This window comes from Paraburkholderia dipogonis (assembly GCF_042680985.1).
Classification (GTDB): domain Bacteria; phylum Pseudomonadota; class Gammaproteobacteria; order Burkholderiales; family Burkholderiaceae; genus Paraburkholderia; species Paraburkholderia phytofirmans.
The window spans coordinates 115,217-172,887 of sequence record NZ_JBHUFR010000045.1 but is presented as its reverse complement, the minus strand read 5'-3'; the positions used below and the strand labels follow the sequence as shown (position 1 = coordinate 172,887).

Annotated in this window: 48 protein-coding genes (2 of these 48 running past the window's edge); 12 read left to right on the top strand and 36 right to left on the bottom strand. The window is 55.9% G+C overall.

The genetic code is table 11. The annotated features are described in order from the left end of the window. Together ileS and ACFSNN_RS39380 are read left to right on the top strand one after the other, a co-directional pair. Positions 1-452: the end of an isoleucine--tRNA ligase gene (ileS, locus tag ACFSNN_RS39385; RefSeq protein WP_134465213.1), read on the top strand. 2,389 nt of this gene lie to the left of the window's left edge; only the last 452 of its 2,841 coding nucleotides appear in the window; the start codon falls outside the window, past its left edge; it ends in the stop codon at positions 450-452. Positions 453-596: 144 nt separating this feature from the next. Further along, on the top strand, positions 597-1,181 hold the full coding sequence (locus ACFSNN_RS39380; RefSeq protein WP_134465214.1) for a TetR/AcrR family transcriptional regulator: 585 nt from the start codon (positions 597-599) through the stop codon (positions 1,179-1,181). Between the two features lie 163 nt (positions 1,182-1,344). On the opposite strand, the gene ACFSNN_RS39375 is transcribed toward ACFSNN_RS39380, so the two are convergent. The 6 genes from ACFSNN_RS39375 to ACFSNN_RS39350 form a co-directional block, all read right to left on the bottom strand. After that, complete coding sequence (locus ACFSNN_RS39375; RefSeq protein ID WP_134465215.1) at positions 1,345-2,280, bottom strand: electron transfer flavoprotein subunit alpha/FixB family protein; 936 nt, start codon at positions 2,278-2,280, stop codon at positions 1,345-1,347. A 25-nt stretch (positions 2,281-2,305) separates the two neighbouring features. Beyond that, a complete protein-coding gene (locus tag ACFSNN_RS39370; RefSeq protein WP_134465216.1) occupies positions 2,306-3,055 on the bottom strand; it encodes an electron transfer flavoprotein subunit beta/FixA family protein in 750 nt (249 codons plus the stop codon). Between the two features lie 124 nt (positions 3,056-3,179). Continuing rightward, positions 3,180-4,985, bottom strand: coding sequence for a methyl-accepting chemotaxis protein (locus ACFSNN_RS39365; protein ID WP_134465217.1), 1,806 nt, complete (start codon positions 4,983-4,985; stop codon positions 3,180-3,182). Positions 4,986-5,065: 80 nt separating this feature from the next. Beyond that, positions 5,066-6,217, bottom strand: a complete 1,152-nt coding sequence (locus ACFSNN_RS39360) for an acyl-CoA dehydrogenase family protein (RefSeq protein WP_134465218.1) — start codon at positions 6,215-6,217, stop codon at positions 5,066-5,068. Positions 6,218-6,372: 155 nt separating this feature from the next. Beyond that, entirely contained in the window at positions 6,373-7,407 is a 1,035-nt protein-coding gene (locus ACFSNN_RS39355; RefSeq protein ID WP_134465219.1) for a zinc-binding dehydrogenase, read from the bottom strand. 136 nt (positions 7,408-7,543) lie between these two features. After that, the gene (locus ACFSNN_RS39350) at positions 7,544-9,565 is read right to left on the bottom strand and encodes an oxidoreductase (protein ID WP_134465220.1); all 2,022 of its coding nucleotides are present in this window, start codon (positions 9,563-9,565) and stop codon (positions 7,544-7,546) included. Between the two features lie 291 nt (positions 9,566-9,856). Here ACFSNN_RS39350 and ACFSNN_RS39345 point away from each other — a divergent pair, with 291 nt between their 5' ends. Continuing rightward, a complete protein-coding gene (locus tag ACFSNN_RS39345) occupies positions 9,857-10,381 on the top strand; it encodes a MarR family winged helix-turn-helix transcriptional regulator (protein ID WP_134465221.1) in 525 nt (174 codons plus the stop codon). 174 nt (positions 10,382-10,555) lie between these two features. Here the strand turns inward: ACFSNN_RS39345 and ACFSNN_RS39340 are convergent, their stop codons facing one another. Both ACFSNN_RS39340 and panB read right to left on the bottom strand, forming a co-directional pair. Then, positions 10,556-11,350: an enoyl-CoA hydratase-related protein gene (locus ACFSNN_RS39340; RefSeq protein WP_134465222.1), complete on the bottom strand. Its 795-nt coding sequence runs from the start codon at positions 11,348-11,350 to the stop codon at positions 10,556-10,558. 351 nt (positions 11,351-11,701) lie between these two features. Beyond that, positions 11,702-12,520: a 3-methyl-2-oxobutanoate hydroxymethyltransferase gene (panB, locus tag ACFSNN_RS39335; protein WP_134465223.1), complete on the bottom strand. Its 819-nt coding sequence runs from the start codon at positions 12,518-12,520 to the stop codon at positions 11,702-11,704. A gap of 211 nt (positions 12,521-12,731) precedes the next feature. Here panB and ACFSNN_RS39330 point away from each other — a divergent pair, with 211 nt between their 5' ends. The 4 genes from ACFSNN_RS39330 to ACFSNN_RS39315 all read left to right on the top strand — a co-directional run bounded on the left by ACFSNN_RS39330 (position 12,732) and on the right by ACFSNN_RS39315 (position 19,951). Next, positions 12,732-13,202 (top strand): Lrp/AsnC family transcriptional regulator, encoded by a 471-nt coding sequence (locus ACFSNN_RS39330; RefSeq protein WP_134465224.1) that lies wholly within the window; start codon positions 12,732-12,734, stop codon positions 13,200-13,202. 578 nt (positions 13,203-13,780) lie between these two features. Further along, the gene (locus tag ACFSNN_RS39325; protein WP_134465225.1) at positions 13,781-17,293 is read left to right on the top strand and encodes an indolepyruvate ferredoxin oxidoreductase family protein; all 3,513 of its coding nucleotides are present in this window, start codon (positions 13,781-13,783) and stop codon (positions 17,291-17,293) included. Between the two features lie 510 nt (positions 17,294-17,803). Then, on the top strand, positions 17,804-18,877 hold the full coding sequence (locus ACFSNN_RS39320; protein ID WP_208949598.1) for an SDR family oxidoreductase: 1,074 nt from the start codon (positions 17,804-17,806) through the stop codon (positions 18,875-18,877). Positions 18,878-19,576: 699 nt separating this feature from the next. Then, positions 19,577-19,951 (top strand): hypothetical protein, encoded by a 375-nt coding sequence (locus ACFSNN_RS39315; RefSeq protein ID WP_134465227.1) that lies wholly within the window; start codon positions 19,577-19,579, stop codon positions 19,949-19,951. 182 nt (positions 19,952-20,133) lie between these two features. Here ACFSNN_RS39315 and ACFSNN_RS39310 read toward each other — a convergent pair whose 3' ends face one another. Then, entirely contained in the window at positions 20,134-21,231 is a 1,098-nt protein-coding gene (locus ACFSNN_RS39310; RefSeq protein WP_134465228.1) for a branched-chain amino acid aminotransferase, read from the bottom strand. A gap of 186 nt (positions 21,232-21,417) precedes the next feature. On the opposite strand from ACFSNN_RS39310, the gene ACFSNN_RS39305 reads away from it, so the two are divergent. After that, positions 21,418-21,879, top strand: a complete 462-nt coding sequence (locus ACFSNN_RS39305; protein ID WP_134465229.1) for an Lrp/AsnC family transcriptional regulator — start codon at positions 21,418-21,420, stop codon at positions 21,877-21,879. Between the two features lie 90 nt (positions 21,880-21,969). On the opposite strand, the gene ACFSNN_RS39300 is transcribed toward ACFSNN_RS39305, so the two are convergent. The 6 genes from ACFSNN_RS39300 to ACFSNN_RS39275 form a co-directional block, all read right to left on the bottom strand. Then, a complete protein-coding gene (locus ACFSNN_RS39300; RefSeq protein WP_134465230.1) occupies positions 21,970-23,766 on the bottom strand; it encodes an acyl-CoA dehydrogenase in 1,797 nt (598 codons plus the stop codon). A gap of 209 nt (positions 23,767-23,975) precedes the next feature. Beyond that, entirely contained in the window at positions 23,976-24,746 is a 771-nt protein-coding gene (locus tag ACFSNN_RS39295; protein WP_134465231.1) for an enoyl-CoA hydratase/isomerase family protein, read from the bottom strand. Then, positions 24,743-25,543, bottom strand: a complete 801-nt coding sequence (locus ACFSNN_RS39290) for an enoyl-CoA hydratase-related protein (protein WP_134465232.1) — start codon at positions 25,541-25,543, stop codon at positions 24,743-24,745. Before ACFSNN_RS39290 ends, ACFSNN_RS39295 begins: the two co-directional genes overlap by 4 nt. 6 nt (positions 25,544-25,549) lie before the next feature. Next, positions 25,550-26,317: a glucose 1-dehydrogenase gene (locus tag ACFSNN_RS39285; protein ID WP_134465233.1), complete on the bottom strand. Its 768-nt coding sequence runs from the start codon at positions 26,315-26,317 to the stop codon at positions 25,550-25,552. 118 nt (positions 26,318-26,435) lie between these two features. Then, positions 26,436-28,085, bottom strand: a complete 1,650-nt coding sequence (locus ACFSNN_RS39280) for an AMP-binding protein (protein ID WP_134465234.1) — start codon at positions 28,083-28,085, stop codon at positions 26,436-26,438. A gap of 95 nt (positions 28,086-28,180) precedes the next feature. Further along, complete coding sequence (locus tag ACFSNN_RS39275) at positions 28,181-28,456, bottom strand: hypothetical protein (RefSeq protein ID WP_134465235.1); 276 nt, start codon at positions 28,454-28,456, stop codon at positions 28,181-28,183. A 217-nt stretch (positions 28,457-28,673) separates the two neighbouring features. On the opposite strand from ACFSNN_RS39275, the gene ACFSNN_RS39270 reads away from it, so the two are divergent. Then, entirely contained in the window at positions 28,674-29,630 is a 957-nt protein-coding gene (locus ACFSNN_RS39270; RefSeq protein WP_166799384.1) for a LysR family transcriptional regulator, read from the top strand. Between the two features lie 767 nt (positions 29,631-30,397). On the opposite strand, the gene adk is transcribed toward ACFSNN_RS39270, so the two are convergent. The 4 genes from adk to ACFSNN_RS39250 form a co-directional block, all read right to left on the bottom strand. Then, positions 30,398-31,063 carry an adenylate kinase gene (gene adk / locus ACFSNN_RS39265; protein WP_134465237.1) on the bottom strand — a complete coding sequence of 222 codons (666 nt, stop codon included), beginning with the start codon at positions 31,061-31,063 and terminating at the stop codon, positions 30,398-30,400. 174 nt (positions 31,064-31,237) lie between these two features. Continuing rightward, positions 31,238-32,470 carry a CaiB/BaiF CoA transferase family protein gene (locus tag ACFSNN_RS39260; protein ID WP_134465238.1) on the bottom strand — a complete coding sequence of 411 codons (1,233 nt, stop codon included), beginning with the start codon at positions 32,468-32,470 and terminating at the stop codon, positions 31,238-31,240. 840 nt (positions 32,471-33,310) lie between these two features. After that, entirely contained in the window at positions 33,311-34,444 is a 1,134-nt protein-coding gene (locus tag ACFSNN_RS39255) for a porin (RefSeq protein ID WP_134465239.1), read from the bottom strand. A gap of 761 nt (positions 34,445-35,205) precedes the next feature. After that, complete coding sequence (locus ACFSNN_RS39250; protein WP_166799385.1) at positions 35,206-36,111, bottom strand: helix-turn-helix domain-containing protein; 906 nt, start codon at positions 36,109-36,111, stop codon at positions 35,206-35,208. 286 nt (positions 36,112-36,397) lie between these two features. On the opposite strand from ACFSNN_RS39250, the gene ACFSNN_RS39245 reads away from it, so the two are divergent. Then, positions 36,398-37,585 carry an aminotransferase-like domain-containing protein gene (locus ACFSNN_RS39245; RefSeq protein WP_208949599.1) on the top strand — a complete coding sequence of 396 codons (1,188 nt, stop codon included), beginning with the start codon at positions 36,398-36,400 and terminating at the stop codon, positions 37,583-37,585. A 413-nt stretch (positions 37,586-37,998) separates the two neighbouring features. After that, positions 37,999-39,396, top strand: a complete 1,398-nt coding sequence (locus tag ACFSNN_RS39240) for an amino acid permease (protein WP_208949626.1) — start codon at positions 37,999-38,001, stop codon at positions 39,394-39,396. A 566-nt stretch (positions 39,397-39,962) separates the two neighbouring features. Here ACFSNN_RS39240 and ACFSNN_RS39235 read toward each other — a convergent pair. The 4 genes from ACFSNN_RS39235 to ACFSNN_RS39220 form a co-directional block, all read right to left on the bottom strand. Further along, positions 39,963-41,414, bottom strand: a complete 1,452-nt coding sequence (locus ACFSNN_RS39235; RefSeq protein WP_134465242.1) for an NAD(P)(+) transhydrogenase (Re/Si-specific) subunit beta — start codon at positions 41,412-41,414, stop codon at positions 39,963-39,965. Then, a complete protein-coding gene (locus ACFSNN_RS39230; RefSeq protein WP_134465243.1) occupies positions 41,415-41,738 on the bottom strand; it encodes an NAD(P) transhydrogenase subunit alpha part 2 in 324 nt (107 codons plus the stop codon). It lies immediately after the preceding gene. A gap of 11 nt (positions 41,739-41,749) precedes the next feature. After that, a complete protein-coding gene (locus ACFSNN_RS39225) occupies positions 41,750-42,892 on the bottom strand; it encodes a Re/Si-specific NAD(P)(+) transhydrogenase subunit alpha (protein WP_134465244.1) in 1,143 nt (380 codons plus the stop codon). 339 nt (positions 42,893-43,231) lie between these two features. After that, positions 43,232-44,176, bottom strand: coding sequence for a ketopantoate reductase family protein (locus ACFSNN_RS39220; protein ID WP_134465245.1), 945 nt, complete (start codon positions 44,174-44,176; stop codon positions 43,232-43,234). A gap of 209 nt (positions 44,177-44,385) precedes the next feature. Between ACFSNN_RS39220 and ACFSNN_RS39215 the strand changes: the two genes are divergently transcribed. Continuing rightward, positions 44,386-44,859 (top strand): Lrp/AsnC family transcriptional regulator, encoded by a 474-nt coding sequence (locus ACFSNN_RS39215; protein WP_134465246.1) that lies wholly within the window; start codon positions 44,386-44,388, stop codon positions 44,857-44,859. Positions 44,860-45,015: 156 nt separating this feature from the next. Here the strand turns inward: ACFSNN_RS39215 and ACFSNN_RS39210 are convergent, their stop codons facing one another. From ACFSNN_RS39210 to ACFSNN_RS39150, 13 genes are all read right to left on the bottom strand, one after another. Continuing rightward, positions 45,016-45,900: an alpha/beta fold hydrolase gene (locus ACFSNN_RS39210; protein ID WP_134465247.1), complete on the bottom strand. Its 885-nt coding sequence runs from the start codon at positions 45,898-45,900 to the stop codon at positions 45,016-45,018. A 238-nt stretch (positions 45,901-46,138) separates the two neighbouring features. Then, entirely contained in the window at positions 46,139-46,909 is a 771-nt protein-coding gene (locus ACFSNN_RS39205; RefSeq protein WP_134465248.1) for an enoyl-CoA hydratase-related protein, read from the bottom strand. Beyond that, positions 46,906-47,784: a MaoC/PaaZ C-terminal domain-containing protein gene (locus tag ACFSNN_RS39200; RefSeq protein ID WP_134465249.1), complete on the bottom strand. Its 879-nt coding sequence runs from the start codon at positions 47,782-47,784 to the stop codon at positions 46,906-46,908. Before ACFSNN_RS39200 ends, ACFSNN_RS39205 begins: the two co-directional genes overlap by 4 nt. Before the next feature lie 41 nt (positions 47,785-47,825). Next, complete coding sequence (locus ACFSNN_RS39195) at positions 47,826-49,193, bottom strand: MFS transporter (protein ID WP_134465250.1); 1,368 nt, start codon at positions 49,191-49,193, stop codon at positions 47,826-47,828. Positions 49,194-49,342: 149 nt separating this feature from the next. Continuing rightward, positions 49,343-50,137 (bottom strand): SDR family NAD(P)-dependent oxidoreductase, encoded by a 795-nt coding sequence (locus tag ACFSNN_RS39190; protein WP_208949600.1) that lies wholly within the window; start codon positions 50,135-50,137, stop codon positions 49,343-49,345. Beyond that, the gene (locus tag ACFSNN_RS39185) at positions 50,134-51,825 is read right to left on the bottom strand and encodes a class I adenylate-forming enzyme family protein (RefSeq protein WP_134465251.1); all 1,692 of its coding nucleotides are present in this window, start codon (positions 51,823-51,825) and stop codon (positions 50,134-50,136) included. Before ACFSNN_RS39185 ends, ACFSNN_RS39190 begins: the two co-directional genes overlap by 4 nt. Before the next feature lie 82 nt (positions 51,826-51,907). Beyond that, positions 51,908-52,864, bottom strand: a complete 957-nt coding sequence (locus tag ACFSNN_RS39180) for an NADPH:quinone oxidoreductase family protein (protein ID WP_244323007.1) — start codon at positions 52,862-52,864, stop codon at positions 51,908-51,910. A 477-nt stretch (positions 52,865-53,341) separates the two neighbouring features. Next, positions 53,342-54,010, bottom strand: coding sequence for a 3-hydroxyacyl-CoA dehydrogenase family protein (locus ACFSNN_RS39175; RefSeq protein WP_134465253.1), 669 nt, complete (start codon positions 54,008-54,010; stop codon positions 53,342-53,344). A 2-nt stretch (positions 54,011-54,012) separates the two neighbouring features. Next, positions 54,013-54,888: a 3-hydroxyacyl-CoA dehydrogenase family protein gene (locus tag ACFSNN_RS39170; RefSeq protein WP_134465254.1), complete on the bottom strand. Its 876-nt coding sequence runs from the start codon at positions 54,886-54,888 to the stop codon at positions 54,013-54,015. A 14-nt stretch (positions 54,889-54,902) separates the two neighbouring features. Continuing rightward, on the bottom strand, positions 54,903-56,069 hold the full coding sequence (locus tag ACFSNN_RS39165; protein ID WP_134465255.1) for an acyl-CoA dehydrogenase family protein: 1,167 nt from the start codon (positions 56,067-56,069) through the stop codon (positions 54,903-54,905). 12 nt (positions 56,070-56,081) lie between these two features. Continuing rightward, positions 56,082-56,828: an SDR family NAD(P)-dependent oxidoreductase gene (locus tag ACFSNN_RS39160; RefSeq protein WP_134465256.1), complete on the bottom strand. Its 747-nt coding sequence runs from the start codon at positions 56,826-56,828 to the stop codon at positions 56,082-56,084. A 1-nt stretch (position 56,829) separates the two neighbouring features. Further along, on the bottom strand, positions 56,830-57,600 hold the full coding sequence (locus ACFSNN_RS39155) for an enoyl-CoA hydratase/isomerase family protein (protein ID WP_134465257.1): 771 nt from the start codon (positions 57,598-57,600) through the stop codon (positions 56,830-56,832). Beyond that, positions 57,597-57,671: the 3' portion of a class I adenylate-forming enzyme family protein gene (locus ACFSNN_RS39150; protein WP_134465258.1), read on the bottom strand. 1,611 nt of this gene lie beyond the right edge of the window; 75 of the gene's 1,686 nt are visible here — the last part of the coding sequence; its start codon lies beyond the right edge, outside the window; the stop codon is at positions 57,597-57,599. The genes ACFSNN_RS39155 and ACFSNN_RS39150 overlap by 4 nt, the downstream gene beginning before the upstream one ends.

Genomic DNA, 57,671 nt, shown 5'->3' with positions numbered 1-57,671 from the left:
AAGAAGCATGGAAGGTGTTCGCACCCGACACATCGCCATCCATTTTTACCGAAACGTTCTGGAACTTCCAACCAGTTGACGAGACGTTGCTATTGAAATGGAAACGCATCCGTGAAATACGCGATTTTGTGAACAAAGAGATTGAAGCGGTGCGCTCCGACGGAAAAGTCGGCTCGTCATTGCAAGTCATGCTCACGATTGCTGCTGAGCCCGCTGACCTCGCCTTGCTTGAGTCATTGGGAGATGACCTGCGCTTTGTTATGTTGACGTCGAACATAAAGCTGGTGATGGCCACCAAGCTCGCCACACAGGTCGCGCCCTCGGGGGCAACGAAATGCGATCGATGCTGGCACTGGCGCGATGACGTTGGCCGAGATCAAACTCACCCGACGATCTGCGGCAGATGCACCAGCAATCTCTTGGGCACTGGAGAGGCGCGTGTATTCGCTTAAGTCCAACGTGTCACTGAGACCGTCGGCAGTTTGTTCGGCTGCACATCATTCTTTCCACTGACGCTCAGGGGGGCATCGGGAAAGCAGGCCAGATTTCCGTGAAACACCCCGTCAACAGGCTCATCGACCGCCATGTGAGGCTTGATGCACACCGTTAATAGAGCAGACCTCCTTACCGATGCGGAGAGATTGATCCGTACACGCGGCTATCTGGCGTTCAGCCTCGCCGAGCTTACGACTGGAGAAGCCGCAGAAGCCAATGGTTTTGCGAGCAAGGAAGATCTTTGCACTTTGCTAATCCGGCACAAGGTCGAGCGCGCAGAGTCCGCCCTCCGCGACGTCAGGCTCGAATTTCAGGACGCAGAAAGCCGCCTGATCTCCTTTGCATGCCTCTTTTTCGAAGATTTTGAAGAAGGCATTCCTTCGCTTTCACATGCACTGGCGGCCGCGCGGTCCGAAATACCGGTTTCCGTGCGCAACCAGATCGCACGATTGTTTCGTCTACAGCTTAACTGGATTCAGACGGTTGTGAAGGAACATTGGGTATCCAATGCCAACCCAGCGACCATATCGTCCGAACATGCTGCTCATCTGCTCATGTGTGCATTGGAGGGTGACGCCATCACGGAATGCGCACTCGGCGCTCCCGAACCCACCGCTACCGGCTTTATCCAGGCACTTATGTTGCTCGGAATCAGTGCCAGTCAGGCGCCTTCTACCACGAATTGACGATGCAATTCGGCGCTCACGCGTGCCGCGTATCGGTTTCCCCCGTTACACAACCCGGAGGAAGCATGTCCGTATTAGCGCGTAGTTTCGCGCGTATCTACGGCGAACCGACGTGCGAGCCCATCCCGCCAAGTCGGTTCGCGCTGTGACACCGATCTGTGGTCTATGCCAATGCGACCGTGAATTCCGGCACTACGTCGAACAAGTCACCGACCAGACCGTAATCCGCGACGCTGAAAATCGGCGCTTCTTCGTCCTTGTTGATCGCGACGATGACCTTCGAGTCCTTCATACCGGCCAGGTGCTGGATCGCGCCCGAAATGCCAACCGCAATGTACAGTTGCGGCGCGACGATCTTGCCCGTTTGGCCGACCTGATAGTCGTTCGGCACGTAGCCTGCGTCGACAGCGGCACGTGATGCACCCATGGCTGCGCCCAGCTTGTCAGCCAGCGGCTCCAGAACCTTGGTGTAGTTCTCGCCACTGCCCAGACCACGTCCAGCCGACACAATGACGTTCGCCGACGTCAGCTCCGGGCGGTCGAACTTCGTCACTTCGCGACTCACGAATTGCGAGATGCCTGCGTCAGCCACCGCTTCGACCCTCTCTACCGATGCCCTGCCGCCTTCCGCTGCCGCCGGATCGAAGCCCGTTGCACGCACCGTGATGACCTTGACCGGATCAGCCGATTGCACGATCGCAATCGCGTTACCGGCGTAGATCGGGCGCTCGAACGTGTCGGCGGAATCGACTGCTGTGATGTCGCTGATCTGCGCGACGTCGAGCTTCGCGGCGATGCGCGGCGCGATGTTCTTGCCGTAGGCAGTCGCGGACGCGAGGATGTGCGAATAGTCCTTCGCGATGTTCAGCACCGTTGCCTCGACGTTTTCCGCGAGGCCTTCGGCCAGTTGCGGCGCGTCGACCAACAGGACCTTCGCCACGCCTGCGACCTTCGCCGCCGCATCAGCCGCACCTTGCGCGTTGTGACCAGCGATCAGCACATGAACGTCGCCGCCGATCTTCTGCGCGGCAGCCACCGTGTTCAGCGTCGCTGCCTTGATCGACGCGTTGTCGTGTTCAGCAATTACCAGAATCGTCATTTCATTCGTCTCCGCGTTCCGTAGATCAAAGTACCTTGGCTTCGGTCTTGAGCTTCTCGACCAGCGTCTTCACGTCGGCCACCTTCACGCCAGCCGAACGCTTCGGCGGCTCGCTGACTTTTAGCGTCTTCAGACGCGGCGTGACATCGACGCCCAGGTCTTCGGGCTTCACGGTTTCCAGCGGCTTCTTTTTCGCCTTCATGATGTTGGGCAGCGTGACATAACGCGGCTCGTTCAGGCGCAGATCGGTCGTGACGACTGCGGGCAGCTTGAGCGACAACGTTTCCGCGCCGCCATCGACTTCACGCGACACCGTTGCCTTGCCGTCAGCCACAACCACCTTCGATGCAAACGTCGCCTGCGGCAGATTCGCCAGCGCAGCCAGCATCTGGCCCGTCTGGTTGGAATCGTCGTCAATAGCCTGCTTGCCGAGAATCACCAACGAAGGCTGCTCCTTGTCGACCAGCGCCTTCAGCAGCTTCGCCACAGCCAGCGGCTGCAACTCTTCATCCGATTCGATCAGGATGGCGCGATCCGCGCCGATCGCCAGCGCCGTGCGCAGCGTTTCCTGACATTGCGCCACTCCCGCCGACACGGCGATCACTTCCGTCGCCACGCCAGTTTCCTTCAGACGCACAGCTTCTTCGACGGCGATTTCGTCGAACGGATTCATCGACATCTTCACGTTGGCGATGTCGACACCCGTGTTGTCCGACTTCACACGAACCTTCACGTTGTAATCGACCACGCGCTTTACCGCTACGATAACCTTCATCAATTCACTCCAGGGTTTTTACCTGATTTATCGCAATTCATGCTTCCGAACGTCGCATCGCTCAAAGAGGCGAAAGTCTTCATCGGGCGACCATGCCTGACTATGCGTACAATCGCCTTTGACCTTAAGAAATCCTGAATTGGTCCACGGCGGATGCCAAATCTGTAGCCTGCGTCTGTAGCGCAGATGCGGCAGCCGCCGATTGTTCAACCAAAGCTGCGTTTTGTTGAACCATTTCATCAAGCTGGGAGACTGCGCGGTTAATCTCATGGATACCACGTGTCTGTTCATCTGCAGCATTCGAGATTTCATTCATGATGGTCGTAACGTTGGAAACTCCTGTGACAATGTCATTCATCGTCTGCCCGGCCTGATGAACGAAAGCCGCACCTGAGGAAACACTGGCAACGTTTGAATCAATCAATCCTTTGATCTCTTTGGCCGCCTGCGCACTTCGCTGCGCAAGCGTACGCACCTCACCCGCAACGACAGCAAACCCGCGCCCCTCTTCTCCGGCTCGTGCGGCTTCAACCGACGCATTCAGCGCCAGGATGTTAGTTTGAAAAGCGATACTGTCGATTACGCCGATAATATCGCTGATCTTACTGGAGGCGCCTTCGATCTCGTTCATAGTCGAGACGACGTTTGAAACCACTGAGCTACCGCGCTGCGCAGAATTCGAGGCCATGGCCACGGTCTCGTTGGCTTGACGTGCGGCGTTTGCTGCCTGAGTAACGGTCGACGTGATTTCCTCCATCGACGCTGCTGTCTGTTGCAGATTCGCGGCCGCCATCTCCGTTCGTCGTGAAAGGTCATGATTGCCCGATGCGATCTCGCTTGCTGCGTGACGTACAGCGTCGCTAGCTCCTTTAATGCGCCGAATCACGTCGCCCATCTTCCCGATGAACGAATTGTAAGAACCGGCAATTTGAGCCACTTCATCGCGCCCAGCTTCCGGTAGACGCACAGTAAGGTCCCCGTCACCCAAGGCGATCGCTTCCATCGAATCCCGCACTCGAGCGAGTCCTCGAAAGGTCACGGCCGTGACAGCACTTACTACAGCTGCGGCAATTGCAACCATCGCGACAAGCGATGTCAATGAGACCAGCATCAAAGAGCGAATACCCGCTGTAGCCTCAGACTTGTCGAGCGCAACGACTGTGAACCAATCGGTACCAGGGATTGCTCGCGCCCGGACAAGCTTGGCGGAGCCACCAACGTGCACCTCGAGTGGTCCGACCTCTGCACTAGCTGCAGAAGCAGCGAGTGCATCAACGGTCAGGTCAGGCATGAGGTCGGACAGCGGCTTAAGGGTCAGCTTCTGGTCGGCATAAGCAACAATGTGCCCATCCCTATCTACGAGCATTCCAAAGCTCGCTGGCGTTGGATGGATAGACTTGACGTTTGCTACCACTGCGTCCATCGAGACATCGCCGGACACAACCCCCTTCAAAGAACCATCGCGCAATATTGGAGTAGCAAACGTGACTACAAGTTGCCCAGTTGCAGAGTCTACATACGGCGGTGTAACGACAGCATGCCCCGCTTCTGCAGCCAGGCGAAACCACGGTCGGGTCGTCGGATCGTATCCAGGTGGAACGCCCGTTGAGTCAGAAAATCTGGCAGTTCTGTCAGCATAGCCGGCATACACGTTCTTGAATCCGCCCGCCATCGCGAGTCGCCGGAAGACGGGAACCGGGTCACTGCTCAATGCGACGTCTTCGGCCGATGAGACCATCCGACGCTTGGAAGCGACCCAGTCCTCGATACCGGCTTCGTGACCAGTCAATACTGCCGTAAGGCTTTGATTTGTGGCATCGCGGTTGTAGGCGCTCGCGACAAAGTAGTTCAACGCCGTGTTGATCGCTAAAGCGCTTGAAACAATAGCGACTGAGGCAAGGAGAATCCTTGAACGAATCGATGTAAGCATGTCAGCTCTTGGCGTTGATCGTCAGCTAAATCGGAAGATCTCTTAGGGTCACGCTATTCGTGCCAGTGCCTCACCTTAAGTCAGCTGGCGTCACGGATCATATTGCGCGCAATCACGAGTTGCTGTATCTGCGTCGTACCTTCGTAAATGCGGAAGAGGCGCACATCGCGGTAGAAACGCTCGACGGCATATTCGGATACATAGCCCGCGCCGCCATGAATCTGCACTGCGCGATCCGCAACGCGACCGCACATCTCTGATGCGAACAACTTGCAGCACGACGCCTCTGTCGAAACGTCTTCCTTATTGTCCCGCCGACGTGCAGCGTCGAGCACCATCGAACGCGCAGCGTAGATTTCCGCGCGGCTGTCGGCGAGCATCGCCTGCACCAGCTGGAATTCAGCGATAGGCTGGCCGAACTGCTTGCGCTCCATCGCATAGCGCAACGCGTCGTCGAGCATGCGCTCCGCCGCGCCTACGCAGATCGCGGCGATATGCAGCCGGCCTTTATCGAGCACCTTCATCGCGGTCTTGAAGCCGACACCTTCCTTGCCTCCGATGATGTTCGCCGCCGGAACACGGCAGTTCTCGAGGATCACGTCGCAGGTATGTGCACCCTTCTGCCCCATCTTCTTGTCATTTTTGCCAAGGGACAGACCGGGCGTGCCCTTTTCGACGATGAATGCAGAAACGCCCCCCGCTCCCTTGATGCCCGGATTCGTGCGCGCCATCACCGTGTAGATGCCCGCTTCCGGTGCGTTGGTAATGAAGCGCTTGGTGCCGTTGAGCACGTAATGGTCGCCGTCGCGCACAGCCGTCGTGCGAAGCGACGCCGCATCAGACCCGGAGCCGGGCTCAGTCAGGGCGAACGAAGCTAGCAACTCGCCCGACGCAAGCTTTGGCAGGTAGTGGAGCTTCTGCTCCTCGGTGCCATCGATGATGATCCCTTGCGAGCCGATACCGTTGTTCGTACCGATCAGCGAGCGGAACGCGGGCGAAGTTCTTGCGATCTCGATAGCCGCGAGCACTTCCTCTTCCATTGTCAATCCGAGTCCGCCGAATTCCTCAGGGATCGTGAGCCCAAACAAACCGAGCTCTCGCATTTCATGAACGATATCGAGGGGAATTTCGTCCGTCTCCGCCACTTCATTTTCGGCGGGCATGAGACGTTCGCGCACAAAGCGCGACAACGAGTCGAGAAGAATGGTGAGTGTTTCCTGATCGCGAATCATAATGTTCCTGCTAGTCTTGATGTGGCTCCGTTGACCACTAGTCACCACGCGGCTTTGATTGTCCGTGCGGATAGCCCGCAGCCGGCCTTACGAGGTCTGCGTATTTGCTTACGCGTTTCGTAAGCCAACGATTGGTCAGTAGTCGACCAGCGAAGTCACTCGCTGATGGCAATGGCAACCTTTCCAAACTGGCTGCCCGACGCCAAGCGGTCGAGTGCCACGTGAATATCCTGTAGCGAATAGTGCGAATCGATCACGGGTCGTAGGGAATTTCGCGCTACAAATCCCAACAAATCCCTGTACTCGTTAAGGCTTCCGAGTGTTGACCCGAAAATCTGCAACTGACGGATAAAAATACGACGCAAGTCGGCATATGGTTGGTCGCCTGATGTGGCTCCGCACGTAACAATGCGACCGCCTCGGGCAAGAGACCTCAACGCGTTGGTCCAGACAGCTTGACCAACATTTTCAATCACCACATCCACGCCCCGCCCGTCCGTGGCTGCCATGACCGCCTTGGCGACATCCTCGACTTCACTATGGACTGCCGCGTCCGCGCCCATTTTCAATGCTCGTTGCAATTTCCCGGGATCACGCGATGTGACAATAGCGCGACCGCCTGCCAATTTGACCAACTGCAGCGCGGCTAGCGAGACCCCACCGCCGATTCCAAAGATTAGTACCGTTTCCCACGGCTTGAACTGTGCCTTGGTGAAAAGCATGCGCCAGGCTGTCAGATGGTTAACTCCCAAAGCCGCTGCCTGTGCAAAATCGAGCGTTTCGGGCATTGGAAACACGTTGGCCGCCGGCAAGCAGATGTAGTCAGCAAACGTTCCATCACGATGTTCACCGATATACTGGATTGACGCACACAGGACAGATTCTCCACGCTGGCAATACTCGCAACGTCCGCATGCGATTCCAGGGTGGATGACGACGCGTTGCTGAGGGGACAACACAGTCTCTGAGTCGTCAACTTCCAGGACAATGCCCGATCCGTCCAGTCCCAAAATCTGAGGGAGGCTGTGCGTAATACCGGCTCCGCTGTCGCGCATGTACAAATCGATGCGATTAAGGGTTGCTGCTCGCAATTGGACAAGCACTTCGCCAGGTTTCCGGATCGGCATCGGGCTTTCACCGACCTTGACCACTTCATTACCACCATGGCCAGTGATGTATGCCGATTTCATATGGCATCCAAATTTACTGTAGCTGTCTCTTGGCTTTAAGCGACTTCGAGAACCTGATTATTACGACCGCTCGAAAGACCGCGAATTTCGCGTCACCCATGCTTGTCAGAATGAGCGCCGCGATGGCGACAACCGCCTATAGGGAGACTGCCAATCGCGTTGCCTGGTCAATGGCACGGAGAGCGTCTAGCTCGCTCGCGACGTCAGCTCCGCCAATGAGCTTTGGATTCAGTCCGCGAGCCTTGATCTCATCATAGAGCGTGCGATTCGAATTTTGGCCTGCACAAAGCACCACATGATCGACTGGCAGAACGTGCGAGGTCCCGTCAACCGTGTAGTGCAGCCCTTCGTCGTCAATCGCGTTGTACGTAGCCCCGGCTATCATCGTGACACTGGCCTTACGCAATCGTGCCTTTAGAATCCATCCGGTAGATTTCCCCAGTCGCTTTCCGAGTGGTTCGTCTTTGCGCTGGAACATATGGACACTTCGACGGGGCTTGCCATGGCTACGGCCTGACGTCAGCCCTCCATGACGAATGTTCTCCGGATCAACGCCCCACGCGCGGAAGAACGCGTGCCTGTCGAGCGACTCCTCTGCGTCGCCCAGCAAAAATTCGGCGACGTCGAAGCCGATGCCTCCTGCGCCGATGATAGCTACACGCGAACCCACCACGACCTTACCGGTGAGCACATCGACGTAGGTGACGGCCTTGAAGTGGTCAATACCAACGAAGTCGGGGACACGTGGCGTCACGCCGGTTGCCAGGATGACTTCATCGAAACCTCCCGCAACAAGTTCATCAGCCGACGCTGGCTCGCCTAGTCGTACGGTGACACCGAGTTTATGAAGGCGCACATTGAAGTAGCGCAACATTTCATTGAACTCAGCCTTCCCCGGGACTTCTTTCGCCATGTTCAGTTGGCCGCCCAGGCGCGACTCGGCTTCGAACAAGGTCACTTGATGTCCACGCTCGGCTGCATTGATTGAGAAGGCCATACCAGCCGGACCACCACCGACGACTGCGAGCCGCTTAAACGTGGACGCCTTCCCCATCGGGAACTCAATCTCCCGACCCGCGCGCGGGTTGACGAGGCAAGTCGCGGTTCTCTCGGTGAAAATACGATCCAGGCACGCCTGGTTGCAACCGATACATGTGTTAATTTCGTCGACAATGCCGAGGCGGGTCTTTTTCGCGAAATCGGGATCAGCTAGCAGCGGTCGCGCCATTGACACGAGGTCGGCCGCGCCGGACGCAATCAATTCCTCCGCAACCTCGGGCGTATTGATTCTGTTCGAGGCCATCACCGGGATCGAGACAGCCTGTTTGACGTTGCGAATCGCCTCACGCCACGCAGCCCGAGGGACGGATGCAGCTATGGTAGGCACCGCAGATTCGTGCCAGCCGACTCCTGTATTGATCAGGTCCGCACCAGCCGCTTCGACCTGCTTTGCGAATTCGGCGATTTCCGATGCGGGCATCCCGCCATCCATCAAGTCGATGGACGAAATCCGGTAGATGAGTAACGGGGCTCCGCCAAGTCGAGCACGAACGGCGCGCACCACTTCGAGCGGGAACCGAATCCGCCCCTCGAAGCTGCCGCCGAATTCGTCATCGCGCTGGTTGGTTACCGCTGCAGTGAACTCATTGATCAGGTATCCCTCTGACCCCATCACCTCGATCCCGTCGTAGCCGGCTTCTATCGCCAGCTCTGCGGTATTAACGAAGTCCGCGATTGTTCGCCACGCCTCTTCATTGTTCAATGCATGCGGCGAAAAGGTGTTGATTCGGGCTTTGCCACTCGACGGCGCGACGCAATGCGGTACTTTGGCGTATCGACCGGCGTGGAGAATCTGCAGGATGATTTTTCCTCCTGCGCCATGGACAGCCTGAGTGACAAGACGGTGCTCTTCAATCTGCGACGCGCTGTTGAACAGTGGGCCGCCCTCCTCCATAACTCCTTCGGGGTTGGGCGAAAAACCACCACCAAGGATCAACCCAATCTCGCCGGCGGCACGCGTTCCATAGAACGCGGCGAGGCGCTCGTGGGGGCGGTCAAGCGTCTCCAGTCGCGTATGCATCGCGCCCATGACCATTCGGTTAGGGAGCACAGTGGAGCCGACATTAAGTGGGGTCAGAATCCTGTCAAAGTTCGCCATGGGGATGTCTCGTCATGTTGTATTGCGTCGTAGAGACACTTTAGGCGAGGCACACATTTACGTCAACATCTTGATATATATTTTCGGCAAATTCCGGTGCCTGAGCCGGTATGATGTACAATAAGCATTCGAATCAACTTTGCCCATATCACGTAACTGTCGCATTGGACGTGCAACGCATGCGACGTTGCGCAGCTAGGAATCAGCAAGTTGAGTCTTTTGGTCAAGCGGCACCTTAGAATAGGCAAACAATGCCCAGAGCCGCGCCCCGGCGCGATTCCCAAACCAGCCATGACAAACTTCGACGCTTCGTACGATCAATCCGTTTCGTCCATCCACAACCGTCTGTTCTTTCGACTGTTCCAGGCGGGCAACACGCTTGATAGACAGACCAGCAAGGAACTGGGCATAACCACGGTTCAATGGTCAGTCCTGGGTGCGTTATCGCGCCCACAAGTCGCCGACGGAATGTCCTTCTCTGATCTGGCCGACTATCTCGTGGTCAGTCGCCAAAGTCTCGACGGTGTATTGAAACGACTGGAGCGCGAGGAGCATGTAGTGCGCGTCACAGATACAGTTGACAGGCGCGCGAAGAAAGTCGTGTTGACGGACAGTGGACGGGAGTTTTGGGACAGTTTGCAGCCAAAAATCTACGAGTTCTACCGGCAAGCACTCGCCAGCTTTCGATTTGACGACAAAGTCTCGCTTGTTCACTTCCTTAACCAACTTAATAAAGGCATGGACGGCGTGAAGCTTGACGAAGGTGGCTCGGTCAACGCCTCAAACAATCTGGCTGATGTCGACGCTCACAGATGAGTCCACGACTCACTCGCAAATTTCGCGAATGATAACTTCGACCGCTACTAACGACGGACCCATGCATGGCGAGAAGAATTGACTGATGCATGGCAATCGGCACATCGACGGCTTGACCCCAGTGAAAGTGTAGTGTGGCCGGCTGGCAATAAACATCATCAGACGGCCAGCTTGTTATTGCCCCGTGAACTGGGGTGCCCGCTTATCTAGGAATGCCTGAACACCCTCCTGGTAGTCTTGCCGCCACCCCATTTCCCGAATGGCCGTTGCTTCCATCGACAATTGTTGTTCCAAGGTATGCCCGCGAGCAGCGTAGACAAGTTCGCGGGTCCGTACAAGAGCTCTGGTTGGCAACGTAGCCACATGCGCAGCAAGTTTGTCGGTGCCCGCAACAAAGTCTGCATCATCCAGTGCTTGCCAAATCAATCCCCACTCCGCTGCTTTCTCGGCCGGGAGTTTATCTGCGAGATACGTAAGGCCGATCGCGCGCGCGGTTCCTACCTTATTTGCCAGAAACCACGTGCTTCCGGTGTCAGGAGTCAGACCAATCCTAGAGAACGCCTGAAGAAAATAGGCGGACTTAGCAGCAACGACAATATCGCAAGCCAGCGCAAGCGAGGCACCACCACCCGCCGCAAGACCGTTCACAGCCGCGATTGACGGCACCTTCAGATTCTGAAGTCGCAGAACCAGGGGCTTGAAATGCCGCTCGACAATGGCACCGATATCCGGGAGCTTCCCGTCAACCGTGTGCATGGCCGGATCGTCCAGATCTTGCCCGGCGCAAAAGGCGCGACCGGTTCCCGTCAGTAGCAGCACGCGAACATCATGGCTGCGTTCAACCACATCAACTGCCTGACTCAGTTCAACGACTGTTTCTTCGTTGAGACTATTCAGTTTCTCAGGTCTGTTCAGGGTGATTCTCGAGACTCCGTCCTGGATCGACAGGACAAGGTTCTTAAAGTCCACTGTACATCTCCTCCATATCGCTTATCGGTAGCATCGCGCCGGGCGTCGTCAGCGCGACAGTTGCAACACCAGCACCGCCCCGCTCGCGAACGTTCGCACTCAGTCTTCCCAAAGCGTGCTCACCAGTTAAGAAAGGTGCCGCGCAAATCAACGCGCACACCGGGTTAAATGCATCAACGCACCCTATGTTGCATCTCGGTCCACATATATGTCAATATCATTGCACATTAAATCGGCGGTTGGTGTTTCAATTTGCCCAAATCGACGACATTTTTCCGATCGCAGCATCCCGTCATGATAGGTATATGACGTATTTTGCGTACCAGTCAATCATCACTCACAGCGCGCTCGTTACGAGAACGTGTGCTCGGGTTTGGGAAAGGTACCAGCCTTGACCTCAGAAACATAAGCGCGAACGGCACCTTCGATGGAGGTTGCGCCGACCATAAAGTCCTTGACGAATTTTGCTTTCCGGCCCAGGTACACTCCGAGTACGTCATGAAGTACAAGAACCTGGCCGGTGCAGTCCGCACCTGCGCCGATGCCAATAGTGGGAATTTGTAGTTTTGAGGTAACTTCGGCAGACAACGACGGCGGAATCGCTTCCATAACGATGAGTTGCGCTCCAGCTTCCTGCAAGGAGACAGCGTCCGCTACCAATTGTGTTGCCGCTGATTCAGTTTTACCTTGCACCCGAAACCCACCCAGCGCGTGCACTGACTGCGGCGTCAGCCCAATATGCGCGCAAACGGGAATGCCTCGCTGAACCAGGAAACACACTGTCTCGACCAACCATGCACCGCCCTCGATCTTGACCATCTGCGCGCCAGCCCGCATCAACCGCGCCGCGTTGTCGAACGCTTGCGTAGGCGTGGCATAGGTGGCGAAAGGCATGTCTGCGACGATCAGCGCATTTTTATTTCCGCGCGCTACCGACTCGGTGTGATAAGCCATGTGGTCGATAGTGACCGGCAGGGTGGTTGAATGCCCCTGCAGTACGTTGCCCAAAGAATCGCCCACCAACAGCACGTCTACTCCGCAATAGTCGAGCATCGCCGCGAAGCTTGCGTCGTAGCAAGCAAGCATCGCAATCCTCTCCTCAGCCTCGCGCATCGCTTGCAGTTTCAGAACGGTTACAGCCTTACGAGTGTTTTCTTGCAGGTAGGTCATGGTGATTTTTCAAGCCTCAGAGTCTGTGCCCACGCACAACTCAACTTGTGCGAAAGGCCGCCCCTTCTGCCTCCACGGATGAAGGAGCCGATGCGTAGTTCACGGTCAGTTCAGTTTATGCGTTCGCTCGTGAATCAATGCACCAAATCCAACCTCAATTCCGGACGACTGTAGTACGATTGCCCTAGTCAATGCACACGGCCTAGCAGCTATGATCCAACAACACGACCTTGATAAAATTGATCTGCAAATTTTGCGGGAGCTTGCCGTTGATGGCCGTCTGAGCTGGCGGGAACTGGCAGAACGCATTGGCCTATCGCTGACACCGACACTTAGGCGCGTTCGGAAGCTTGAAGAGCAAGGAATTATCCGGGGCTACTCGGCAGATTTGGATGAGCGCAAGCTGAGCGGAGGGCTCAATGTGTTCGTGTCCGTCACCCTCGAGAACCAGTCCGAAGCTGTGATCAAGCGGTTTGAAAAGGAAATCGTGGTAGCGCCGGAGGTAATGAGTTGCTTCACTATGACGGGCGACGCGGACTTCATCCTTCGTGTGGTCGTGCATGATCTCGATTCGTACCAAAACTTCCTTACCAAGACACTGACCCGGATCCCAGGTGTCGAGCACATACGATCCAGTTTCGCGTTGAAGACCGTGCTGAACCGGACATCTCCGATGCTTTAACTCGCGAGATCCAATGGTCTGCCTTGAAAGGGTTTTCGACGATCCGATGAGACACGTCGGGCCACAGGTAGCGGCATTTTTCACTCATGTTTGCGCGGTCCGACACAACCACTTTCGGTTCCCGGCTTAACGTCGACCTCCAGTTCTCACAGGATTGCGAGAGGTTTTCTCGCTTCACCAACCAATCCATCCGGGTTGCCAAGGCGCAACCGCAATCGCGCGACCAGACCTCCTGCCCGTTCTCCCGGGCTGAACTGAATAGCTGCCAAGCAGCGCCCACACCGCTGGCAATGGGCCGCCATCCCCACCGCCACCGCCCGCCCCTCTGGCTCACCGGGCGCCTTGAAGCTTGGTAATGAACGCGTTGACACGCTCATCCACTCCACCACGGCTGGCCTCTGCCGTGCGGACCCACCCCTACCACCATGTGGATTGGCATTTTTAGACCAATATTTCGATATTAATTAGTTATTTTGATCTACAAAATAGAAATTTACTAATTTAGGTTGGTGCAAATTCTCATCAAAGGAAGCCTAAACTTACTCATCTAGTTCTAAAAAGTTTCCTTGGAGACACTCGTGGGTACTACTCAAACTGCGCTCAGCGCAACCCCCTCTGCACAAACCAATCAGCGCACTTTCCTAACCGGGATACAGGCACTTGTTCGATTGCCAATAATCCAGCGCGAACGCGACCGCGCTCGCGATATGGCTACCGCTGGCCTGATATCTGGATACCGTGGATCGCCACTGGGTGCATACGACCAGCAGCTATGGAAGGCTTCCAAGCAACTTGCCGAGCATGATGTCGTCTTTCAGCCAGGACTAAACGAAGATCTTGCTGCCACGGCACTTTGGGGTGCACAGATGCACCGGGTCTTCGGCGACACGAAGGTCGATGGAGTGTTTGGTATCTGGTACGGCAAGGGCCCGGGTGTCGACCGTACTGGAGACGTCTTCCGTAACGCCAATATGATGGGCACATCGAAGCTTGGTGGCGTACTTGCCATTTCGGGCGACGACCATGCAGCACAGTCCTCCATGTGGCCGCATCAGACCGATGGCATATTTCACTCTGCGTCGATTCCGGTGCTCCAACCCAGTAACGTTCGCGAAGTCATCGAATTTGGTCTCGCGGGTATCGAGATGTCTCGGTATACCGGGCTATGGGTATCGTTGAAAACGATCGCTGAAGTTGTGGAAACTGCCGCCACCCTCGACATGGGATCATGGCCGACGTTCACTGAACCGGCGGACTTCCCCATGCCGGCCCATGGTCTGAACTGGGACCCGACACTCTCATGGCCTGCACAACGCGGCGAGTATGAACGTCGCCTGATTGAGGAAAGACTTCCGGCAGCTCGAGCATGGGCGCGGGCGAATAGACTTGACCGGATCGTCGTCGAGGCGCCAAAGAAAGAGCTGGGCATTATCACGGTCGGCAAGGCACATCAGGACTTTATGCAGGCCTGTCGCGATCTCGGCTTGAGTGATATCGCGCTCCGTGAGCTGGGCATCTCGGTTTACAAGGTTGCAATGAGTTGGCCGCTTGAGACCGAAGGCGCCTGCGAGTTTGCATCGGGGCATAAGGAAGTCCTCGTAATCGAGGAAAAACGTTCAAATGTAGAGGGACAACTCAAGGAAGCTTTGTTCCATCGCCCCCAATCGGAACGCCCCATCATCTCGGGAAAAACTGACGCAGCCGGTAAAGCACTCTTCCCTGAAGCCTGGGAGTTCAGTGCCTACCTCGTGGCGAGCGTACTAGTGCGGCGGATGCAGGCGAACGGCATCAACACATCACACACTGTCGCACGGCTTGCCGAGCTTGACGCCGCTGCCAAGAAGCCCTCAACGGCGATCATTCCCATTCGTCGCCCGTTCTTTTGCTCTGGTTGCCCGCACAATACGTCTACACGAACACCGGATGGCTCAATCAGCGGTGGCGGTATCGGGTGCCACGTGATTGCGCTGTCGCAGCCGGAACTCAAAACCAAAGTCGCGAGCCACATGGGTGGCGAGGGTGCACAATGGATTGGCGCAGCCCCGTTTTCGAAGACAGCGCACATTTTCCAGAATCTCGGTGATGGGACATACGAGCATTCTGGCCTTCTCGCTATTCGAGCCGCTGTTGCAGCAAAAACCAACATCACGTATAAGATTCTATATAACGATGCGGTCGCTATGACAGGGGGACAACCGACCGAGGGGACAAACAATCCCGCCCGAATCACGCACCAGCTCCACGCGGAAGGACTCGAAAAGATCGCGTTTGTGACTGACAACCCCACGCGCTGGAAAGACACGGGAGTACTTGCGACGGGCGTCGAAGTTCATCATCGCGACCAGCTTGACGCCGTCCAGCGTCAACTTCGCGAAATTCCTGGCGTCACAGCGATTGTCTATGAGCAGACCTGTGCTGCCGAGAAGCGACGCCGGCGTAAGCGCAAGGAGACGGTCGACCCGGACCGCCGTGTGTTCATCAATCAAGAGGTATGCGAGGGTTGCGGTGACTGTTCGGTGCAATCCAACTGCATTTCTGTCGAACCCGTTGAAACACCACTGGGTCGCAAGCGCGCTATCAATCAGAGCGCTTGCAACAAGGACTTCTCCTGTGTGAAAGGCTTCTGTCCGAGTTTTGTCGAAGTAGAAGGTGTCAAGGTTCGCAAGCCGGACAGCAAGCGACTCGTGGGAGCAGAGACTAGCCTTCTTGCCACTCTGCCTGCCCCAACGCTTCCGAAACTCGACGAGCCTTTCAACGTATACATCACCGGCATCGGTGGCTCAGGTGTGTTGACGATGGGTGCAATCCTTGGTGCAGCTGCTGGCGTCGACGGCCTGTTGTCCACCGTGCTCGACTTCACAGGGATGTCGCAAAAGAATGGCGCAGTGGTCAGCCAGGTGCGCATTGCCGCTACGGATGGACAGATCGCCGCTTCACGCATCGGCGAAGGTAAAGCAGACCTGCTGCTCGGCGCAGATCTAGTTGTGTCCGCCGCGCCTGATTCGCTTATCCGCCTGTCGGCAAACCGCAGCTCGGCGGTCCTCAATCTTGCGCCGACGCCCACGCCCGATGTGATCAGCGATCGGGATGCGACCTTGCCAGTCAATCTGATGCATGAACGTATCCGCAGCCGCTGCACCGCAGCCTTCCATGCATTCGATGCGGGCGCGATTGCGCAAAGCATCTTCGGCGACACCTTGCCAACTCATACGCTGATGCTGGGTTACGCATGGCAAAAGGGCCTCGTGCCGCTAAGTCGTGAAGCGCTCCTTCAGGTGATTGAGCGCAACGGTGCAGCTGTCGAGATGAACAAGTCCGCGTTCAATTGGGGACGCATTTTCGCCGCTCAACCGGATGCGCTCGACACCATTCTGGCACCGGCTTCGACGCTGAAAGCAGAACCCGACACATTGGATGCGCTGATGGAACTTCATGAGCAACGGCTCAAGGACTATCAAGGCCCGGCCTATGCCCGGAAGTACAGTGAACTTGTCAGTCTTGCTCGCGACGTCGAAGCGAAGATTGCCCCCAATAGCACTACGTTCGCTACCACGGTCGCGCGCAGCGCATACAAGCTCATGGCATACAAGGACGAATACGAAGTGGCTCGACTTTACTCCGCACCGAGCTTCCGCGAATCTTTGACGGCACAGTTCTCGACTGCAGAGAAAGTCTCGATCTGGCTTGCACCGCCTCTTCTTTCGCGCATCGATCCGAGAACCGGCCGACCGCAAAAGAAGAAATTTGGCCCGTGGATCTTCCCGGTTCTCAAAGTCGTTGCTGGTATGCGTGGCCTACGGGGCACCGCGCTCGACGTATTTGGTTACACGGGCGAGCGTCGTGCAGAACGCCGGCTCATCGCCGAGTACTTCGACGACATCCGCAAAATTTGCTCTGTCCTTACGCCGGTCAAGCTTGAGCAAGCCGTGACGTTTGCTTCGTTGCCGATGGACATTCGTGGCTTCGGCCCCGTCAAGGAGCACGCGATTCACGATCACGTGGTGCGGCGCGCTAACGTTTTGGGATCACTGTCAGGCTCTTCAAAAAACGGTAGCGCAGAGAGTACCCGCAAAAACATCCGGGCGGCTTGACGTCCTCCCTGCCCTCAGCCGTCGGCTGAGGGCAGTGATTCCTTCTGCAAGAAGGCGACGTGCCACCGCGAGAACATTCCCTGCTGCATTGATGTCGCGATGATGATACGCATCACATTCGAAGCAGGCCATTCCGTTATTCCAGGACCTTTCCGACCCTTCGGGCCAGTGCGCCTGTTACAGCACTGCAGGTCTGGGTTGACTAATTTTCATCGGTCTCATCGAACCACACGCCTGCGTCATCGCACTTATACTGCTGCATGGTCCGGAACAGGCTCCAGCCTGCATCGAGCACGGATTTCCCCATTCGTGTTTTTACGAGTGCCGAAGCATTCACGTTGCCAATGAAGATGGCGCCGTACTCCCTCTCTAGCGCCTTGGAAAGCTTGTGTAACTGATCTTTCCGTGCATTCTGTATCTTTGCATGAAGCACACCTACCCATCTCTCAGCGCTGCTCTGGTGGTGCCGAGTTCGACACCTAAATATCTGTATTACGCAGGATCAGTCAAATGAAGACAGTCGTAGTCGCTGGCGCAGTTGGGATCATCGGCCGAGCCGTAATTTCACACTTCGACCAGGTTCCGAACGCCAAGGTGATCGCAGTTTCGCGACGCAAGCCGGACTACCCTACCAAGGCCGAACACATTCCTGTCGACCTTCTGGATGCCGAATCGTGTCGAGCCCTTCTGGCCAATCGAAATGACATCACACACATCGTTCATGCAGCGTACCAGGAAAAGCAGACACAGGCTGAGCAGGTTGGCCCCAATCTCGCGATGCTCGAGAACCTCGTCCGTGCAGTGGCCGACGCCTCGCCGAGACTGCGCCATGTGACGCTGATGCAAGGGACTAAGGCCTACGGGCCGCATCTCGGGGCATTCAGCACTCCGGCCAAAGAGTCCGATTCGCGGCACATGCCGCCGAATTTCTACTACAACCAGGAAGACTTTCTGCGCGCAGCCTCGAAAGAAGCATCCTGGACGTGGACTGCACTTCGACCGGCAGGCGTTATCGGGATGGCAGTCGGCAATCCCATGAACTTGCTGATGGTCATCTCTGTGTACGCGGTAATCTCGAAGGCATTGGGTCTGCCTCTGGTTTTCCCCGGCACATGGGAATCGTATCAGTCCCTCTTCCAGGTAACAGACGCGCGGCTTCTGGCCCGCGCTACGGAATGGGCCGGCGAAGAACCGGCTTGCGCCGGACAGACGTACAACATCACAAACGGCGACTTCTTCCGTTGGTCACGCGTGTGGCCTGTCATCGCAAAGTTCTTCCAGATGGAAGTAGGTGCCCCGCTGGCGATTAGTCTGAACGAAATGATGGCGGACAAGGGTGATCTGTGGAGTAAACTCGTCGACCGCTTCGACCTGCTGCCGACGGCGTTTGAAAATCTCGCCCGCTGGGGATACGGCGACTTCGTCTTCAAGGCGCCCTATGACAATCTCTCAACCACGATCAAAGCCCGAAAAGCGGGATTCCAGGACTGCATCGACACCGATGAAATGTTCATCGAATTTTTCACGATGCTTCAGAATGCACGAGTAATCCCGAAGGACCTGTCGAAGCTTGGGCCGGTGTAAGTAAAGGCTGTCTGCCTGGATATCCTCTTCGGGTACACTGTGAAAAGGTGCGCAAAGGCGCTGGCTACACCCGGTTGTAAGCCATCCTTGGCGAGATGCCAAGGCATTCCGGCTTTCCGGAGCGGAGCTGTGAAACAACCCTGCTCACTGCATCTATATGAACGCGTCTGCTTTGCAGCAGGTTTCACGTGTTCCGACTGACAGGATGGGCTGCATTTTCATACGTAACCTTATTGCAGCCGACACTGCTGCAGCGGGTCCCGATGAAGTCCGCTGACTCGTACCCACTCTTCTCGTGAGCCCGAAGCATTGAGATGCAATTCAGGTTGTAGGATAAGCGCGGGCTGTTGCCAGCACGCGCTCCCCAAAGAACTGGACAGCCGAGTCGCTTCGCATCCGGGTCAGCGCATGCGTCAGCACCATGGGCTGGCACCGGTGGTCTGTCAGAACGTTTGAGGCTCGACGATGAGCAAAGGAAGTCCATTCCAAGCGTAAGCGCGTCCCTCATTCTTGTAATTACCCACATCCGTTTCAAAAGACCTGGTACCCTGGAGTACGTCAAGACCAGGTTACGGGAAGGATGACCGGTAACGGTAGCCGACAGACTAAGGATCGTGCCTGGATCAAGCGGGAAATTGACGCTAGCGAGTTCCGGGACGAACGCCTGCGCAAGCGTTTCGGAGTGCCGGCATAGCAACAATGGCTCTCTCTCCTGCCGGGCCTTCTTTTGATCACGTCATCCGTCAGTGGATGATTGGGAATCGATTTTTTGGCCTCCGACCTTTGGCCCTGCGGCTGTCGCAGGTTTGGCGCCGCAAGGACGATGCGTCCTCCTGCAAGACGACGACTTTCCGCCGCGAAACGTTCACCGCCGGGCTAGTAGCTGTACCGCAGCATCGTCCGGAACCAGCTCCGACCCGCTTCGAGCACGACTTCGCCATTTATATCTTTGCAAGCGCCGAAGCGCTCATGTGGCCGCTGAAGATAGCGCCGAGCTCCTCGACGAGCGCCGTGGAAAGGTTGTGCACCTTGGCTTTCCCGGGAATTCTTTTATTTTTTGCCCGATCGGGCTGAAGACCTGAGGCTTTCAGGCGACGTCGGGACAGATCCCCGATGAACTAGAGAGCTCGTGGCGCGCCGCCGACTGCGGCGCTGGATTCAGTGCGGGCGCCTTCGTAATGCCGCCCGCACTGTATCAACGGCTGCCGATAGAGTTGGCGCCGTTACCTCCACTGACGAACCTTGTTCCAGTTTCTTCAGAACAAGCGATCCAGCCATCCATGATGATCTGGCGCACGCCCGTTTTGGATATCAAGTAGTGCCGTCCTCAACCGGCCGGTCACTTGACCAGCGCCGCCGTCGCCAATAGTGAATTCATGTTTGCGTCCCTTCACTCGCCCGATTGACGTCACGACCGCTGCGGTGCCGCACGCAAACGCTTCAACAAGTCGCCCGCTTTTTGCGTCTGCCTCCCATTGATCAATAGCGTACGGCTCCTCACGCACAACAAATCCCAGATCGCGAGCAAGCGTAATAAGCGACGCGCGAGTAATGCCCGGCAGGATGGTACCAGTAAGCGGAGGAGTCTGAAGCGAACCGTCAGCGAAGACGAAGAACACGTTCATGCCGCCAAGTTCTTCGACCCAGCGTCGTTCGACTGCGTCCAGAAACACCACCTGTTCACAACCTTCCCGAATTGCCTCCGCTTGCGCCGCAAGACTGGCCGCATAGTTACCGCCGCATTTCGCGTCGCCGGTCCCTCCCGGCGCGGCTCGTGTAAATTGGTCGGAAACCCAAATCGTTACAGCTGGAGCACTTCCCTTGAAATATGCGCCAACGGGCGTAGCCACGACGCAGTAGAGATACTCGGGCGAGGGTTTCATGCCGAGCACTGCTTCAGTGGCGACCATGAAAGGCCGAAGATAAAGAGCCGAACCATCTGTCGACGGAATCCATTCTTTATCGATCCGCACCAGCTCGCGCACAGAATCTACGAACAGATTTTCGGGCAGTAACGGCATTGCAAGTCGATCAGCAGAATTCCTGAAGCGACGTGCATTTGCGTCTGGACGAAACAGTGTGGCGCCGCCGTCGGGCAGCCGATAAGCCTTCATGCCCTCAAAAATTTCTTGTGCATAGTGAAGCACCAACGTCGCGGGGTCGAAACTGAAGGGAGCGCGAGGACAGATCTTCGCGTCATACCAACCACGTCCCTCGGAATACTGAATCGTGGCCATGTGGTCGGTGAAAACTCGACCAAAGCCTGGGTTTTGAAGCAAAGTCTCGCGTTTTTCGGCTTCGACAGGATTGGGATGCTTCTCAATCTGGAACACCTCGGTACTTCTGCCATTCATTTCCGTCTCCTCCATCACGTGCGACGGGCCCATCCCGCGACGCACACAAAAATCACTAATTTATACCAGTGTGTTTAGCAGTTGATTTTGTTTTATATCCTATAATTCCAAACAGATGGCACCGGGTACCAATTTTTTAAGTTAATCAGCCACAAAATTCCAAACCCCTATCTGAGCCCCATTCCTATGCAAAATCTAGATGAAATCGATCGCCGGATTCTACGAACGCTGCAGGAAGACGGTCGCATTCAGAACGTAGAGCTAGCAGAAAAAGTTGGCTTGTCTCCTTCGCCGTGCCTTCGGAGAGTAAGATTGCTCGAAGAAGCCGGAGTCATTGAGCGTTATGTCGCGTTACTGAACGCATCGAAAATTGGTGTGGGTCTGACTGTTTTTGTTCGCGTTTGGCTCAAAAGCCAGGATGCAAAGACTGTAGACAAATTCACGGCCGAAATACAACGCATTCCAGAGATTGTCGAATGTCATTTGATGGCGGGAGACAGCGACTTCCTCCTGCGCGTAGTCAGTGCAGATCTCGATGCATACCGCAGGTTTCAGGCTGAGCATCTGACAAGGATCGACAGTGTGCAGAGCGTGAAAACAGAAATCCCCATGCAAAAAGTCAAACAAACTTCCCGGTTGCCCCTGTGAAAGGCTCGCAGCAATGGGTTTGGTGGTCCCCGCCAACGCGAAGCGGGGACATTCAATTACTGGAGCCACGGGCAGTTTCTGACCAGAGCATCAGAATGCAGTGTCATCCATACTCAACGTGGATTCGGCCCCATGGATTACCGTATAACTTAACGCCGGTGCTCGGGAAAGTACATGATCCGCGTAGAAGAGACTTGTCACAATCTTGCTCTTCAGGAATGCACTGTCAGCCGAGGCTTCATCCAGCAACCGATGAGCAGCAAGCGCTGCTCGTCCCATTTGCCAACCACACGCGACGGTCCCTAGAAGCTCCAGAAATGGGACAGAACCCGCAAGCGCCAGTTTTGGTTGATGTGAGTAGGTATCGACGAGAAAGTCCACCGTTTTCGACAATTCGGAAGTCGCCATTTTCAGGCTGACTCCAATTGCACGTAAATGCGCACTCTCCTGGTTCCCAAGCTCCGCCTGGACATCTTGCATTTTCTGGATAACCAGCTTAAGTGTATGCCCCTCATCCCGACCAATCTTGCGGCTGATCAGATCCATTGCCTGAATACCGGTGGTGCCCTCGTATATCGTTGTTATCCGTGCGTCACGCAAGAGCTGTGCGGCACCAGTCTCCTCGATGAAGCCGGTACCCCCGTGCACCTGTATGCCCATCGACGCGATTTCCAAACCGGTCTCTGTGAACCACCCCTTGACGACCGGCATCATCAGCTCGACAAACGCCTGACTGAAAGCCCGCTCCAGCGGGTCTAGATGAAGTTCTGCCTTGTCCATACAAGCTGCAACCACCACGGCCAACGCGCGCATGGCTTCGACGCGGGACTTCATGCTCATCAGCATGCGTCTCACATCCGGGTGCCGAATAATCGGAACCTTGGTCTGAGCACCGCTGCCCGCCTCAACACCTTGCACGCGCTCCCGCGCATAGTCCCGTGCCAGCTGATACGCACGTTCACCCAGACCGATACCTTCCAGGCCCACGGCAAATCGGGCTGCGTTCATCATGATGAACATGTATTCCAGACCACGATTCTCTTCGCCCACGAGGTAGGCGACGGCGCCGGCGTTATCACCGAACGCAAGGACGCAGGTTGGCGTCGCATGGATACCAAGTTTGCGCTCAAGGGACAGGCATCGAACTTCGTTTTTCTCGCCCAGTGTCCCGTCTTCATTCACCAGAAGCTTCGGAACGGCAAACAGCGAGATTCCTTTGGTTCCAGATGGCGCACCATCCACCCGTGCGAGGACGAGATGCACCACATTCTCAGCGAGATCGTGATCGCCGTAAGTGATAAATATCTTGGTACCCGACAATCGGTAGGTCCCATCGCCAACCGGCTTCGCGCGTGTCCGAACGGCTGACAGGTCGGAGCCAGCCTGTGGTTCCGTCAACACCATGGTTCCGGTCCACTCTCCGCTGACCATTCGCGGTAAAAACATTTGCTTCAGATGCTCGGACCCTGCAAGCTGCAAGACATTGATTGCGCCTCTAGTAAGCATAGGCAGTAGGGCAAAGGCTACGCTTGCGCCATTCCACATCTCGTCAACAGCTGCTGCGATGAGGCGAGGCAGGTTCTGACCTCCCAGCTCCCTGGGCACAGATAGCGCATTCCACCCGCCCCAGACGAACTGTTCGTAGGCATTCTTCCAGCCTTGCGGCATGCGCGGTTGCCCGTTCTCAAGCCGCGCGCCTTCGACGTCGCCTGTGCGATTAATCGGCGACACAACTTCCGAGGCGAATGTGCCTGCTTCCTCAAGAATGGCTTGCACGACGTCTGGCGTCGACTCCTGAAAGCCAGGCAGGCTCGATATCTCACGAATGTCTGCAAGCTCCTGGAGGACGAACTGGATATCCAACAGAGGCGGGGTGTATTGGTTCATCTCTTGTCTCCGAAGAACGAACCTATCAGCGCACCGACGCGTCTCAGAAATTGGACGCTGTTCAACGCCTGTACGCCCAGGCTCGGATCAAATTACGGCGTGTTACAGCAGAATCCTTTGCATATTCAGGAAGGCCTCCGCTGCAACTTGACCGCTGGCATGCATGACAGCACCGCAAACAACGGAGGCCAGAAACTCAGCACAGCGATTTAGCGTCCCGTGAAGGCAGGCTTACGTTTTTCCAGAAAGGCTCGCATCCCTTCAGTGGCGTCGGTCGTTTGAGTCGCCGCCACAAACAGGTCTGCCTCGAGGCTCAAGCCTTCTTCGAGCGAAACTGATAAGGCCTTCTCGACTGCAGTTCTCGCCATACGCATTGCAGCCGGAAATGGTTCGCCGAGGCGGTCCAAGAACCGCACACCCAGGTCAATAGAGTCGCCCGCTTCAACCACCTGATGAATCAAGCCGATCTGCGCGGCTTCGTCGGTCTCGACCAGGCGACCACTTGCAATCATCTCGATCGCACGTGCCTTGCCTATCAAGGCCGGTAGTCGCTGCGTCCCGCCATAGCCCGGGATGAGACCAAGTTTGATCTCTGGAAGACCAAATCTCGCGCCAGCGACAGCGATCCGATACGTGCACGCCATGGCCAGTTCAAGCCCACCGCCAAGAGCCACGCCTTGGATTACGGCCAATGAAGGAAAAGGCAAGCGGTCGAGCTTGGCGAAAGTGCACTGACCGGAACGGGCGGCATCGCGATGGGCGCCTGCGCCTCGCTCAAGCAGTTCCCTGATATCAGCACCAGCACAGAACGCCTTGCCGCCGGCACCGACGAACAACAAGGCACGTGGCGAAGAAGCAGCCGCCTCATCGATAAGCGTGCCGATGCGGTCAATCATTTCAGCGTTGAGTGCATTCATCGCCTCGGGGCGATTTAGCGAGATGACCGCAACGTCACCGCTACGTGAAAGTGTGACGTTCATGCTTCAGAACCGTCATTCTGCTCGCCCCGGAAGCGCGGCTTGCGCTTCTCCATGAACGCTGCAACCCCTTCGTGCGACTCAGCAGTACCGTAGTACAGCGCAAGTGCCTGCATCCCGAGGCCGCCGATACCGCGAATGGAATCGGAATCGGCATTAAATGAGCGCTTCGCAATAGCAATCGCCGTCGGGCTAAGCTGCATGATTTCCTGGCACCAACGGTCGACCTCGGCGTCGAGCTCGGCCATAGGCACGACAGCATTGACCAGGCCCATTGCAAGGGCTTGCTGGGCGGTGTAACGCCGGCAGAGGAACCAGATTTCGCGCGCCTTCTTCTCGCCGACAACACGTGCGAGAAATGCGGTACCGAACCCAGGATCGACAGAACCTACCTTGGGTCCAACTTGACCGAGTTGTGCCGAGTCTGCTGCAATGGCCAGATCGCAGCACGTCACGAGGACGTTCCCACCGCCAATCGCGTAGCCGTTGACACGCGCAATCACCGGCTTCGGTACGTCCCGAATCAAGCCCTGCAGTTCTTCGACTGGCAGACCGATCAAGCCCCGACCATCGTAACCGCCATCATGAGCCGACTGGTCTCCACCCGTACAAAACGCCTTTTCACCGGCGCCAGTCAATACGATTACACCAATCGACTTGTCCCACCCCGCACAATTGAGTGCGTCGATAAGTTCGTCGCACGTCTTTCCCCGAAAGGCGTTGTACTTTTCAGGGCGGTTAATCGTAATACGTGCAACGCCTGCCTTCACTTCATAGAGGATATCAGTATAGTCGCTCATGATTATTTACCCATGCATTGTCAGACCACCGGAGACAGAAATGACCTGCCCGGTAATGAAATCGGCGTCGTCGCTGGAGAGGAACGCGACGATGCCGGGGATGTCTGCGGGTTGACCCAAACGCTTCAGCGGAATCGCGCGCAGAAGCCCGTCGTAGACTTTTTGACCGAATTCACCCTCGCCCATGAACGAGCGCAGCAGCGCAGTGTCAGTCGGGCCCGGGCAAACCACGTTCACACGCACGTTTTTGCGTGCGTATTCGCGCGCGACGGTTTTGCTGAACGCAGTAATGCCCCCCTTGCATGCCGAGTACACGGACTCGCCCGACGATCCCACGCGGCCGGCGTCTGAAGCGATATTAATGACTTTGCCACCGCCGTCCGACACCATGAAGGGCAACACAGCATGGTGAAGATTCAGCGGCCCCATCAGATTGATGGCAACAACCTTGTTCCAGAAGTCCGGAGTGGTCTCCAGGAACGGCATTGCAACATCCCATCCAGCGTTGTTGACCAGTACGTCGATTCGCTTCAGGTCCGCATGTACCTGTTGGATGGTTTGCACCACGGCAGCGTGGTCGGTAATATCCAGTTGAACTGGCGTGAGTTGCTCCGAATATTCCTTCAACTGCTCCTTCAATTCGTCAAGACCGCTCTGACTCAGGTCAAGAGCGACCACGTGAGCCCCCTCCTCACAGAAACGCTGCACCAGGCTACGGCCAATGCCACCCGCCGCACCTGTAACGACAGCCACCTTGTCTTTCAAACCACGCATTTCGGATACTCCTTGGTTGTTGGATGTTGCTCAGCGAGGACCATAAGGCCGATTGGGGCAGGAGGAAGCGTCTTGTCCCCTTCTCACATCTAGCTCGCCTTCACGCTCCTGACGCGATTCAAGCGTCGCGCGCCGCAACCACATTTGATGCGTGCTTGCGGAGTGCGAATTTCTGGATCTTCCCGGTTGCTGTTCTGACAATCGCCTCGAAAATGACATGCTTGGGCGTCTTGAACCCGGGAAGTTTTGTGCGGCAGAATTTGATGATGTCTTCCTGCGTCACAAGGCCGTCGTGATCTGGATGCAACTCGACTACAGCACACGGAACCTCGCCCCACTTCTCATCAGGCACTGCCACAACTGCGACACCCACAACTGCTGGATGCGTGCAAAGCACTTCTTCAATTTCAATCGAGGACACGTTCTCTCCTCCGGAGATGATGATGTCCTTTAAGCGATCCTTGATCTCGATGTAGCCATCCTCGTGGACGACAGCAAGATCTCCGCTGCGATACCAGCCTCCTGCAAAGGCTTCACGCGTTGCCTCGGGATTCTTTAAATATCCCTTCATGCCGAGGTTTCCCCGGAACATCACTTCGCCCATGGTCTTGCCGTCACGCGGAACCGGTTGGCAGGATCCCGAATCAGCGACCACCAGTTCGCCGCCCACGACCGTACACACTCCTTGACGTCCCATATGCGTCAGCCGCTCATCCTGCGGCATGTCGCTCCAATCATCCTGCTGAACACAGACCGTGTTGACTCCATGCTGCTCGGTCATTCCATACACGTGCAAAACCTTGAAACCAAGCTCTTCGGTTTGCTTGATCACTTTGATTGGCGGAGATGCGCCAGCGCATGAGATGATGATTGGAGAATCGGGTTTCACCCAACTCTCAGGTTTTCCTGCCACCAAAGAACTCAGAACGGCAGGGGCGCCACAAAAGTGAGTAACGGCGTATTTTTGAATCGCCTCGTAAATGTCTTCGATGACGACCTTGCGCAAGCAGACGTGCGTGCCCGCAACGGCTGCCAGTGCCCACGCATAACACCACCCGTTACAGTGGAACAGCGGCAAGGTCCATAGATAGACGGGGTTTCCAACATTGAGGCCAGCATAGATAACCGTTCCCAGCGCGTTCAGATATGCCGCGCGATGGTGGTACACCACGCCTTTTGGATTGCCGGTCGTACCAGACGTATAGTTCAGCGCAATCGCATCCCATTCGTCTTGCGGATAAAAAATCTGTGCGTCAGTCGGGGCATTCTTCAGAAAATCCTCATACTCGACTACTCCGACCCGGTTCGCATCCGGAAAGTCTTCGTCGCTGATATCGATGACGTCAATCTGCATGCCGGCCAAGCTCAGGGCTTCACGGGCGACATCCGCAAACTGCCGATCCACGAGTAGCAGGCGCGTCTCAGAATGTTGCAAGATGAAGGCGATCGCCGCTGCATCCAGCCGGATATTTATGCAATTGAGGACGGAACCCGACATGGGAACGCCAAATTGCGCCTCAAGCATCTCCGGGATATTCGTTGCGAGAACCGAGACCGTCTCTCCGGGCTGAACGCCGGCGCCGATTAGTGCTCGTGCGAGGCTTCGGCACCGTTGTGCGTACTGCGCCCACGTGTAGCGCCGGTGTTTGTAAATGACCGCAGTGCGATTTGGAAATACCTCGGCCGCCCGATCAAGCAGCCGAATTGGAGTCATAGCCTGAAAATTGGCCGGATTTCTTTCCAGACCCACTTCGAACTTGTTTGTCATGTCTCACTCACTCTTTATATTGCCGGCAGGAAAGCCATCGGCAGGGCAGTACTGTTAGATGTGCACGGTGCTGTGAAGCGCCAAGCACATCAGCGTCAAAGTACGTCGCGGCTGAATGTGGTACCAATTCGATTCTTCGCCTGGTTCTCGATACCGCTGCGCGCGCTCAGGTTGTCGCCCCAAACCAGATCAACCAACAATCGACTATTCTCGCGTCCGATCTTTGCGCCCTGCTTGGCACAGAGAGCCTTGCCATATATGTAAAGAAATTGCTTGTGATCTCGTTCCCCAACTTCTGCGATCGTCTCTGCAGCAGCCCAGAATTTGCCGTTCGAAATGGTCGGACCTTCCGACCGGTCGATGCGATCCATTAAGGATGTGCATACAAACAGAATCCGATATCTCCGACGACAGAGATATCCTCGACCACATCCCGATATATGTCAAGTACTTGATATATATTTTCGTGTGAAATCTAGCACATTCGGCTACCATGTCAGATGTCATCATCCATCGCGACATGTAGATGTCGTTTTCATCGCCCCTACTCTAACGATCCTGTCGCTCGGAACAACTCCCGAGGTAAGCATGCAAAACCCGTCTGGTCGCCGCCCTACGCTCCTCGCCATGCGTGCTTTCGTGTTGCTGATCGAGACTGAAAACCGCGAGAAAGCCGCAACACAAATGGAAATTACCGTCGCACAGGTAACGGCATTGATGAGAGAGCTTGAAAAGCGGCTTGGTGTTCAACTGCTTCTGCGAACCGGCGAACGCTACGTGCCCACCGAAGCCGGAATTGATTTTGGTGCGCGTTGTCGTGAAGTGATTGCACTCACGGACGAAGCGGAAGCCATGTGTTCAGGCGCTGCTATGGCGCCACGCGGTCTTCTGCGAATTCAATGCGATGTTGGTTTTGGTCAGCGCTACGTTCTTCCGGTAATCGGCAACTTCTGCGCCCGATTTCCACAGATCACAGTCGAATTCAGCACGTCCTCGAGTACGTCCGACCTCCTCATTCGAGGAGTCGATGCCAGCATTCATCTTGCCGATAGGCTCATGGACCCTCGCGGGCTCAGCAGGAAGCTGGGGGATACCTTTATGGTGTTGTGTGCCTCACCGGCTTATCTTGAAAAGCATGGCCATCCAAGAACTCCGGTCGATCTGTACGATCAGCCTTGTTTTCGTTTAATCAGCCCTTCTGTTCCGACCGATTGGAATCTGATCGACGATACCGGAACAACGCAGCGGCTATTGCTGAGGAGCAGGTTAACGACTGATACCCCCGAATTGCTCACTGAGGTAACGCTGCAAGGCAAAGGAATCGCCTTAATGCCTACGTTCTGCGCCATCGAATTGGTCCGCGCGGGCAGGTTGCAGCACGTTCTTAGGGAATGGCGCTCGCAAGACATCGGTGTCTATGCAACGTTTTCGGCTCAGCAACCCCTGGATTCCAAATCCCGCGCCTGGCTAGAATGGGTTACTGAGCGAATCACACCACAGCTTCAAACGGACCGCGAGTATTTCAGGATTCAATCACAACAGTGATTTATCAGTCTTTGTCGTCCACCCCGTCATTAGCTTGCGGCTGGCGCGCATGATATGGAACAGTCACGAATTCCTGCTCCTGGACAGCGCGGACCCCGTCGAGAGTGACGGTGATATGCTCTCAAAACGGACTCATCCGGTTGTACCAAATCCTTCCGGGCCATTCGAAAATCACGATATTCCTGCTGCGCCGCCTGCATGCGCCTTTAAGCCCCGGCCTGAAGACTGAGATCTCAGCCTCGAGATAGAAGGAAAAGCTTGTAGTGGCTAGGGATGCTTCCCGATCGCCCGCACGGCACCGAAGCAATCAAAATGAGATTGAATAACTGACCCATCCCGATTGGCAGTCCGTCGAGTTTTGTGATGTCTTACTGCCAAGCGATACTCGACACCCGGAGAAATATCGGTCTCGCGATACTCTGATTGCTGTATCGAAGTCTGCCTCTGTCGCGAGATGCTTATGATCGACACTAATCAACCATCCGTTCGCTGATCTGCACCACCTGATCCTGCCTGCTTCATACATATCCGAGAACCATCGCCAAATACGGGCATCTTCTTCATTTGCCCTATTTGCCGCCTCGAATCGCAGAGTGTCGTGATGGTCGGTCGACATAGATGCTCCCAATCTATTACGCACACACAGGCTATGCTCCAACCGCCTGGCTCGCGTCAATTTCAGATAATCTTGTGAAGTTTTTGGCGCAGCACACTTCGGACTCGAACGCCATCCCGACGGAGGACACATTTAGCGAACCCGCAAATCATTACTTCAACGACTCAACGACACGCGCGCTAATCTCCTCGACCGAACCCAGACCTGAAATTCGGCAGTAACGGGGTGGCTTTATCAACGGCTTCAATTCATCGTCTTGCGCCCATTGCTGATAGTAGTCAATCAGCGGCTTTGTCTGCGCGGTGTACACATCAAGCCGTCGTCTAACCGTCTCCTCCTTGTCATCATCCCGTTGAATAAGCGGCTCACCCGTTACGTCATCGAGATTCTCGATGCGAGGCGGATTGAACTTCGCGTGATAAGTACGCCCAGACGCCGCGTGGACCCGTCGTCCGCTCATACGTCCGATGATTTCGTCAAACGGCACATCAATTTCAAGCACCAGATCGACCACAACTGCAGCCTGCCGCAGCGCTTCAGCCTGCGGTATCGTGCGCGGAAAACCGTCAAACAAGTAGCCGTTTTTGCAATCAGATGCTTCCAGGCGCTCTTTGACGAGGCCGATAATCAATTCGTCAGGAACCAGTTCCCCTAGGTCCATAAAGCGCTTCGCCTCAATGCCCAAGGGTGTTCCATTCTTTACCGCAGCACGCAGCATATCGCCAGTCGAAATCTGGGGAATACCCAGATTTTTCGTTATACAGGTCGCTTGAGTTCCCTTACCGGCGCCTGGAGCGCCCAACAAAATTAAACGCATGCTCTAGCCTCCCATCTGAGCCCCCAACAATAGCCAGCACCGGGGTAGCTCGATTGAATTTTTGAAAATGTCAGTCGGTCAACGATAGCCAATACGGACAACGGTTCGAGCAAAAGAAAGAGACCGTTCCGTAGAGCCTTCGTCAAGACCTGCTGATTTCGACTTTGGAGTACGTCAATCGCGCAAACTGAACTGTTCAATCACCTGCTCAGACACGAGTCGACTAATATCTTCCTCACCGTAGCCAAGATATCTCAACACATCGACACTGTGCTCTCCCAACTCAGGCGCTTTGCGTGGCTCTGTCTTTGGCACACCTGAAATATTCAAAGGACTATTTATTGTGTGCGTTGCATTCCCATGCGGCCTTTCCAGGGGGACAAATATGTCGTTCGCGTACATTTGCTGGTCCCTGACGACTTCTTCAGCATTCTGAACAACACCATATACAACGCGACATTCATCAAAGACTTGCTTCCAGTATTCCAGAGAATACCGCGAGAACGTTTCGTCAAGGATTTGAACAAGCGCTGCCGAATTCTCAGCGCGCGCCGTACTACTCGAGAAGCGTGCATCAGTGTGAAGCGACGGAATCTGCACGGCCTCGAGGAGCCGCTGCCAGTCCTTGTCCAGCAGCAGGAAAAGCAACAGCCAGCGCCCGTCCGAGCATTGATACGGATTCAGCAGGGGATTAGGAGGCGTTTTTCGGGTCCGTGGGCTATCAATCTGCGCACCGCCCAGCCAACCCTCAAGCCAGAGCGCAGAAGCCCACGCGCCTTGCGCTATCAGTGATGTGGAGACGTGACTTCCCTTTCCTGTTTTCTCACGATGATAGAGGCCCGTGACAATCGCCGAATACAGGGTACACGCAGTAGCGTGATCTCCGATGCCCGGTATCGGCATAGTGGGTGGGCTGGTCCCGTCCCTGGTTACATCCATCAATCCCGAGCGCGCCCAATAGGCAGTCACGTCAAAACCGGGTTTATCCGCCTCCGGCCCGTTTGCCCCATATCCGGTGACATCTGCGTACACAAGGCGTTCGTTCATCGCAGACAACGCCTCATATGTCAGGCCGAGTTTCGCCTTCACACTCTGCGGGAAGTTGACAACCGCTACATCGGCCCATTGCACAAGGCGCGTCACCACTTCTTTTGCAGTCGGCGACTTCAGATCGAGCGCAAGACTATGCTTGTTGCGATTGGTGAGTTGCCATGGATAGTTGTGCTCGCTCACAGGGTTGGACGGTGACTTATAAAAATAACGATACGGATCACCGATTCCCGGTGGTTCCACTTTCACGACCGTTGCGCCAAAGTCCGAAAGGATGGTCGTTGCGGCAGGACCTGCGATATAGCTGGCGAAATCAACTACTTTCAGGGTCGAGAAAATGGATTCAGAAGATTGCATAACGCTCGGAAGTCAAAGGATGCAAGGACCTTGAAGCAACGGTTGTTATTTCGACCGGCATCAAGAAGCGTGGGATTGGACGGCGGGCCGCCTCACATCCATGTAGCTATCAGACAACATGTAGCAGAGCACTTGGGAAGGAGGCGCCTAAGAACCAATCTTTCGCAGAACCTGTCACCGAGGCGATCGACCGACGAAGATCGATATGCCCCCAAAAACCACGCCCATCTCCGCATGCAATCGCCGGCGTCTGTCGGCCGACACCTATCAGCGCTGCAAGCGCATGAGTGGATACTAGACCTCATCCGCGATTTGTGTCAAGTACATTACGTATTTATTCGTGTAGAGTTCGCCTTTACAATGATGACACATATTCACGTATCATCATCATGCTATAAATATGCGATACCACGCAAGAATCCACCAGCCTTCGGGGGCTTGCGGCCACTTCGCACTGCACCGAGCGATCACCGAAGCAGAGGCCCGCAGGGCTCCCGCTGGACCGTTCACCGTTCGGGCTACACTAGCGCCGCTTCTGACGCTGGTCGACTTCGGTCTGCACCAGTTTTCGCTGCTCCGCGTTAGCCGGGTTACCGCGACGTCATATCAGGAATTCACCATGGTTGATGCCTACCTGTACTCCGGCCTGCCGATGCCTTTTGGACGCGTCGCTGACACACACGTTCCGACTATTGCGGTCGTCGGAAAACAGACTACGATCTTCAAAAAAAACCCGTGCCGAAACACGGGAAGAACGGGCAACACCCGTTGGAGACAGCCGAAATTCGCCTGTAGCAGCGTATGCACCCGGTTGAAAGATGCGTAACCGGGTGCATGACCTCAGAACCTGTGACGTATGCCTACAAGAGCGAGAGCCTGGTTGTTCGAACCGGAATCAATGTCAGTTGATCCAATAACCGCTTGCGCTGCACCAGTCCCATTCTGGCCCGTCGCATGGGCATAAGCCAGCACCCCGTACACGTCCGTTCGCTTGCTGATGCTATAGTCCGCTGCAAGAGCGAACTGATGCTGCTTGGCAGATGAATCACCGGATGACTTCATGTAGTCGTACCCAATCTGAGTCGAAAGGGTTGGCAACACCTGCCATACGGCGTAGATCTCACCGTTGTTGTACTTTTCTGACTTTGTGAAGGTCGAGCTGGCGTCAGCATTGTATTGCGAGAAACTGTAGTAACCGCCAATTGTCACGGCACCAATCACGTAGTTGCCACCTGCGCGTGTAATGTCGATGGACCGTGCTGAGGAATACGCTTTGTTCACCGAGCTGTTAAACAGCGAGTCTGCAGACGTGGTTCCTCGCGTAGAAACCGTTGCATTACCGTTGTCGATACGTTGATAGCCAGCCGCAACCGTAAAGGAGCCCGCACTGTAGGTTGCCGCTCCCGCATATGTCTGCCCCGACCCCACAGCCCCAGCGATCCCACCAAACGAGTAGATGGCGGACAGCTGCAGGCCACCCCAATTCGGGCTGGCCCATTTCACCGAGTTGTTGATACGGATGCTGTTGTCGGCATTGTCGATGTCTCCCGGGCTGGTAAAGAATCCCCCGAGATAGTTATCCCCTTGGACCGGTTGCACGAAATCCACAAGTGGATCGTACTGCCTCCCGGTCGTTAGCGTACCCCATGTCGCTCCACTCAGACCGACAAATGCCTGACGTCCAAACATCCGCCCACCTTGCGCCGCCGCTCCGTTTGTAGAATTGAATCCATTCTCGAGCTGGAATACTGCCTTCAGTCCACCACCAAGATCTTCAGCACCTTTGAGACCAAATCTCGAACCGGACTCATTCCCGCTTGTCAGCGCGATCTGCGTAGATTTTCCGCCACTGTTATGCACGTACATCAACCCGGTGTCCACAATCCCATACAGTGTGACGGTGTTTTGGGCGTGGACCTGTGTTGCGACTATCGCAGTGCAAGCCAAAAGCGAGATTCGAATTTTTTCTTTCATTTAACCTCCAAATCATTTAGTTATACCAACGTTTTAATTTAGACTTCCCCAAACCCACTTCAACCACTGCAGATGTCAACGTCCTTCTCGCCTTACCTATTTTTGTATAGGGCAGTGCATGAGCCAAGCTCAACTCGCTCAAACAGTCGGTCTCGTGTGACGCGCCTGAGAGAGTTCAGGTGCCAAGTCCTCAGGCATCGCAGGTTCACGGTATGACCGCCTCCTCGTATCGGATCCCATGGTATCTGCACCTTGTTTCGGTGATATCGAGATACCGATCGACAATCTTGACAATCAACACAGGCTCCGACCGCCATGCCGAAGACAAGGCTGGAAAGGCTTTTACGCAATGTTTGTAGCCTAACCGGGTCAATTTGGCATTACTTGTCGTATTCGGGCCAGCAAGAAGGTACGGACGCAACAATCCGAGCGCGAAGTGTTGAGATGGCGAAACAGATCGTTCTCTATCGATGTCTGATGGGATTGTTCACTAATTCTTCACCGCCTCGCGGCCTCACGGCTGACGCGTGCGCCGGAGTCTCGCGGAAGCCTCAGCCCCGTAGACGGTCTCGCGGCACATATAGCAAGCAAACCTCGTAGCGCGAACACCGAAGGCCGATTGTGCGCACGTCGACAGAACCCATTCTCTGCTCTGCCGCCAATAGCTTCATTTGGACATGAAGTCAACAACTGCACCGTGCATATGCACATTAAAACAAATCACGAGAGACCCTTCTCGCAGCAATCCGGGTTCCTGCAACTCAATAAGAATTGCCACGATTGCGCCATTGCGATGGCGTCATACCCGTCATTTGCTTGAACGTCGAACTCAAATGACTTTGATTCGCAAATCCGCATGCCTCCGCGATATCACATAAGAGTTTGTGCCTTTCTGCGAGCAACTGCTTCGCCTTTTCAAGACGGATTCCCGCAAGCCATCGATGAGGAGTCTCCCCTGTCTGCTCCCGGAACGCGCGGAAGAATTGTCGTGCGCTCAATCCCGCCGCCTGCGCGAGATCGTCTACGTGGATGTTCTCGGAAAGGTGGCTTTCAACAAAAGCACGCACCTGTCGCATCCGCCAGGCAGGCATCGACACCGGCGCAACAGAGTTGTCTGTCGCCTTGGAGCGCTTCAGCAGGTTTGCGATGATTGCCGTAATGATGCCGTCGCTTACGTAGGCATCGAGAAATTGATCACCGATGCAGGAGGCCCACAACTGTTTCATCGCCCCCTCAATAAACTCGTCCTCCCATGTATCAGAGGAAAGGTCCCAAAAGGCCGATTTGATGGTCTTAGGGCACATCTCCCCAAGAACGCTGCGGACGGACGCATTTGGGATGCAGAGAGTCAACATCGTCCGCGCTCCGTCGACGTCCCACGCACTCTGCAAATCTGGCGGCACGACCAGCATTCGTCCGACGCTAACACGTTGCGTGACACTACGATTGTTGATACGCCACGTCCAGCGGCAGTCCTTCTCCACCGCCAGCGGAAGCGCAAGCAGTGTTTCGCCGAGTTCCGGATCCACGTATCTATGTGGGAGCGACTCCACCGTCAACATCTGGAACGGAATACGACCGGCCGCGCGCCGATGTTCCTGCCGGAACCTTCTGTATTCAGACATCTGATGAAATTGAGCGTAACTGCTCCACTCCTGCTGCCTCATGTGGCCTCCAACCAAACGCATGACAACACGCAACTATTGTGCCAAGCATAACAAAAAACGTCCGAATAAACGCGTGTTACGAAGGCACAGTTCTGACAACTGCGACGTGAATTCGAAAGTGCTCATTGTTTTGCCTTGTTAGCCTGACGATACTCCCCGCGCAATAGTGTCGAGCTTAATCCAGCGTGGGTACGAACGAAAATCAACGATTCCCGGGCAACCCTGCCGCGCGGGCTCCCACGAGGCGCCAACCCGGGAAGTCCAATCTGGCATTACGGAGATCACAGTGAACTATTCAAAAAGAATGGCCCTCGTTAAACCTTCCGCCATTCGCGAATTGCACAAACTTGAGCACGACCCCGAAGTCATCTCTTTTTGTGGTGGATATCCGGACGCTTCGCTGTTTCCAGTCGAAAACCTGCGTGAGACATATCAGTCTGTCATTTCTTTGGACAAACTGGCGTTCCAGTACACACATTCGCAAGGAGACGCGACACTGCGTCAGCAGATTGCCGACAAGATGCAGGCGGAAGGCGTTGCTTGCGATGCCGACAATATTGTCGTTCTGCAAGGTGCACAGCAGGGTCTTGACTTCGCTGGGAAAATGTTCATCGATGAAGGCGATACTGTACTCATCGAAGCGCCGACCTTTCTCGGCGCCCTGATCGCTTTCAATACATACGAGCCACATTACATTGGCATTCCCATGGACAGCCAGGGAATCGACCCGGATGCACTGGAAGTGGTACTCAAAAGTGGGCAAGCAGTCAAATTCCTCTATACAATCCCCGATTTTCAGAATCCAGCGGGCGTGACACTGAGCGCAGACCGGCGCCGCCGACTCGTCGATCTGGCAAACCGCTACGACTTCTACATTGTTGAAGACTCGCCCTATCGGGACATGCGCTATTCGGGTGCCTCGGTTCCACCAATCAAGAGCTTCGATAGCCAAGGTCGCGTCATTTTCCTTGGCAGCTTTTCAAAGAGCCTTGTTCCCGGTCTTCGATTGGGTTGGGCGGTCGCTGACAAGGAGATCGTCCAGAATTTTGCGCAACTGAAGCAGGCTGCTGATACACAATGCAGCACGATCAATATGAAAGTTGCGAGTGCCTATCTGAAAACTTTTGATCACGCCAGTCACGTCGAAAACATCGTTAGGCACTATCGCCACAAGCGCGATGTCATGATGAACACCATCGCGGATACTTTTCCAGATTCAGTAGCTCACACCAATCCTGAAGGAGGCATGTTCACCTGGCTGACTTTCCCAGCTGGATTCGACGCGGATCAATTCCTCAAGGCAACACTACTACCGCGCGCCAAGGTGGCCTACGTGCCAGGTGTGCACTTCTATGCGGATACAAGTCACATGCCTGTCAATAACGCACGGCTGAGCTTTTCCGCCTGTACCGACGAGGCCATCGCAGAAGGTGTCAAACGGATGGGCGACGTACTACGCTCTTACCTCGGTTGACAGCCTGTCACGACTTCCGAGGTACTTGAGGTCCCACAGCGGCTTATATCCGCGCGGCATCATCGGTGGGACGCGTCCTTACGCACCGATGATGGCGACCTGCCTCTTGTCATCTTAGCGCCACGACGCAGCGACAGCCACGTCACAACCACGTGGCGACTCGACAGCTCATATCAGATATCCGAATGTGACCTGCGCACGACACGCTCCCGATTTTGTGTCGTTTTGATTCTGTTCAAGCATGGCACTGTCATTGCCATCGACTGCTGCGCCTGCGCCATCTGCCTCCCAATAACTTCTTTTCAAAGAGGCTGGTCACATTCGCCTCACATTTTTAATCCGACTAAAAACAACAGAACGGTAATGTCATGAGCAACGTACTGGAGAGAGACACTAGAGTCGAACGCGACCATATGGTCACGGGCGGAGAACTCGCACGCGGGCTATCGAATCGACATATTCAGTTAATTTCTATCGGTGGTGCAATCGGAACCGGCCTATTCATGGGCGCTGGTAAAACCATCAGCATTTCTGGAACCTCGATCATTCTCACCTACATGATCATCGGTTTTTTCCTGTTCTTCGTCATGCGGGCGATGGGAGAAATGCTCCTTTCAGACCTCAAGTACAAGTCTTTCGCCGATTTTTGTTCAACCTATCTGGGGGCATGGGCGGGCTTCTTCATCGGCTGGTCGTATTGGCTCACATGGGTAGTCGGATCAATAGCCGACTACGTTGTGGTAGGCGGCTATCTGCAGTTCTGGTTCCCCACGCTACCGGCTTGGGTTCCGGCCGTTTCAACACTTGCCGCGTTGCTGCTGCTTAATGTACTCACCGTCAAACTGTTTGGCGAGCTGGAATTCTGGTTTGCGATCATCAAGATCATCGCAATTGTGAGTCTGATTTCTGTAGGCGCATACCTGACCTCCATATCTTTCGTCTCCCCAAACGGCGTGCGCTCTTCCCTCTCTAATGTGATCGAAAGGGAGTCGTTCATGCCGCACGGCCTGCTCGGCTTCTTCGCCGGCTTTCAGATTGCCATCTTCTCTTTCGCCGGCATCGAACTCGTCGGCACGACAGCTGCGGAAACCAAGGATCCAGAAAGAAACCTGCCGCGAGCTATCAATGCGGTGCCGCTGCGCGTCATTCTCTTCTACGTCCTCTCGTTAATTTGCATCATCTCGGTCTCTTCATGGTCGAAAATCAGCGCGCACGTTAGCCCGTTTGTACAACTGTTCGTGGCCGCTGGCTTCCCAATGGTCGCAGGCGTCATCAATTTTGTGGTGACCACTTCGGCAATGTCTGCCGCCAACAGCGGTGTCTTTTCAACGAGCAGAATGCTGTACGGTCTGGCGATGAAGAGCGATGCACCGAAAATATTTAAATGGTTGACCTCGCACTCGGTGCCTGTCATGGGCCTTATTTTCTCGTGTCTGTGCATGCTGGCAGGAATTCTTCTTCTGTTCATCATCCCCGACGTCATGTCAATCTTTACAATCGTGTCGACGGTGTCCGCCATCCTTTTTATCTTCGTCTGGTCTCTTATATTGGTTGCTTATATCGTCTACCGTATGCGCAGCCCGGACCTGCACGCAAAGTCCAAATTCAAGATGCCCGGAGGCGTCCCGATGGCCAGCATCTCCCTCGTGTTCTTCATCTTCGTCGTCGGCCTGCTTGCGCTCGACGCGGATACAAGGTTGGCATTACGTCTCATGCCGCTCTGGTTCCTGTTTCTCTTTGTAGCCTACAGGTTAACCGGGCGTAGTCGCCGACGTTTTGCGTTGCCCCCACGAGCAGAGATTGCGGAGTGACGGAAGTTCGCGGAGCGTTGGAGCCGGTCGGCTCAATCGCTCCCACTGCCCTCGGCTCCCCCCAACTACGCACAAGCACAGTTCACTGCGCTCATGAACCGCTTGCGTTTCCTGCACGATAGTAGGCGCTAGTGTTCGAGGGTTTTAGTGCCTTCGGCCTACGGCGGTATTGTCAGGAAAATTTTCCCAAAATTAGCCCTTAAACGAGCGCAGGCCCACTGCTCCCACCTCCCGGCGTCCGAAGTTGATTAGCATGCAAATTGGGCTGAAATCGACACAATGCGCCGTGCTTTGCTGCTTGAGAAACCAGTCAAGAACCGACGGCCGCGTTCGAAGCGCTAGTTTGAGCTGCAGAACAATGGTGCTGCTTGCAACATATCTCATCCGTGTTGTCCGGGACGGCTGTACCCTTGGGAGGCCTCCAGCCAACGAAGGATATCCTCTTGGAATATGACGACTCACCTGTCGCCACATCTTGCACGGTGTGTTATCGATTTGCCGACAAATGATGCCGTGATCGGGGGACACCTGCGTGTTCGCGCGCACCCCCAATCGTTCGAACGTTGTCAGTCCACTGCCTTTAACATATCTTCAATGACCTTCTTCGCATCGCCGAACACCATCATCGTCTTGTCCATGTAGAACAGATCGTTGTCGAGGCCGGCGTAGCCTGCCGCCATCGAGCGCTTGTTGACGATCACCGTGCGCGCCTTGTACGCCTCGATAATCGGCATGCCGGCGATCGGTGACTTCGGATCGGTCTTTGCAGCCGGGTTCACCACGTCGTTCGCGCCGAGCACGAGCACCACATCGACCTGGCCGAATTCACCGTTGATGTCTTCCATTTCGTGGACGATTTCATACGGCACTTCGGCTTCGGCCAGCAGCACGTTCATGTGACCCGGCATCCGGCCCGCGACAGGGTGAATCGCGTACCTCACGTCGATGCCCTTCTCGACGAGCTTGTCGGTCAGTTCCTTCAGCGCGTGCTGCGCGCGTGCGACAGCCAGCCCATAACCCGGCACGATCACCACGATTTCGGCATTGCCGAGCATGAACGACGCATCTTCCGCCGAGCCCGACTTCACCGGCTTCTGTTCGCCCGATCCGCCCGTCGTTGCCGCAGCCGCCTCACCGCCGAAGCCACCGAGAATCACGTTGAAGAACGAGCGGTTCATCGCCTTGCACATGATGTACGACAGGATCGCGCCTGACGCACCGACCAGCGAGCCCGCGATAATCAGCATCGCGTTGTTCAGCGAGAAACCGATGCCCGCTGCCGCCCAGCCCGAGTACGAGTTCAGCATCGACACGACGACAGGCATATCCGCGCCGCCGATCGGAATGATGATCAGCACACCCAGCGCAAACGCGATCAGCGTCATGATGATGAACGGCAGCCACGATTGCGTGAGGAAGAAGATCACGCCGAAGCCGATCATTGCGATGGCAAGCAACAGGTTGATCAGATGCTGGCCCGCATACACGACGGGTGCACCCTGAAACAGCCGGAACTTGTACTTGCCCGACAGTTTGCCGAACGCGATCACCGAGCCGCTGAACGTAATCGCGCCGACGAACGTACCAATGAACAGTTCGATCCGGTTGCCATACGGCAGGAAGCCCGGAATGCCATCCTCGAGGCCGAGCCCGAACGCAGCCGGTTCCGACACCACCGCATACGCGATACACACAGCCGCCATACCGATCAGTGAGTGCATCGCGGCGACGAGTTCCGGCATCTTGGTCATCTCGACGCGGGCAGCGAGGAATGCACCGATCCCGCCGCCGATCACCAGCGCGGCGACCACCAGCGAAAGACCCAGCGACAGATTCGAGCCCAGCGAGGCGGCCTGTTTCGCGATCAGCGCGACGGTCGTGAGAATCGCGATCGCCATGCCGATCATGCCGAACATGTTCCCCGTTCGCGCCGTCTTCGGATTGGACAGTCCCTTGAGCGCCTGGATGAAGCAGACCGAGGCGAACAGATAAAGGAGCGTAACGACGTTGAGGCTCATTTACGCACCCTCCCTGGGAGCCGCAATCTTCTTTGGCTCTTTCTTCTTGAACATCTCCAGCATTCGTCTTGTCACGAGAAACCCGCCGAACACGTTCACGGCAGCCAGCACCACGGCGACCGTGCCAAAGAACTTGCCCGTGCCGCCGACGGTCAGACCCGCCGCCAGCATCGCGCCGACAATGACGATCGCCGAAATCGCGTTCGTCACGGCCATCAGAGGCGTATGCAGCGCCGGCGTCACGTTCCAGACGACGTGGTAGCCGACATAAATTGCCAGCACGAAAATGATCAGGTTGATCACGGTATGGTTGATGACTTCCATCAGCCGTCTCCTTATGCCTTGCGTGTGACTTCGCCGTCGCGAGCGACCAGCGTGGCCGCGACGATGTCGTCAGCGAGATCGATATTGAATGCGCCTTCCTTCGTGAAGATCAGCTTCATGAAGTCGAGCAGATTGCGCGCATACAGCGCCGACGCGTCCGACGCGACCATCGACGGGAGATTCGTATAGCCCGCAATCGTCACGCCGTTTTTGACGACGACCTTGTCGGATTCCGTCAGCGGACAGTTGCCGCCGCGCTGGCCTTCGTATTCCGAGCCACGTCCGGCAGCGAGATCGATCAGCACGGAGCCGGGCTTCATCGACTGCACGGTTTCGACGGAAATGAGCGTCGGCGCGGGACGGCCAGGAATCAGCGCGGTCGTGATGACGATATCGGCCTGTTTCGCGCGCTCGTGGACGAGCGCGGCCTGGCGCGTGAGCCACGAAGGCGGCATCGGCCGTGCGTATCCGCCGACGCCAACAGCCGCTTCGCGTTCCTCATCGGTTTCGTAAGGCACATCGAGAAACTTGGCGCCGAGCGATTCGATCTGCTCTTTCACGGCAGGCCGCACGTCCGAGGCTTCGATCACCGCGCCCAGGCGCTTGGCCGTCGCAATCGCCTGCAAACCCGCGACGCCCGCGCCGAGAATCAGCACGCGCGCGGCTTTCACCGTACCCGCCGCCGTCATCAGCATCGGCATGAAGCGCGGATACAGAAAAGCGGCCAAAAGCACCGCTTTATAGCCCGCGATGTTGGCTTGAGACGACAGTACATCGAGACTTTGCGCGCGCGTCGTGCGCGGCGCAGCTTCCAGCGCGAACGCAGTGATGCCCGCCGTTGCTAGCTTCGATGAGTTTTCGGTATTGAACGGCTCGAGCATGCCGATCAGAACGGCGCCGCGTTTAAGAAGCGGCAGTTCTGAATCGGTGGGCGTCTGAACCTTGAGAACGATCTCTGCGCCGAACGCGGTCGGCGCATCGACGAGTTCCGCGCCCGCTGCGGCATAGGCATGGTCGAGATACGCGGCGCTGACTCCCGCCCCGCTCTGTACGGTGACTCTATGACCCTGCGACACGTACTTCTTGACCGTCTCGGGCGTCGCGGCGACGCGCGTTTCGTACGGCCGCGTCTCGGCTGGCACTCCGATGTGCATCCCTTTATCTCCTCAATCTATTTCGTCCTGCGAGTTATGCTAAGACAGGGACTCGCTGTTGCTATAAAAAGTGCATACCCGTTAGCAGCCTGCGACAGCTGCTTATGATGGTTTGCGCAATTGACTCGAATCGGTCAGCGCGGTCCGTTCGGCCGCACCTTCTCACGGCGCAATTACCCGGCTCATTTCGGCGTCGGCAGCAACATCCTTTTAGCTCTCTTTCTCGTTCTCATTGCCGTGCTCGTCGGTCGTCACTAAGGGATTTGGTAGCACCGGGATGGTACATACATATTGCGCACACAGAGCCAGGTAGGCATTCGCCATGCGTCTTCTCGACCCTCAGACTGTTGCCGCTCTGGATAGCTCCACGTTGCGCTCGACACCTTTGACACAGGTAACCAAAGTACGGTTGACGGGAGTTGGTACGTTGTATTTCTCGCCAAGGCGCACAACTGACCCGTTGACGTAGTCGATTTCCGTGACCGATCCTTTCTCGATGCTCTGTAACATCGACGGCTTGAATTCGAACGGCAGTCCGACTGGAATCCGATCCCAAATCTCGCATGGATTGTCCTCCGTAAGATCGATTCCAATCGCCTTTGCCACCGCGATCCCTTCCGCAACCGCAGCCACCCCACAATCCCGCATGCTTGCCAACCGAAAAAGCTCGCCGAAGGTCAGCCGCGTGATGCTGCACAGCGCCGCTGTGGCCACATTGACGAGAAGCTTGTCCCACATCTTGCCCTGAATATTTTCCTCCGCCTCCACACGCAGCCCGGCTCGCTCGAACTCGGCGGCGATACGCAACACCCGCTCCGAAATCTGCCCGCTGAGTTCCCCAATCCGCGTTAGCTGATTGTGTCGTCCAGCGAGCACAACTCCCGGCTCGACCAAAAGGCCACCGACATAGCTCTTACCTGCAATGACTCGTTCGGCACCAACGATTTCCTTGAGTATTTCCTCGTGGCCTAGCCCATTCTGGAGTGACAGCAGGACCGTTTCTGGACCGAAAAGAGCACCCGCTCCAGCCATCGCGGCTTCGGTATCAAACGACTTCACGAGCAGGATTACAAGATCGACTGGTCCTACTGTGTCGCAGTCTGTCGCTACGTTGACCCGAACCATTCGAGATTTCCCGTCTTCACGAAGCTCGAGCCCTCGTGTGACCAATGCTTGATAGTGCGCCCCTTGGCGACATACAAGATAAACATCGGACCCACTTTCAGCCAGACAAGCACCAATGACAGAGCCTAGGGCGCCGGCGCCAAGCACGCAAATCTTCATCTTCTCTCCATGATTGAATTGAGCTACGGTTACTGCAACGCTCCGTCGCGTGGGTCGTGGCAAAGGTCCCAACCGCCTCCAGCGCAATTGCCCGTTAGACGACCGTGGTGACAACGGTACCTAAGTAGAGTCACTATTGTTTGTCTTTATTTGCGCACCGATAATGATCATCATGTGATGAACCAGTCTTTATATTTAGGAATACAGAAATGAATCGTTCAATACCGACACTGGATCGTGCGGATCAGCAAATCCTGGCTGCGTTGCAATCTGACGCCCGTTTGTCCAGCGCCGAGCTATCAGAAAAGGTCAACCTCAGTACCTCTCCGTGCTGGCGCCGGGTAAAACGCCTGGAATCACTGGGGGTCATCACCGGCTATCACGCGCGTGTCGATCCTGTTCAACTTGGGTATGTTGTCACCGCACTGGTGCAGGTCTCCCTAATCCAGCGAAATCTTGATCACATGCGAGTGTTCGAGATGGCAGTCCGCCCACTGCAGGAAGTCATCGCGTGTTACAGCATCTCGGGTGAGTACGATTACCAGTTGATTGTCGTGGCGAAATCACCAACCGAATTCGGCGATTTCGCGCGAGCGCACATCAATGCTTGCACAAGTGTAAAAGACGTTTGCACGTCCTTTGTCGTCAAGGAAGTGAAGTCTCTGGTCGCGCCTCCCGTGTAAGAAGTGAAGAAAAGGCGATTGCTTCGACACTGAGGGATGCCGTGTTGAAGCTCGTCTCGCTGCCAAATTACTCGCCCCGAGCATTCGATAGAACTTTCCTGCCGTTCCGCACGCGACGCCCTTCTCCCCGACGAAGGGGGCACGCCTCATTCGGACTCACGCATTGACAAGCTTCAGGATGGCTGCCGCGAATACGTCGGGCGCCTCCGCCGGTAGATTGTGGCCGCACCCTCGCACAACCTCGTAGTCGTACCCACCCACAAACCTCTCAGGATCTGGACCGCCAGGCGGCTCCACACCATCGTCCTCGCCTACAAGGACGATACACGGGACTTGTACAGGAGGAAGAGTCTGCAAGCGCCTCTCGATTTCGATGTAGGCAGGATCATCCGGTGCAAGCCGATATCGATGACGGTACGAATGCAGCGCGATGTCGACGAAATCAGGATTTTCGAACGAGGCAAAACTGCGTTCGAAGACGTCATCGTCAAATGTCCAATTGGGTGACCATGTTCGCCAGAGGTGGCGACAGAATTTTCGGCGATTCTGCGTCAGGCCCGCGCGACCACGTTCGCTGTGCATGTAATACTGGTACCAGTATCGATGTTCAGCTTCGGGGGATGCCGATCCAACGGCGTCGCGTGCTATGTCCTGCACGGGGACGTTATTGTCTAGCACAACGCCCTTGGCGCGCTCCGGCCAGAGCACGCCGATCAAGGCTGCGATACGCCCACCCCAGTCAAAGCCTGCCAGAGTCGCCGTCTCGATGTTCAAGGCATCGAGAAATGCCAACAGGTCGCTCGCCATCGCCGCCTGTTGCCCCGACCGTGGCGTGGAATCTTCCACGAATCGCGTTGGACCGAACCCCCGAAGGTATGGGACATAAACCCGACAGCCTCTGGACACGAGAATTTTCGTCACATCGCTAAAAGCATGTACGTCGTAAGGAAAGCCATGTAGCAGTACCACCACCGGACCTGCGACTGGTCCCTCTACGAGATACGCTACGTTCAACACACCCGCTTTTACATATTTTGTCATTACTTCCCCGCACGTTCCGTGATCGAGCCCATGTAGATTGGAAATCGCCGTCTGCGAAGCTAACGTCATCACGTTTGGCACGAGGGCCCACGCCGAAAATGTTGAGTCGGAGAAAAGCGAAGGGCGCGCAACTCCATAATCTGCGTCCTTTGAAGCAATTCTAGATAGTGCGCCCCGTGTTGACTTTCAGCGTTCTGCCAGCACTTTTAGAAAACTGACACACGCTAATACTTCCACCTTACTTGCCCTTCCAGACGGGTTGCCGTCGGGCAGCGAACGCGGTGACGCCTTCAGCCGCATCCGCGCTCGCCCAGAGTTCGGAGACTGCCTGGTGCTGCCATACAGATGCCTTTGTCACTCCCGCTTCTGCCAATCCTTGCATTACCACCGCCTTGGTCGTCTCGATCGCCAGCGGCGCGCCCGCGACTAAGGCCGAAGCGTAACGTAATGCAGTCTCGAGCAATGCATCTTCTCGGACCACTTCATTGACAAGTCCAAAACGGAGTGCCGTTGCAGCATCAATGGTTTCGCATGTCAAAAGCATTTGCATAGCGAATTTAAATGGGATGTGCTGCGCGAGACGCTGCAACCCGCCTTCGATCGCCGCAAGCCCCACACGTGGCTCTGGAAACCCGAATCGCGCCGACTCAACAGCCACTGCGAGGTCGCATGCAAGCAAGATCTCGACCCCGCCCCCAAGTGCCGACCCATTGACGGCAGCGATAACGGGTTTGCGCAGGTCGAAACGCCTGCTCAGGCCTGCAAATCCTGATGCTGGCTTCTTGTCGGGATCCAAATCGTCCTTAATGTCACTACCGGCACAGAAGGCCTTGCTCCCTCGCCCCGTGATGATAGCGACGCGCAGCGAGGGGTCTTCATCGAAATCATCGAATATCCGGCCGAGTTCATGATGAGCTTCCAGATTGAGGGCATTACGCGCATCAGGGCGGTCAATCATGACGATCAGCACAGGACCGCGCTTTTCGCAAGCAGTGAATTTAAGGTTCATAGCGAGTGTTGAGAAGTGTTGAAGAGAAACCAGCCCTGATCGATGACAACAACGTCGCGTGACGTACAACGCACACGAAATCGCACGCACCCCGGTCGCTTATTCCACACATCGATACATAGTTGGTCGCCTGGAAAGACAGGAGCAGAAAACCGAACCTTCACGTGTTGAACAACTTCGGGATTGTTCGGCACCAACAGGCGGACCAACGACGAAACAGTCGTACCAAAGGTGCACATGCCATGAAGAATGGGGCGGTCGAATCCCACGGTGCGCGCGACATCAGGGTCGGCATGCAACGCATTGTCGTCACCGGTTAGCCGGTAGAGTAACGCCGCATTTGGCGCGATGGGCACGGGAATCTCATGATCAGGAGGCGCAGTCGGAAGCGGTTCAATCTCGCGGGCGGGTGGATTAGGACCGCCGAAGCCGCCTTCGCCCCGGCAAAACTCGGTGCAACGCAGCGTCGCAATTGGATCACCGCCCTCCGCATCGGCAATATCGCGCACAGTCACAATGATTGCGCCACGCTTGTCGCCGCGATCGTATATTTCTTCGATTCGACTGCGCCCGATCACCATACCTTCCGGCGCCAAGGCCCGATGCAACGTGACGCTTTGCTCGACGTGCAGCACCGATTTCCAGTCCAGGCCTGTGGCAGGATTCCTGAGCCAGAAGCCCGGATATCCGAGCACGACTGCCATAGACGGAACCACCAAAAGATTCGGCTCATAAAGATAGCGCAAGCCTTGTGCGTCGACGACACCGCCACCTCCCCATACGCTCAAGGCATAGAGGATTGTTTCCCGTTTCCCATATCGATGGACAACGTCGTCGAACGGCCAATTCTTCAGCATCTCATAATCGATAGCCACACATCATCCTCTAGAATTGAGATCGCGATTCTTGCTGATCTTCAATCGGTCGCAGGTTGCCTGATCAACCCACTTGTGTCACTCGAATCCGAACCGCTCTCGAAATGCTCCGTGGTATCTTCGATGTCCACCATATAGGTTTCTCGCGCCGCCCCAACGGCAATCAACGAAAGTACGCCGCCCAACATGATGTACAGCGCAAGCGGCCACGATGCCCCGTAAGTCGCGATCAACGCGGCGGCAACGAAGGGAACCGGGCCACTCATGAGCAGGCCGCCGACCTGGTAACCAATAGCGGATCCGGTATAACGCAGCCGTGTTTCGAACTGCTCGGGCACGAAACTCGCAATTGGGCTATAAGTGCAAGCGTGCAGAACGGGCAATGCCAATTGCAACGCGAGGAAGGTACCAAGAACAGTACCGGTGTCGATCAACCAGAAAAAAGGGAACGCTGCCAAGACCGTCAATGCAGACCCGCTCAACAGCACCGTTCGACGGCCAAATCGGTCTGCCAACATGGCGGCCAGCGGAATCGTAAACACCTGGACAAATGCAGCCGCACATATTGCGCCAAGTGCGACGTCGCGCGAAACACCGGCGTGCTCAGGCGCATACCGCAATACAAATACAGTCGCAATGTAGAAAAGGATGTTTGATGCACCCATTGCGAAGATCGTAATCAACAGCGAACGCCATGCAGTCTTGGCAACTTCTGCAATCGGAAAACGTGCCTCCTGCTGGCGTTCCTTAACTGCTGAAAACGCAGGAGTTTCATCGATTTTCAAACGAATATATAAACCGATCAAAACCAGTACCGCGCTAGAGACAAACGGCACGCGCCATCCCCAGCTCAACATGTCTGCAGGCGACAGTCTTTGTACACAATAGAAGGAAGCCGTCGCAAGTACAAGCCCAGCGGGAATCCCACACTGGGGCCAGCTACCATAAAAAGCCCGCTTGCGCGGGGGCGCATGCTCGACTGCCATCAGAACTGCACCGCTCCACTCGCCGCCAATCGCAATCCCTTGCATGAGCCGGCAGAAGACAAGGAGCGCAGGGGACAGCAAACCAGCCTGCTCGTAGGTCGGCAGGAGCCCGACGCCCGCCGTTGAAACCCCGACGATGGAGAGACTGAGAACCAGCATAGTCTTGCGGCCCAGTCGGTCGCCGAAGTGACCAAATACGATACCCCCGAGCGGGCGTGCGACAAATGCAGCCCCAAAAGCGGCAAACGAGGCCATTGTGCCGGTCAAGGGATTCAGATTCGGGAAGAATATCTTGTTAAACACCAATGCTGCCGCAGTGCCGAACAGGAAAAAATCGAAGTATTCGATCAATGTTCCAATAAAACTGGCTACTGCGACCTTGACGATGCTTGCAGGACCCAAAGGCTTTCCAGCTTTTTCCATGATTGTCTCCTCCTCGCTGGTCAACTTGATGTCGCCAGCACATATGGTGAGCACCGCATTACATTGATGGGACGCGTCACCGGCGCAAATCGCGCTACATAATCCGCGACAACCTGGCAATTTCGTATCACCCGTTTGTCACGCCTTGATCACTTCACCATCAAGCCTCCATCCACGATGATCGAGGCACCGTGAATAAAATCCGCTCCTGGACCACACAGGAAGAGAGCTACCCGAGCAATGTCATCTGGACGACCCAGGCGGCCAGCTGGAACGCGCTTAAGCGTCTTGACGAGCTTCGAATCGGGGTCTGCGAGAACTTCGCGAGTCATCGCTGTCTCGATCATTCCAGGACAGACAGCGTTGACCCGTATACCGGAACGGCCGTAGTCGTATGCAAGTTGACGAGTGAATCCGACCACAGCATGCTTGCTCGACGTGTAAGCTGCGCCGCCTCCACCCGCCTGGAAAGCCGCAATTGACGCCATATTCACAACAACGCCCGACCGCCGCTCAAGCATGTCTGGCAGCACCGCGTTCGTCAGTCGATACATCCCTTTCACGTTAATCTCGAAGACACGATCCCAAACCGACTCCGAAGTATCCAAACTGCGCGAATACCCATCGAGATAGCCTGCTGTGTTGCATAAGGTGTCAATACTGCCAAACGCCCTCTTACCCGAAGCTACCGCATGCGCGACCTGATCGGCCACTGTGAGATCCACGGTTTCGCAGAGCAGGCGCTCGCCGAACGTCGGCAAACTCTCATTGAGGCGGCGCAACCCCTCCTCGTCGATATCGAGCGCTACAACGCTAGCGCCTGCCGCGAGGAACAGTTCGGCTTGCGCCCTGCCGATCCCTGAGGCGGCTCCGCTGATGCATACGACACGACCGTTCAGATCCACGAGTTCCGCTGGAGAAACCTGCTTCAGTTCCGCAGTCACAGGGATTTCTCCTTGCGTCCCATCCAGCGCACAGGCTGCGGCTTCAACCGGCCCTCCCTGACGTGCGCGGTCAGTTCTCGCTTAAGAATCTTTCCGCTCGCTGTGAGTGGAAACTCGATCATGCAGATGAAATATTCCGGCATGTCGTATTTCGAGAGGCCTGCATCAAACAGATGCTCCAGCATCTCGTCGGGAGTGACCTCCTGACCTTCAGCGACGATGATGCCGATACATACCTTCTCCCCCAGCCGATCATCCGGTATTGGAAACGCTGCAGCCTTTACAACGTGCGGATGGGAAATTGCTAAACCTTCAATCTCTGCCGGATAAATGTTGTGACCACCGCGAATGATCAGGTCTTTGAGTCGGCCGATGATTTCGAGATCACCTTTCTCATTGAAGCGGCCGAGGTCGCCGCTCATGAACCAGCCTTGGCTATTGAACGAAGTGCGTGTCGCAGCATGGTTGCCAAAATAGCCCAGCATGAGCGAGGCACCGCGCCCACCAATTTCCCCGATTTCACCTGGTGGAGCTTCGATGTCACGGTTGTCCGCGCGGAAGATGCGCAGTTCATAACAGGAGTTGCCGCGCCCGACTGTCTGTCCGACTGTGGCAACCAGAGTTTCGAAATCGTCGGTCGGCAACGTCGACGTGTGCGAGCCATTTTCCGACATGCCGTACGTGTTCATCGGTTTGATTCCACGATCAAGCAGTCGGCGGGCGACCTCACTTGGTATCGCTGCACCCGAAAGATAAAACACACTCACGTTGCCCAGTCGATTGAGTTTTCGTGCGTCAAGCTCTAGCAAAATGTCGATGGCGTGGGTCGGGACACCCATTACATAACTTGCGCCCGATTCGATGATGCGGTCGAGAGGCTTCTCCCGCTTCCGCAGATCATTGATCACCATCTCACAGCCACTCGCAAGACATTGCTCGAGACCGACTGTCGCCAGATGATGACTTTGCGGCCCGAGACAGTACATGATTGTCTCGTTGGTGTGCCCCCAATCAGTGATCATTGCCCGACCATTCGCGAGAAGCGTGTTGTCGCTATGCATCAGCGCTTTAGGTGTGCCTGTCGTTCCCGAAGTAAACGCAAGATATGTAACCTTATCGGGGTTGTCATTAACCGGCGGCGTGGTCAGCGACGTCTCAATCTCGGGAAACGGACGGACAGTGTCCGGGAGCTCGCTCCAACCGTCTGCGGGGAACGCATAGACGCGACGTACGCCGTCGACAGCTTTCATGCTATCGAAAACGCATTTCAGGTCAGAGCCCGATCCATAACCGACCTGTCCCACGAAGGCAGCAACGCTGCATCGCTGCAGCAACGTAAGCACTTCATCAACCGTGTGGTTCTGGTGAAGCGACAGCGTGCAGATGTAGCCAGCACGTGAGCAGGCCAGCATCAGCACCCAACACTCGACCCGATTCGGCAGCCAACTCGCAACGATATCGCCCGCCCGCACACCGGCGTCATGGAGATCCGCTGCAACAGAGTCCGCCCAGCGAATCAGTTCATTCCAGGTGAGACGTCGGTAGGCGTCTCGGAAAGCATAGTGTTGAGGGCGTTCGCCTGCGTGCTTAAGAGCTAGCGTATACAACGTGTCATTTTGCCAAAGGCCGCGCTCGTAGAAATCCCGCGCCAGACGCGGATCATGCAGCGTCAGCATGTTGGAACGCATTTAAGTCTCCTAAGTTTCTATAATTTCTATTTTCATTCTTTCGCCGATCTTAGCAGAACGTTTCGACCGACGACGTTGTAACCTAGCTGTTCCGCTTCGCTGCCACTACGACCTTGCCGCGCACTTTGCCATCGCGAACCAGTGTCATTGCCTCGGCAGCATTTTCGAACGCAAACGTGCGCATCACCACTGGACGAACATGTCCTTCGTGCCAAAGCCTGAACAGGTCATCCTGAGCGGCGCGCACCTTCTCAGGGGTTCGATCTCGATAGTCACTCCACTGGAGACCTGATACAGAAATGTTTTTTAGCAGAAGATAGTTGACCTTGAGCGTCGGAATGTCGCCAGCTGCGAAGCCGATCACTACAACGCGTCCGCACCACGCTGTAGCCCGAAGCGCGCCGGTGAAGAATTCCGCGCCGAGCGGGTCAAGCACAACATCGGCGCCACGCCCATCAGTACACGCATGAACCTGCTCGCGAATACTGTCGCGCAGATTGCCGCCTGACAGGTCGATCACGTGGTGCGCGCCTGATTCCCGGACCACTTTGGCCTCTTCCTCATTGCGAACGGCAGCAAGTACGGTCGCGCCATGTCCAACGGCAATTTGCACGGCGGCGAGCCCCACGCCGCCTGCGGCACCTCCGATCAAGACGGTTTCGCCCGCCTTGTATTGACCACGCTCCATCAACGCGAACCACGCCGTCTGATACACCAACCCCATGGCCGCAGCAGCCTCGAAGCCCATCCCGTCTGGCAGGCGGAAGGACTGAGAGGGCGTCGTCAGCGCCTGTTCGGCGAGCGCGCCGTATTCAATCTGCGACATGATCCTATCGCCCGGCGCGTATTCCGTGACGCCCTCACCTATAGCCCGCACGACGCCGGCGAAATCCTTTCCCGGTGTGAACGGACGCGCCGGCAGCAGTTGGTAGGCACCTGAAACGACCAATACGTCGGGAAAATTAATACCTGATGCTTCAACATCGATCAGCATCTGACCACGGTCCGGCGAAGGCGAGGGAATTTCCTCGATCTTCATCGAAGACGGTTGACCATGTTCATGTACTCGATAACTCCGCATGACTACGCCTTTGAATAGGAAAGTGTCTTGTTGAATGAAACGGCCGCTTACTGACAAGGCAATTGTTATGCCACTCGTGCGCGGCTGCCGCTATCCAAGCTGCCCGCGCGGTTTGCCTGGCAGATCTCGACGACAAGTGTCTTTGTGGGCTCCACGAAAGTCCGAGGATGTCGTCCCTGACGACACTCAACTTTCATGGCAGTTCGCGTAAGCCGCGATCAGGTCAGAATCCTCGCGCTTCGACGGCAGCGCCGCGTCAATGTCACGATGGTCCTGGTTGCATCACCATTCCGGAAGCTGCGTCATCCGGAAGCGACAACGTGGTCAACTGTGCGGGGAGCGCGCGTGGGCCTTAAAGCTTTAGCCGCGAACAACGGTGAGACGAAGCGTCTGTGTCTCACCGTCTATCAGACCCGAAGTCGACGTGACGCGTTGTTAGTCCCCCAACTTCGATCGATTGAAAGCATTGGTCGCCCGTCGAGCCGGTGCATAAGCCGAGTCGCCAAGCGCTTCATACAGTGCCAGGGTAACCTTGAAGTGCTCGTCAAGCCCAGTACGCTCGAGCAGTTCTATTGGTCCTTCCGGGTAGCCGAGCCCCATGCGCAACGTCATGTCCATGTCTGAAGCCGTAGCAAGCTTCTCGTCGAGTCGACGCAACGCCGCGTTGTAATACGGTCGCACAAGCCGATTTACGATCCGGCCAGGAAAGTCTCCGCAAACTGCGACGATAAAGCCCGCATCCTCGAAAATTTTGCGCGCCGCCGCCATCGCGTCCGCATCAGGTTTAGCGGGCACGACCAGTTCTATAAGGTTGCTTGGATCAGATTTTCCAAGGCGAAAGCGCGCGAACCCGAAGGCTTTCGAAGACTGCGATCTCTTTTCGACCGTTGCGGCTTCTTCGACATAGCTACCGAGGCATTCATTTTCCAGCTCGATGAGCACGAATTCTGCGCGACTTGAATCTGCGCGTTCGCGCGAGAAGTGTTGACCGGCGTTGACACCCAGATAGACCCATGCATCGCCGCTCACATTGGCCGATTCGATGAAGGCGTGTGACTCCGGAAACGAACGGCTCTCACCGGCACGAATAACTTTATATGACATGGTCACGCTCCAAACATCTTGCTGTCGCCGTATTGATGGAAACCTTTCCCGCTCTTTTTGCCCAGACTTCCCGCTGCAATCATGCGTCGCACTAGCGGCGGACACGCTGCGCGCGGTTCGTGGGTGAGCTCATGCATTGCTTCGCACAGCAGACGCTGGGTGTCCATGCCGATGAGGTCGAGCAATTCGAGCGGCCCCATCGCATAGCCCAGCGCGGTCTTGATTGCCTTGTCGATGTCGGCCGGTGATGCCACGCCCTGCTCCACAAGGCGAATCGCGTCGTTGTTGAACGGAATCAGGAAGTAATTCAGAATGAATCCGGGCGTGTCCTGCGTCTTCACAGGCTTCTGACCCAGAGCGACTGCGAAGTCCCACGCCTTCACAAACGTTTCTTCTGAGGTGCTCATCCCCGGCGACATCTCGATGAGCTTCATCAGCTGGGCGGGCAAGCAAAAATGCATGCCGACGAACCGGTCGGGGCGTCCTGACCCACCCGCGATCTCAGTGATCGCGATGGTTGAGGTATTCGATGCAAACAGCGCCTGTTCGCCGCAAATCGCATTAAGCTTGGTGAACAACTCATGCTTGACAGCAAGGTCTTCGAAAACAGCTTCAATCACGATGTCGCAATCCGCCATATCTTCCAGACGGGTTGTACCTTGCCAGCGTGCCATGATTTCGGGCACTGCGTCCGCTGCCAGCTTTCCTCGCTCTGCCGATTTCCTCAGAAAGGTTTCTGTTTGGGTTCTTGCCCGATCTAGCGCGTCCTGCCGGGTATCGTAGACCTTCGTCACAAAGCCCGCGCGAGCCGCCACAATTGCGATTCCGCTACCCATTGTGCCGCTGCCTGCGACTCCAACAGTTTTGATGTCTGTCATCTCTGTCTCCCAAATCATTTTTCGATGAAGCTACGCCCAATCAACTGACGATGTACCTGATTTGTACCTTCCCAGATCTGGGTGATCTTCGCGTCACGCATCAGGCGTTCAACTCGATAGTCCGAGCAGTATCCATAGCCACCAAGGAGTTGTACTGCATCCGTGGAAATACGCATTGCAGCGTCGGTGGCGCGCATTTTCAGTATCGAAGCTTCAATACCAAAGTCTTGCTCGCCACTGTCCACCATCTCGGCCACGCGCCAGAGCCATGACTCGCACAATGCCAATTCCGATGCCATGTCTGCGAGCATGAACTGGACACCTTGAAATTCGATGATGCGGCGCCCCGATTGCTTACGTTCGTTGATGTACGCTACGGCATCCTCGAACGCAGCCCGAGCGATGCCAAGCGCATGCGCGGCGACGCTCGGGCGCGAACGATTGAGCGAGCCGAACAGAATCTTCAATCCCTCACCTGGCTCGCCCATCAGGTTGGATCGGGGAACGCGACAATTCTCGAAAGAAATCGTCGCTGTGCTCGAAGCGCGCGTACCCATCTTGTGTTCCGTGCCAAGTACAGACAGCCCCGGTGTTCCTTTCTCCAAAATCAGCACCGAAATGGCCTTCTTCGGATCGTTAATGCCTGACCACTTTCCAAACAATAGATAGATATCGGCCACATCGCCGTTTGTGATGAACGTCTTGCCGCCATTGATAACGATTTCGTCACCCTCTTCGCGAAACGACGTGGTCATGCCGGTGGCATCCGAGCCAGCGTTTGGCTCCGTAATCGCCAGCGCCACCAGCGCGCCCTCCGCAACGCGCGGCAAGAATTTTTCCTTCAACGCCGGGCTGCCGTATTGCACGATGGGCTTGGCTGCGTGAAAGTTCGTCGCCCAGATAATGCCTGTCGAAGCGCACGCCTCTGAGATTGTCTTCACACACGACACGTAACACGCGAATGAGAGCGGTGCGCCGCCGTATTCTTCCGGTACGAACATCGCATTCAGGCCGAGTTCGTTAATCGCCTTGACGTTGTCCCATGGAAACTCGCCGCTACGGTCGTACTGAGCCGCGCGCGGCGCCAGTTGCTCGTTCGCGAGCTTCTGAACGCTGTCGAGTACCATCCTTTCTTCGTCGCCCAGCTTGACCCGTGCGTCCAGCCGTTCCAGTACATTCATTGTCATCATCCTTTAGAGTGCCATGCCCTGGCCACCGTCCACGTAGAAGGTCTCCCCGGTCATGAATGCCCCGGCGTCACCGAAAAGTGAAACGACCAGATGAGCGACATCATCGGCCCCACCAGGCTTGCCCATCGGGATGCGCTTTTCAAGGAATTTGCGCAAGGCCTCTCCGGACATCTCCTCGCGGTTCAGATCCGTAACGATGTAGCCAGGTGCCACGTTCATCACACGCACACCAAACTTCGCCCATTCAACTGCGAGACATCGGGTGATAGCACCGACGGCCGCTTTCGATGCGCAATAGGCCGTATTGCGTTTGACGCCAAGCTTGTCGAAAAAGGAACCGATATTGACAACTACACTTGATCCTGCTTCGCGCAAGTAAGGTAGCCCAACCTGACTAACTGAAAACAGCGCTGTCACATTGGTCGACATCACACTCTCAAAGTCTGCGAGTGCGAACGAATCGGAGGCGCCGTCGAGATGAATGCCGGCATTGTTGACCAAGCCAACAATGGATACCGCAGACTGCTTTACAACCGTCTGAAACGCTTCTTCCAGCTGAGCGCGGTTATTGATGTCGCACTTCACGGGAATCAACCTCGAGCGGATATCATCATCCAGACCGTCGCGCTGGGGAAATCCACCAGTCCGGGAAAGGCACGCGACAGTGAACCCCGATCTTGCGAGTGCTTCTGCAATTGCGGCACCGATGCCACGGCTGGCTCCCGTTACGACTACACATCCTTTTTTCATATCAGGCATCCTTGAAGTGCGGAGTGCGCTTTTCTACAAATGCGCGCATTCCCTCTGCGGCGTCCGCCGTACGATAGGCTAGGGTCGACAGATCCGCCTCGATTCGCAAACCCTCTTGCAAACTCACGCCTGCTGCACGCTGCACTGCTTCTCGCGCGAACAGCGACGCGCACCGGCTGAATGGCGTGAACTGCCGGGCAAATTCGGCACCGATTGCTGTGGGATCACCACCATCGACCACGCGATTTACGAGACCAATGCGCAGAGCCTCTTCAGCGTCCACCGTACGTCCAGACATGATCAACTCAAGCGCCCTCGCTTCGCCGATCAATCGTGGCAAACGTTGGGTTCCTCCATAGCCTGGAATCAGGCCGAGCTTGATTTCTGGCAGTCCCATCTTTGCCTTGTGAGTCGCAACGCGGAAAGTGCAGGCCAGAGCGAGTTCGAGCCCCCCGCCGAATGCATAACCATGAAGGACCGCGATTGACGGAATCGGCAGACGATCGAGCTTGGCGAATGCTGCCTGGCCGAACTCGGCGCCTCTGCGTTCCTCCATCAGATTGCGTCCCACCAGCTCCTTGATATCAGCTCCCGCACAAAAGGCGTTCTCGCCACTCCCCGTAATCACGAGCGCGCGCGAGTCAGAGGATGCGACCTCATCGATAGCAACTGAAATCTCCCGCAACACCTCGAAACTCAACGCATTTAGCGCCTCGACCCGATTCAGCGTGAGGTAAGCCAGTGAGTCTTCAAACACCAATTGGACCGTCATGCACGTGCTCCTGAGGCGTGTTCAACCACATAACGCACCGCGAGCGGCTTGATCTCGCCAGCGGCTACTTT

What these genes read in the sequence shown, in the direction of transcription:
- ACFSNN_RS39380 (WP_134465214.1), top strand. Translation starts at nt 597, where the DNA reads ATGCACACCGTTAATAGAGCAGACCTCCTTACCGATGCGGAGAGATTG.
- ACFSNN_RS39375 (WP_134465215.1), bottom strand. Translation starts at nt 2,280, where the DNA reads ATGACGATTCTGGTAATTGCTGAACACGACAACGCGTCGATCAAGGCA.
- ACFSNN_RS39370 (WP_134465216.1), bottom strand. Translation starts at nt 3,055, where the DNA reads ATGAAGGTTATCGTAGCGGTAAAGCGCGTGGTCGATTACAACGTGAAG.
- ACFSNN_RS39365 (WP_134465217.1), bottom strand. Translation starts at nt 4,985, where the DNA reads ATGCTTACATCGATTCGTTCAAGGATTCTCCTTGCCTCAGTCGCTATT.
- ACFSNN_RS39360 (WP_134465218.1), bottom strand. Translation starts at nt 6,217, where the DNA reads ATGATTCGCGATCAGGAAACACTCACCATTCTTCTCGACTCGTTGTCG.
- ACFSNN_RS39355 (WP_134465219.1), bottom strand. Translation starts at nt 7,407, where the DNA reads ATGAAATCGGCATACATCACTGGCCATGGTGGTAATGAAGTGGTCAAG.
- ACFSNN_RS39350 (WP_134465220.1), bottom strand. Translation starts at nt 9,565, where the DNA reads ATGGCGAACTTTGACAGGATTCTGACCCCACTTAATGTCGGCTCCACT.
- ACFSNN_RS39345 (WP_134465221.1), top strand. Translation starts at nt 9,857, where the DNA reads ATGACAAACTTCGACGCTTCGTACGATCAATCCGTTTCGTCCATCCAC.
- panB (WP_134465223.1), bottom strand. Translation starts at nt 12,520, where the DNA reads ATGACCTACCTGCAAGAAAACACTCGTAAGGCTGTAACCGTTCTGAAA.
- ACFSNN_RS39330 (WP_134465224.1), top strand. Translation starts at nt 12,732, where the DNA reads ATGATCCAACAACACGACCTTGATAAAATTGATCTGCAAATTTTGCGG.
- ACFSNN_RS39320 (WP_208949598.1), top strand. Translation starts at nt 17,804, where the DNA reads ATGAAGACAGTCGTAGTCGCTGGCGCAGTTGGGATCATCGGCCGAGCC.
- ACFSNN_RS39315 (WP_134465227.1), top strand. Translation starts at nt 19,577, where the DNA reads ATGGCTCTCTCTCCTGCCGGGCCTTCTTTTGATCACGTCATCCGTCAG.
- ACFSNN_RS39310 (WP_134465228.1), bottom strand. Translation starts at nt 21,231, where the DNA reads ATGAATGGCAGAAGTACCGAGGTGTTCCAGATTGAGAAGCATCCCAAT.
- ACFSNN_RS39305 (WP_134465229.1), top strand. Translation starts at nt 21,418, where the DNA reads ATGCAAAATCTAGATGAAATCGATCGCCGGATTCTACGAACGCTGCAG.
- ACFSNN_RS39300 (WP_134465230.1), bottom strand. Translation starts at nt 23,766, where the DNA reads ATGAACCAATACACCCCGCCTCTGTTGGATATCCAGTTCGTCCTCCAG.
- ACFSNN_RS39295 (WP_134465231.1), bottom strand. Translation starts at nt 24,746, where the DNA reads ATGAACGTCACACTTTCACGTAGCGGTGACGTTGCGGTCATCTCGCTA.
- ACFSNN_RS39290 (WP_134465232.1), bottom strand. Translation starts at nt 25,543, where the DNA reads ATGAGCGACTATACTGATATCCTCTATGAAGTGAAGGCAGGCGTTGCA.
- ACFSNN_RS39285 (WP_134465233.1), bottom strand. Translation starts at nt 26,317, where the DNA reads ATGCGTGGTTTGAAAGACAAGGTGGCTGTCGTTACAGGTGCGGCGGGT.
- ACFSNN_RS39280 (WP_134465234.1), bottom strand. Translation starts at nt 28,085, where the DNA reads ATGACAAACAAGTTCGAAGTGGGTCTGGAAAGAAATCCGGCCAATTTT.
- ACFSNN_RS39275 (WP_134465235.1), bottom strand. Translation starts at nt 28,456, where the DNA reads ATGGATCGCATCGACCGGTCGGAAGGTCCGACCATTTCGAACGGCAAA.
- ACFSNN_RS39270 (WP_166799384.1), top strand. Translation starts at nt 28,674, where the DNA reads ATGCAAAACCCGTCTGGTCGCCGCCCTACGCTCCTCGCCATGCGTGCT.
- adk (WP_134465237.1), bottom strand. Translation starts at nt 31,063, where the DNA reads ATGCGTTTAATTTTGTTGGGCGCTCCAGGCGCCGGTAAGGGAACTCAA.
- ACFSNN_RS39260 (WP_134465238.1), bottom strand. Translation starts at nt 32,470, where the DNA reads ATGCAATCTTCTGAATCCATTTTCTCGACCCTGAAAGTAGTTGATTTC.
- ACFSNN_RS39255 (WP_134465239.1), bottom strand. Translation starts at nt 34,444, where the DNA reads ATGAAAGAAAAAATTCGAATCTCGCTTTTGGCTTGCACTGCGATAGTC.
- ACFSNN_RS39250 (WP_166799385.1), bottom strand. Translation starts at nt 36,111, where the DNA reads ATGAGGCAGCAGGAGTGGAGCAGTTACGCTCAATTTCATCAGATGTCT.
- ACFSNN_RS39240 (WP_208949626.1), top strand. Translation starts at nt 37,999, where the DNA reads ATGGTCACGGGCGGAGAACTCGCACGCGGGCTATCGAATCGACATATT.
- ACFSNN_RS39235 (WP_134465242.1), bottom strand. Translation starts at nt 41,414, where the DNA reads ATGAGCCTCAACGTCGTTACGCTCCTTTATCTGTTCGCCTCGGTCTGC.
- ACFSNN_RS39230 (WP_134465243.1), bottom strand. Translation starts at nt 41,738, where the DNA reads ATGGAAGTCATCAACCATACCGTGATCAACCTGATCATTTTCGTGCTG.
- ACFSNN_RS39225 (WP_134465244.1), bottom strand. Translation starts at nt 42,892, where the DNA reads ATGCACATCGGAGTGCCAGCCGAGACGCGGCCGTACGAAACGCGCGTC.
- ACFSNN_RS39220 (WP_134465245.1), bottom strand. Translation starts at nt 44,176, where the DNA reads ATGAAGATTTGCGTGCTTGGCGCCGGCGCCCTAGGCTCTGTCATTGGT.
- ACFSNN_RS39215 (WP_134465246.1), top strand. Translation starts at nt 44,386, where the DNA reads ATGAATCGTTCAATACCGACACTGGATCGTGCGGATCAGCAAATCCTG.
- ACFSNN_RS39210 (WP_134465247.1), bottom strand. Translation starts at nt 45,900, where the DNA reads ATGACAAAATATGTAAAAGCGGGTGTGTTGAACGTAGCGTATCTCGTA.
- ACFSNN_RS39205 (WP_134465248.1), bottom strand. Translation starts at nt 46,909, where the DNA reads ATGAACCTTAAATTCACTGCTTGCGAAAAGCGCGGTCCTGTGCTGATC.
- ACFSNN_RS39195 (WP_134465250.1), bottom strand. Translation starts at nt 49,193, where the DNA reads ATGGAAAAAGCTGGAAAGCCTTTGGGTCCTGCAAGCATCGTCAAGGTC.
- ACFSNN_RS39185 (WP_134465251.1), bottom strand. Translation starts at nt 51,825, where the DNA reads ATGCGTTCCAACATGCTGACGCTGCATGATCCGCGTCTGGCGCGGGAT.
- ACFSNN_RS39180 (WP_244323007.1), bottom strand. Translation starts at nt 52,864, where the DNA reads ATGAAGATCGAGGAAATTCCCTCGCCTTCGCCGGACCGTGGTCAGATG.
- ACFSNN_RS39175 (WP_134465253.1), bottom strand. Translation starts at nt 54,010, where the DNA reads ATGTCATATAAAGTTATTCGTGCCGGTGAGAGCCGTTCGTTTCCGGAG.
- ACFSNN_RS39170 (WP_134465254.1), bottom strand. Translation starts at nt 54,888, where the DNA reads ATGACAGACATCAAAACTGTTGGAGTCGCAGGCAGCGGCACAATGGGT.
- ACFSNN_RS39165 (WP_134465255.1), bottom strand. Translation starts at nt 56,069, where the DNA reads ATGAATGTACTGGAACGGCTGGACGCACGGGTCAAGCTGGGCGACGAA.
- ACFSNN_RS39160 (WP_134465256.1), bottom strand. Translation starts at nt 56,828, where the DNA reads ATGAAAAAAGGATGTGTAGTCGTAACGGGAGCCAGCCGTGGCATCGGT.
- ACFSNN_RS39155 (WP_134465257.1), bottom strand. Translation starts at nt 57,600, where the DNA reads ATGACGGTCCAATTGGTGTTTGAAGACTCACTGGCTTACCTCACGCTG.